Annotated in this window: 49 protein-coding genes (1 of these 49 cut by a window edge); 15 read left to right on the top strand and 34 right to left on the bottom strand. The window is 64.5% G+C overall.

All coding sequences use genetic code 11. The annotated features are described in order from the left end of the window. Positions 1-133 precede the first annotated feature (133 nt). Positions 134-469, top strand: coding sequence for a hypothetical protein (locus AC1Q5P_RS11680; RefSeq protein ID WP_492519015.1), 336 nt, complete (start codon positions 134-136; stop codon positions 467-469). 98 nt (positions 470-567) lie between these two features. Here the strand turns inward: AC1Q5P_RS11680 and AC1Q5P_RS11675 are convergent, their stop codons facing one another. The 3 genes from AC1Q5P_RS11675 to hemC are packed head-to-tail and all read right to left on the bottom strand — an operon-like array spanning position 568 to position 3166. Beyond that, positions 568-1503: a hypothetical protein gene (locus AC1Q5P_RS11675; RefSeq protein ID WP_492519014.1), complete on the bottom strand. Its 936-nt coding sequence runs from the start codon at positions 1501-1503 to the stop codon at positions 568-570. A 29-nt stretch (positions 1504-1532) separates the two neighbouring features. After that, entirely contained in the window at positions 1533-2222 is a 690-nt protein-coding gene (locus tag AC1Q5P_RS11670; protein WP_193827614.1) for a uroporphyrinogen-III synthase, read from the bottom strand. Further along, positions 2219-3166 carry a hydroxymethylbilane synthase gene (hemC, locus tag AC1Q5P_RS11665; RefSeq protein WP_492519013.1) on the bottom strand — a complete coding sequence of 316 codons (948 nt, stop codon included), beginning with the start codon at positions 3164-3166 and terminating at the stop codon, positions 2219-2221. The genes AC1Q5P_RS11670 and hemC overlap by 4 nt, the downstream gene beginning before the upstream one ends. A gap of 45 nt (positions 3167-3211) precedes the next feature. Between hemC and tsaD the strand changes: the two genes are divergently transcribed. The 4 genes from tsaD to AC1Q5P_RS11645 are packed head-to-tail and all read left to right on the top strand — an operon-like array spanning position 3212 to position 7316. Further along, the gene (gene tsaD, locus AC1Q5P_RS11660) at positions 3212-4264 is read left to right on the top strand and encodes a tRNA (adenosine(37)-N6)-threonylcarbamoyltransferase complex transferase subunit TsaD (RefSeq protein ID WP_492519012.1); all 1053 of its coding nucleotides are present in this window, start codon (positions 3212-3214) and stop codon (positions 4262-4264) included. After that, a complete protein-coding gene (locus AC1Q5P_RS11655; RefSeq protein ID WP_062344828.1) occupies positions 4261-5256 on the top strand; it encodes an NAD(P)H-dependent glycerol-3-phosphate dehydrogenase in 996 nt (331 codons plus the stop codon). The genes tsaD and AC1Q5P_RS11655 overlap by 4 nt, the downstream gene beginning before the upstream one ends. Continuing rightward, on the top strand, positions 5249-6727 hold the full coding sequence (locus AC1Q5P_RS11650; protein WP_492519011.1) for a lipopolysaccharide biosynthesis protein: 1479 nt from the start codon (positions 5249-5251) through the stop codon (positions 6725-6727). Before AC1Q5P_RS11655 ends, AC1Q5P_RS11650 begins: the two co-directional genes overlap by 8 nt. A gap of 37 nt (positions 6728-6764) precedes the next feature. Next, positions 6765-7316 carry a helix-hairpin-helix domain-containing protein gene (locus tag AC1Q5P_RS11645; protein ID WP_492519017.1) on the top strand — a complete coding sequence of 184 codons (552 nt, stop codon included), beginning with the start codon at positions 6765-6767 and terminating at the stop codon, positions 7314-7316. A 1-nt stretch (position 7317) separates the two neighbouring features. Here the strand turns inward: AC1Q5P_RS11645 and AC1Q5P_RS11640 are convergent, their stop codons facing one another. From AC1Q5P_RS11640 to uvrB, 5 genes are read right to left on the bottom strand one after another with little or no spacing between them, the layout of a single operon-like run. Then, positions 7318-7884, bottom strand: coding sequence for a hypothetical protein (locus AC1Q5P_RS11640; RefSeq protein ID WP_492519010.1), 567 nt, complete (start codon positions 7882-7884; stop codon positions 7318-7320). A gap of 7 nt (positions 7885-7891) precedes the next feature. After that, on the bottom strand, positions 7892-8176 hold the full coding sequence (locus tag AC1Q5P_RS11635; protein ID WP_039336258.1) for an addiction module antidote protein: 285 nt from the start codon (positions 8174-8176) through the stop codon (positions 7892-7894). Further along, a complete protein-coding gene (locus AC1Q5P_RS11630) occupies positions 8157-8519 on the bottom strand; it encodes a type II toxin-antitoxin system RelE/ParE family toxin (RefSeq protein WP_492519009.1) in 363 nt (120 codons plus the stop codon). Before AC1Q5P_RS11630 ends, AC1Q5P_RS11635 begins: the two co-directional genes overlap by 20 nt. 40 nt (positions 8520-8559) lie before the next feature. Further along, positions 8560-8994, bottom strand: a complete 435-nt coding sequence (locus AC1Q5P_RS11625; protein WP_492519008.1) for a hypothetical protein — start codon at positions 8992-8994, stop codon at positions 8560-8562. 52 nt (positions 8995-9046) lie between these two features. Beyond that, positions 9047-11236: an excinuclease ABC subunit UvrB gene (gene uvrB / locus AC1Q5P_RS11620; RefSeq protein WP_492519007.1), complete on the bottom strand. Its 2190-nt coding sequence runs from the start codon at positions 11234-11236 to the stop codon at positions 9047-9049. Positions 11237-11369: 133 nt separating this feature from the next. On the opposite strand from uvrB, the gene AC1Q5P_RS11615 reads away from it, so the two are divergent. Next, entirely contained in the window at positions 11370-11918 is a 549-nt protein-coding gene (locus AC1Q5P_RS11615) for a DUF3617 domain-containing protein (RefSeq protein ID WP_492519006.1), read from the top strand. Positions 11919-11932: 14 nt separating this feature from the next. On the opposite strand, the gene AC1Q5P_RS11610 is transcribed toward AC1Q5P_RS11615, so the two are convergent. Continuing rightward, complete coding sequence (locus AC1Q5P_RS11610; RefSeq protein WP_082013427.1) at positions 11933-12109, bottom strand: DUF1674 domain-containing protein; 177 nt, start codon at positions 12107-12109, stop codon at positions 11933-11935. A gap of 74 nt (positions 12110-12183) precedes the next feature. Between AC1Q5P_RS11610 and AC1Q5P_RS11605 the strand changes: the two genes are divergently transcribed. Together AC1Q5P_RS11605 and AC1Q5P_RS11600 are read left to right on the top strand one after the other, a co-directional pair. Then, complete coding sequence (locus AC1Q5P_RS11605; protein WP_492519005.1) at positions 12184-13443, top strand: RsmB/NOP family class I SAM-dependent RNA methyltransferase; 1260 nt, start codon at positions 12184-12186, stop codon at positions 13441-13443. Positions 13444-13571: 128 nt separating this feature from the next. After that, the gene (locus AC1Q5P_RS11600) at positions 13572-14498 is read left to right on the top strand and encodes a hypothetical protein (RefSeq protein ID WP_492519004.1); all 927 of its coding nucleotides are present in this window, start codon (positions 13572-13574) and stop codon (positions 14496-14498) included. On the opposite strand, the gene AC1Q5P_RS11595 is transcribed toward AC1Q5P_RS11600, so the two are convergent. After that, on the bottom strand, positions 14495-15139 hold the full coding sequence (locus AC1Q5P_RS11595) for a hypothetical protein (RefSeq protein ID WP_492519003.1): 645 nt from the start codon (positions 15137-15139) through the stop codon (positions 14495-14497). The two genes, AC1Q5P_RS11600 and AC1Q5P_RS11595, sit on opposite strands and share 4 nt — an antisense overlap. Positions 15140-15174: 35 nt before the next feature. Continuing rightward, positions 15175-16182 carry a sterol desaturase family protein gene (locus tag AC1Q5P_RS11590; protein WP_492519016.1) on the bottom strand — a complete coding sequence of 336 codons (1008 nt, stop codon included), beginning with the start codon at positions 16180-16182 and terminating at the stop codon, positions 15175-15177. A 273-nt stretch (positions 16183-16455) separates the two neighbouring features. Here AC1Q5P_RS11590 and AC1Q5P_RS11585 point away from each other — a divergent pair, with 273 nt between their 5' ends. Beyond that, positions 16456-16986, top strand: coding sequence for a biliverdin-producing heme oxygenase (locus AC1Q5P_RS11585; RefSeq protein ID WP_492519002.1), 531 nt, complete (start codon positions 16456-16458; stop codon positions 16984-16986). Then, positions 16983-19553, top strand: coding sequence for an HWE histidine kinase domain-containing protein (locus AC1Q5P_RS11580; protein ID WP_492519001.1), 2571 nt, complete (start codon positions 16983-16985; stop codon positions 19551-19553). Before AC1Q5P_RS11585 ends, AC1Q5P_RS11580 begins: the two co-directional genes overlap by 4 nt. 178 nt (positions 19554-19731) lie before the next feature. On the opposite strand, the gene AC1Q5P_RS11575 is transcribed toward AC1Q5P_RS11580, so the two are convergent. From AC1Q5P_RS11575 to glnE, 4 genes are all read right to left on the bottom strand, one after another. Continuing rightward, positions 19732-20445 (bottom strand): M23 family metallopeptidase, encoded by a 714-nt coding sequence (locus tag AC1Q5P_RS11575; protein ID WP_039336239.1) that lies wholly within the window; start codon positions 20443-20445, stop codon positions 19732-19734. 185 nt (positions 20446-20630) lie between these two features. After that, positions 20631-21428 (bottom strand): ferritin-like domain-containing protein, encoded by a 798-nt coding sequence (locus tag AC1Q5P_RS11570; RefSeq protein WP_193827628.1) that lies wholly within the window; start codon positions 21426-21428, stop codon positions 20631-20633. Between the two features lie 15 nt (positions 21429-21443). After that, entirely contained in the window at positions 21444-21917 is a 474-nt protein-coding gene (locus tag AC1Q5P_RS11565; RefSeq protein ID WP_062345892.1) for a peroxiredoxin, read from the bottom strand. After that, positions 21917-24589 carry a bifunctional [glutamate--ammonia ligase]-adenylyl-L-tyrosine phosphorylase/[glutamate--ammonia-ligase] adenylyltransferase gene (gene glnE, locus AC1Q5P_RS11560; protein WP_492519000.1) on the bottom strand — a complete coding sequence of 891 codons (2673 nt, stop codon included), beginning with the start codon at positions 24587-24589 and terminating at the stop codon, positions 21917-21919. Before glnE ends, AC1Q5P_RS11565 begins: the two co-directional genes overlap by 1 nt. Before the next feature lie 109 nt (positions 24590-24698). On the opposite strand from glnE, the gene AC1Q5P_RS11555 reads away from it, so the two are divergent. Beyond that, entirely contained in the window at positions 24699-25697 is a 999-nt protein-coding gene (locus AC1Q5P_RS11555; RefSeq protein WP_492518999.1) for an agmatine deiminase family protein, read from the top strand. A gap of 129 nt (positions 25698-25826) precedes the next feature. On the opposite strand, the gene wecC is transcribed toward AC1Q5P_RS11555, so the two are convergent. Continuing rightward, positions 25827-27131 (bottom strand): UDP-N-acetyl-D-mannosamine dehydrogenase, encoded by a 1305-nt coding sequence (wecC, locus tag AC1Q5P_RS11550; protein WP_193827630.1) that lies wholly within the window; start codon positions 27129-27131, stop codon positions 25827-25829. Further along, positions 27121-28260: a non-hydrolyzing UDP-N-acetylglucosamine 2-epimerase gene (gene wecB / locus AC1Q5P_RS11545; RefSeq protein WP_492518998.1), complete on the bottom strand. Its 1140-nt coding sequence runs from the start codon at positions 28258-28260 to the stop codon at positions 27121-27123. The genes wecC and wecB overlap by 11 nt, the downstream gene beginning before the upstream one ends. 106 nt (positions 28261-28366) lie before the next feature. Here wecB and AC1Q5P_RS11540 point away from each other — a divergent pair, with 106 nt between their 5' ends. Together AC1Q5P_RS11540 and AC1Q5P_RS11535 are read left to right on the top strand one after the other, a co-directional pair. Next, on the top strand, positions 28367-29704 hold the full coding sequence (locus AC1Q5P_RS11540; protein ID WP_492477367.1) for a nucleotide sugar dehydrogenase: 1338 nt from the start codon (positions 28367-28369) through the stop codon (positions 29702-29704). 127 nt (positions 29705-29831) lie between these two features. Then, positions 29832-30830 carry a GDP-mannose 4,6-dehydratase gene (locus AC1Q5P_RS11535; RefSeq protein WP_492518997.1) on the top strand — a complete coding sequence of 333 codons (999 nt, stop codon included), beginning with the start codon at positions 29832-29834 and terminating at the stop codon, positions 30828-30830. 98 nt (positions 30831-30928) lie between these two features. Here AC1Q5P_RS11535 and AC1Q5P_RS11530 read toward each other — a convergent pair whose 3' ends face one another. Continuing rightward, positions 30929-31600 (bottom strand): glutathione S-transferase family protein, encoded by a 672-nt coding sequence (locus AC1Q5P_RS11530; RefSeq protein ID WP_039336219.1) that lies wholly within the window; start codon positions 31598-31600, stop codon positions 30929-30931. 131 nt (positions 31601-31731) lie between these two features. On the opposite strand from AC1Q5P_RS11530, the gene AC1Q5P_RS11525 reads away from it, so the two are divergent. Further along, positions 31732-33660, top strand: a complete 1929-nt coding sequence (locus tag AC1Q5P_RS11525) for a beta-L-arabinofuranosidase domain-containing protein (protein ID WP_492518996.1) — start codon at positions 31732-31734, stop codon at positions 33658-33660. Here the strand turns inward: AC1Q5P_RS11525 and AC1Q5P_RS11520 are convergent. The 10 genes from AC1Q5P_RS11520 to AC1Q5P_RS11475 all read right to left on the bottom strand — a co-directional run bounded on the left by AC1Q5P_RS11520 (position 33657) and on the right by AC1Q5P_RS11475 (position 42349). Continuing rightward, complete coding sequence (locus AC1Q5P_RS11520; protein WP_492518995.1) at positions 33657-34067, bottom strand: DUF1801 domain-containing protein; 411 nt, start codon at positions 34065-34067, stop codon at positions 33657-33659. The two genes, AC1Q5P_RS11525 and AC1Q5P_RS11520, sit on opposite strands and share 4 nt — an antisense overlap. 43 nt (positions 34068-34110) lie before the next feature. Next, on the bottom strand, positions 34111-36210 hold the full coding sequence (locus AC1Q5P_RS11515) for a TonB-dependent receptor plug domain-containing protein (RefSeq protein WP_492477371.1): 2100 nt from the start codon (positions 36208-36210) through the stop codon (positions 34111-34113). A gap of 90 nt (positions 36211-36300) precedes the next feature. After that, a complete protein-coding gene (locus AC1Q5P_RS11510) occupies positions 36301-36552 on the bottom strand; it encodes a hypothetical protein (protein WP_039336211.1) in 252 nt (83 codons plus the stop codon). A gap of 21 nt (positions 36553-36573) precedes the next feature. Next, positions 36574-37017 carry a chemotaxis protein CheW gene (locus AC1Q5P_RS11505; protein WP_039336209.1) on the bottom strand — a complete coding sequence of 148 codons (444 nt, stop codon included), beginning with the start codon at positions 37015-37017 and terminating at the stop codon, positions 36574-36576. 22 nt (positions 37018-37039) lie between these two features. Then, on the bottom strand, positions 37040-37411 hold the full coding sequence (locus AC1Q5P_RS11500) for a response regulator (RefSeq protein WP_082013426.1): 372 nt from the start codon (positions 37409-37411) through the stop codon (positions 37040-37042). A 23-nt stretch (positions 37412-37434) separates the two neighbouring features. After that, complete coding sequence (locus AC1Q5P_RS11495; protein WP_052242571.1) at positions 37435-37992, bottom strand: chemotaxis protein CheD; 558 nt, start codon at positions 37990-37992, stop codon at positions 37435-37437. 1 nt (position 37993) lies between these two features. Next, entirely contained in the window at positions 37994-39013 is a 1020-nt protein-coding gene (locus tag AC1Q5P_RS11490) for a protein-glutamate methylesterase/protein-glutamine glutaminase (protein WP_039336208.1), read from the bottom strand. After that, positions 39010-39879: a CheR family methyltransferase gene (locus tag AC1Q5P_RS11485; protein ID WP_039336206.1), complete on the bottom strand. Its 870-nt coding sequence runs from the start codon at positions 39877-39879 to the stop codon at positions 39010-39012. Before AC1Q5P_RS11485 ends, AC1Q5P_RS11490 begins: the two co-directional genes overlap by 4 nt. Next, the gene (locus AC1Q5P_RS11480) at positions 39876-42092 is read right to left on the bottom strand and encodes a chemotaxis protein CheA (protein WP_492518994.1); all 2217 of its coding nucleotides are present in this window, start codon (positions 42090-42092) and stop codon (positions 39876-39878) included. The genes AC1Q5P_RS11485 and AC1Q5P_RS11480 overlap by 4 nt, the downstream gene beginning before the upstream one ends. After that, positions 42089-42349 carry an STAS domain-containing protein gene (locus AC1Q5P_RS11475; RefSeq protein WP_052242570.1) on the bottom strand — a complete coding sequence of 87 codons (261 nt, stop codon included), beginning with the start codon at positions 42347-42349 and terminating at the stop codon, positions 42089-42091. The genes AC1Q5P_RS11480 and AC1Q5P_RS11475 overlap by 4 nt, the downstream gene beginning before the upstream one ends. A gap of 201 nt (positions 42350-42550) precedes the next feature. Here AC1Q5P_RS11475 and AC1Q5P_RS11470 point away from each other — a divergent pair, with 201 nt between their 5' ends. Further along, entirely contained in the window at positions 42551-43579 is a 1029-nt protein-coding gene (locus AC1Q5P_RS11470) for a chemotaxis protein CheB (protein ID WP_492477373.1), read from the top strand. 113 nt (positions 43580-43692) lie between these two features. Here the strand turns inward: AC1Q5P_RS11470 and AC1Q5P_RS11465 are convergent, their stop codons facing one another. The 6 genes in view from AC1Q5P_RS11465 to fliP are tightly spaced (at most 9 nt apart) and all read right to left on the bottom strand, a layout consistent with a single transcriptional unit that may run on beyond the window. After that, a complete protein-coding gene (locus AC1Q5P_RS11465) occupies positions 43693-44076 on the bottom strand; it encodes a flagellar export chaperone FliS (protein ID WP_039336200.1) in 384 nt (127 codons plus the stop codon). A 1-nt stretch (position 44077) separates the two neighbouring features. Beyond that, positions 44078-45520 carry a flagellar filament capping protein FliD gene (fliD, locus tag AC1Q5P_RS11460; RefSeq protein ID WP_492518993.1) on the bottom strand — a complete coding sequence of 481 codons (1443 nt, stop codon included), beginning with the start codon at positions 45518-45520 and terminating at the stop codon, positions 44078-44080. Positions 45521-45525: 5 nt separating this feature from the next. After that, positions 45526-46689, bottom strand: a complete 1164-nt coding sequence (locus AC1Q5P_RS11455) for an EscU/YscU/HrcU family type III secretion system export apparatus switch protein (RefSeq protein ID WP_492518992.1) — start codon at positions 46687-46689, stop codon at positions 45526-45528. A 9-nt stretch (positions 46690-46698) separates the two neighbouring features. Next, a complete protein-coding gene (gene fliR / locus AC1Q5P_RS11450) occupies positions 46699-47481 on the bottom strand; it encodes a flagellar biosynthetic protein FliR (protein ID WP_492518991.1) in 783 nt (260 codons plus the stop codon). A gap of 4 nt (positions 47482-47485) precedes the next feature. Further along, positions 47486-47761: a flagellar biosynthetic protein FliQ gene (locus tag AC1Q5P_RS11445; RefSeq protein ID WP_039336195.1), complete on the bottom strand. Its 276-nt coding sequence runs from the start codon at positions 47759-47761 to the stop codon at positions 47486-47488. Positions 47762-47766: 5 nt separating this feature from the next. Then, positions 47767-48408, bottom strand: the 3' portion of a protein-coding gene (gene fliP / locus AC1Q5P_RS11440; protein WP_052242576.1) for a flagellar type III secretion system pore protein FliP. It continues 87 nt past the right edge of the window; only the last 642 of its 729 coding nucleotides appear in the window; the start codon falls outside the window, past its right edge; it ends in the stop codon at positions 47767-47769.

The raw sequence follows: 48408 nt of genomic DNA, 5'->3' as shown, positions 1-48408 counted from the left end.
TCATAGCTTCAATCCGAATGCTCACGCGCCGAACCGCAAGATATTGCTGGAATTGAGAAACTTCTGAATCAGGCACTGAGGCCTGAATGGCTGGAATGGGGCGGAATATGGACGTCCTGGCTAAAGTGGCAACATGACATCGAGAAGTTTCGACCCGCAACTTGAAGAACTCGACCAAAGTGCAACCTCGCGTTTGCTAACGGCTGAATCCTTCGACTTGAGTGCATTCACCAAACTATGGGAATATCTCGCGCAGAAATCTGAGTTGATTAAAGAGGATTATGTGATTTCAAAGCAGGTGCTGGGAAGCTTGCGAAATGCAGCAAACGCCATTCGGACTCAAGCGCCGTATGTGCCCCTTGCGCGAGAGAACATGGCGCTAGCTGACAAGTTCGAGATGCTCTTGGACTTAATGATCATTGGAGAGAGCCCGTCTGATCGAGTCCCAGGAAGTCCTAGGATCATCTGACGCCAGACGTCGGCAACGGCGTCGTCTCCTGAACGGCAGCTCTTGGTTTAAAAAAACGGAAAAGCGGCCTGAGCTACCACCCCTAACTCAAACCCACCTCAAACCTCCGGCGTAGACCCCGCCGGTGGCAGCGGCGGCACGGCAGGCGATGCGCTCGCCGTCGACTCCGGCGCAACCGTCTGCGCTGGCGCAGCAACCGGTTGCGCGCCCATCAGCGCGGCAGCCTCAAGCTGATCCAGCGCGCGTTGCGTCGCCATGTAATCACGGGCACGCACCAGCCAGTCTTGCGCGGCGTCGTGGCCGGGCATCTTTTCGACTTCGGCGGCAGCGGCTTCGATCTTGCCGCCGGCGAGGAAGGCGCGGGTGCGTTGCAGGCGGCTTTCCGGCGCGGGCGAGGGGGAATCGTCGTGGCGGATCACGAACAGGTCCGAAAGCTGGCGGCCAAGCCAGTCGAGCGTGCCTTCATCCGCCTTGCCGCCGACCAGTTCGGGCGCGAGGAGTTCGAACTGTTCGCCAAGCTGGGCGAGCGTCACTGGCGCGGCGCCTGCGGCAATCACGCGGTCCACCGCCGCGCCCTGCGTCGTGCCGAAGCGGGCGCGCAACTGCGCCTCGATCCAGCCCAAGGGCTGCCCGCGCTCCAGTGCACGACGCGCAGCGAAAGCCAGCAACAGCGATTCCGCGTGGGTGGCATTGCCCGAGGCGGCGATCGCCTGCTGGTTAAGCTCCGCCAGCCGCTGTTCGAGCATGGCGATCCTGGCGGCGGTACTGTCAATTTGCGCGCCGATCTGGGCCTGTGCTGCTGCAGTCTGGGCGGCGGACGGGCCGGGGGCAGGCTCGGTGGCAGGCGAAGTAAGCAGCTGCGGGATTCCGGAGCTGTCCATCCGCACATCGATCAGGCCATTGCGCCAGCCGAGCCAGGCGGCACCCGCAGCGCCTGCCAGCAGGCACCCAGCGACCAGCGCGGCGATGCCACGGCCGCCTATGCCGCTCCTTCGCGGGCTTTGCTCCCGCGTGCTGTAAACCAGATCCTCCATGCGTTTTCGCTTGTCCTGTCGCCCCGATGTCACACTGTCTGGCACATCCGCGCGCCGAGTTCCAGAACCTCCTTGTCGGTCCTGCCGGCAGCCACTGCGACTGTGCCCCAGCCATTGCCAGCGAGTTCCGCTATGCGTGGGGCCAAGCTGGCAAGATGGAGACTTTTCTTGGAGATTCCAAGTCTTTCGCATTCCTGCGCGAAATGGCGGGCCGCTTCGCCGGAGTGCAGAAGCACCACCGCACCGCGATTCAGGGCGGTTTGGAGCGCTGCCGGAACTGCCCTTTTCCGGGACGCGTAAGTTACAACCGTGACGATTCGCACGTCCTCGGGCGGGGACAGCTTCACCCGATCTTCACCGGCGATTCGGATGTAATTCCCCGGCGGCAGTGTCATCACCACTGGCTGCAATCCGCCTTCGCCAACGCGGGAGACCACGAACCCGGCAGAACGTGCCGCCGCTGCCGTCGTCTCGCCTACCGCAATCACCGGCACATCGGAGAAGTGCGCCAGACCCGCCCCGCCATGCCGGAACACATTGGCGCTGCCGGCAAGGATCGCATCGAAATGCTCGTCGGGCGCGTCCCAGTCGACTGCCTCGATCTCGAACAGGGGGGCGCTGACAGGTTCCAACCCCATCTCGCGCGCTGCCGCGCAAGTTGCCGAATTCCCCGGCTCGGGTCGGATCACCACCAGCGGCAGCGGTTCAGCGCTGCTCATTCGCCGGAAAAGTGTACCGTTACCGACTCCGGCGCTTGCGATAGCAGACGATGCGCGAGACGGCGTGGGCCTTCGCTGTCAGCAGGCGCGAAGGTCTCGCTGGCTTCGATCCGCTCGGCACCATCGGGGCTGTAGATCGCTGCGCGCACTGTCAGCGAGCTCTCATGATGGGTGGTCAGCACCGCTATCGGGCTGTGGCAATTGCCGCCCAGTGCCGCCAGCAAGGCGCGTTCGGCCAGCACCGCCTCGTGCGTCGGTCGGTCGTCGATAGCAGAAAGCCAGCCGCGCACGTCATCGCTCGCCACCAGGCATTCGATGCCGATCGCACCCTGCGCCGGGGCCGGGAGCCATTCGAATTCCGACAGCGGCGTGCCGACGCCCGTCTCGCCCAGGCGCTGCAGGCCCGCGGCGGCAAGCAATGTCACGTCCGCTTCGTCAGCCTGCAGCTTGGCGAGGCGCGTGGCGACATTGCCGCGAAAGCCGACGATCTTGAGGTCCGGCCGGGCATGGAGCATCTGCGCGGCCCTGCGCGGTGCGCTGGTGCCGACGCGCGCTCCGGGCGGAATGGCATGGATGGAGGCCGCACCAACCAGCACGTCGCGCACGTCGGCACGGGGAAGAACGGCGGCGATGCAGAAATGTTCAGGCCGGGTCGTCTCGACGTCCTTCATCGAGTGAACGGCAAAGTCGATCTCGCCTTCGAACAGCCAGGCGTCGAGCTCCTTGGTCCACAGCGCCTTGCCGCCGATCTCGGCGAGCGGGCGGTCAAGGATCTTGTCGCCACTGGCGGTGACGGGGACGATCTCCACCATGCTTTCGTCCCATCCGTGGGCGGCGCAAAGCCTGTCGCGGGTCTCTTCGGCCTGCGCCATGGCAAGCGGGGAGCGGCGGGTTCCGAGCCTCAGCGGGCGTTCAGGTGCCAAGGGCGTAGATGATGTGTTCATGCACTGCTTGCCGTAACGGGGATTATCATTAGAGGAAAGCGCCAGATGGCCCTGATCCTTGGCATAGAATCCAGTTGCGATGAAACCGCCGCCGCGGTGATCGACGGCAATGGCACGACGCTGGCCGCGCGCATCGTCGCGCAACGCATTGCTTCGCAAGACGAAGCGCACCGCCCTTACGGCGGCGTCGTCCCCGAAATCGCGGCGCGCGCTCATGTCGAAGTGCTGGGGCCGATGGTCGAGGCAGTGCTCGCCGATGCGGGCATGACGCTGAACGATGTCGATGCGATCGCGGCAACCGCAGGCCCCGGCCTGATCGGCGGCGTCATGGTTGGGCTGGTCACCGCAAAGGCACTGGCCATGGCGGCCGACAAGCCGCTGGTGACAGTGAATCACCTTGAAGGCCACGCGCTGTCGCCGCGCCTTGCCGATCCCGCTCTGCAATACCCTTATCTGCTGCTGCTGGTTTCGGGCGGTCACTGCCAGATCCTCGAAGTGGCAGGCGTTGGCCAGTATCGCCGCCTTGCCACCACCATCGACGATGCACTGGGCGAAGCTTTCGACAAGACCGCCAAGATCCTCGGGTTAGGCTATCCCGGTGGCCCTGCGGTCGAGCGGCTGGCGCGCGAGGGCAACCCCAAGGCCGTGCCCCTGCCGCGCCCCCTTGTCGGCAGCGGTGAGCCGCACTTCTCGTTCGCCGGGCTCAAGAGCGCAGTGATGCGGGCCAAGGATGCCGGCATCCACGCCGATGCCGACATCGCCGCCTCGTTCCAGCAGGCCGCGCTCGATTGCGTGGAGGACCGGACGCGGATCGCTCTTGGCACTGCCTCGTCGGGGATGACCGCGCTGGTCGTGGCAGGTGGAGTCGCCGCCAATGCCGCCCTGCGCGCCGCGCTCGAAGCGCTTGCCGCCGAACACGGCCTCCCGCTGGTCGCCCCGCCACCGAAACTGTGTACAGACAATGCCGCCATGATCGGCTGGGCTGGCGTTGAGCGCTTCGCTCTGGGATATACCGACCCGCTCGACGTGGCCGCGCGCCCGCGCTGGCCGCTCGACGACAATGCCGCCCCGGTGCGCGGCGCAGGGGTGAAGGCATGACCGCTGGTATAGGTGTCGTAGGCGCAGGCGCATGGGGCACCGCGCTCGCCCAGATGCTGGCAAGCGATGGCCGCGAAGTCCTGCTTTGGGCGCGCGAGGCGGAACTGGTCGATGAGATCAATGCAAAGCGCACGAACAGCCTGTTCCTGCCCTCGGCGCAGCTCGCGCCTGCGATCCGCGCGACGAGCGACCTTGGCGAGATGGCAGCACTGCCGGTTTTGCTGATGGTTACGCCAGCGCAGTTCTTGGCCGGTGTGCTCGGTGCGATGGGCAGAAAGGACGGCGACGTCGTGCTCTGCTCGAAGGGCATCGAAGCGGGCACCGGCCGCCTCATGGCCGAGGTTGCCCGTGATGCGGCATCGGGTGCCGAGATTGCTGTCCTGTCAGGCCCGACCTTTGCGCACGAGGTGGCAGCAGGACTGCCCACTGCCGTCACGCTCGCCTGTGAGGGCGGCGAAACGCAATGGCAGCGGCTTTCGCCGGTGATCGCCCGCCCGACCTTCCGGCCCTATTATTCCGACGACGTGGCAGGCGCCGAAATCGGCGGCGCGGTGAAGAACGTCCTCGCCATTGCCTGCGGCGTGGTCGATGGCCTCGGCCTCGGTCAGAACGCCCGTGCGGCGCTGATCAGCCGCGGCTTTGCCGAGATGCAGCGCTTTGGCCTCGCCTTGGGTGCGCGGGCGGAAACCCTTTCGGGTCTTTCCGGTCTGGGAGACCTCGTTCTGACCTGCTCGTCCACTTCCAGCCGCAACTTTTCGCTGGGCAAGGCGCTGGGCGAGGGAGCCAGCGCAACCGATGTGCTCGGCGCAAGGAACTCGGTGGCCGAGGGTGCCTTTACCGCGCCGGTCCTCGCCGATATCGCCCGCAGCCGCGGCATTTCCATGCCCATCGTCGAGGCGGTGGTGACGCTCCTCGAGGGTGCAGCCCCGGCGCGGGACGTGGTCGCAGGATTGCTGTCGCGCCCGCTCAAGGCGGAAACAGTCCTTGTCTGAAGCCAGGGCCCCGCAACAGGATATCGCCGCGCTGGCCAAGGGCGGGCGGACGAATTTCCTTGGCTTCCTGCTGCGTCTGCTCGCGCGCATCCCGTTCCTCTTCATTGCGAGCCGCCTTTACGGGGCGCCCGCCATGGGGCGTTTCGCCTCGGCCCTGGTGATGGTCGAATTCGCCGGGATGCTGGCGACATTGGGCCAGAAGCGCGGCCTCGCCCAGCGCCTTGCCGAGAACGACGAGCACCCCGCCAACGTGGTGGGCGATGCGGTCCTGCTGGCAATGTCGCTGGCGCTCGGCATGGGAGCGCTTATCTACCTGTTCCCGCAATCGATGTACCCCAGCGGCAACTTCACGTTGGCCGACCGTCTGCTGGTACTCTCGATTCCCGGCCTCGCGCTTGGCGATCTTGCGCTTGCGGCGCTGGCCTACCGCTTTGACGTGGCAACCACGGTTCGCGCCCGTTCCGTGGTCGAGCCGTGGACGATCTCCATCGCGGCAGGTGCGTTCTACTTCATCTGGCCGAGTTCCGGCCTCAGCCTTGCCTATCTCGCCTCGGTCTGGGCAGCGACCGGCGTTGCCGTCTTCGTCCTGCTGCGCACTTACGGCTTGCCGCGCGCGTGGAAGCCGCGTCCCGGCCCGCTGTGGCAGATCGCTCGCCGCAACATCCCGCTTGCCGGGGCGGACGCCGTGGAATGGGGCACGCGCAAGCTCGACGTATTCATCCTGCGCTTTTTCGTGGGCGAGGCGCCGGTCGGCATCTACTACTTCGCACAGCAGATCGCCTCGCTGCCGCAAAAGCTCAAGACCAGCTTCGAACCGGTGCTCGGCCCGGTCATCACGCGCAGTGTCAAGGACAAGGACTACGCGGCAATTGCCAAGCAGGTCTGCCAGGTCGGCTTCTGGATCGGCGCGGCGCAGATCGGCATCGCACTGGCATTGGGCATTCCGGGCGAGGGGCTGATGGGGCTGGGCGGTCCGGCCTTCGTTTCTGGCACGGCGGCGCTGGTGTTCCTGCTGGTAGCAGAAGTGGTCGCGTCCAAGGCCGTGGTGAGCGAAGCGGCGCTGGTCTACCTCGCGCGCATGCGCAACCTGTGGATCAGCTTGGCCACGATTGCGCTGCAAGCGGTGCTGACCATCGTCTTGATTCTCGTCGCCGAGCAGGTGACGCCGGGGCCGATGTACGTCGCCGCTGCCGCTTCGCTGGCTCTGGCGATCTCGCTTGGCCTCTCTTCGGCGGTCAAGTCGCGGGTGCTGACCCGTATTCTCGGCCATTCGATCAGCAACTGGCGCTGGGGCCTCGCCTGGGCGATCGTTCCGGCCAATGCGGTCGGTGTGGCAATGACCTGGGCACCCGAATGGGCTGAACTGGCCGTTGGAATTCCGGCAATTCTCGGTATTTACTGCTACATGTTGTGGGTCCGCGCGTTCGGGCCCGAGGACCGCGTGCTGTTCCGCAAGCAGCAACCGGCCTGAGATCGTCGCTGAGATTTTCGCGTAAGGGGTCATGCAGATGCTGCAATCGCTCGAAGCCAACCAGATCCTGCTGGCGGGCATCGTTCTTGTCGTCGCGTTCGTGGTGTGGTGGGTGTGGGGGCGCACCAGGCCAGCCCCGAAGCGGCGCGAATACACTGACGTCCTTTCGGACGGCGCGGAAAAGGCCGCCCGCAACATGGCCCTGATCGATGCGCCAAGCGCTGCTGCCCTCGTGACGCCGCCTCCGGGCGTTGGCACCATGGCCGGGATCGGCGAAGTCGTCGCCGCTGCTGCTGCCGAGGAAGTGGTCGAGGCGGCGCCTGTTTCTGCTCCTGCCCCTACGCCGCAGGGCGGCGATGACCTCGGCCGCATCAAGGGCGTTGGCCCCAAGCTCAAGGCCCTCCTCGCCTCGCTTGGCGTCACCAGCTATGCCCAGATCGCAGCGTGGACAGATGAGGACATCGCGAAGATCGACGCCCAGCTCGGCACGTTCGCTGGCCGCGCCACGCGCGATAACTGGGTTGAGCAGGCCAAGCTTCTCGCCAGCGGCGATACCGCCGCCTACGAAGCCAGGTTCGGCAAGGTCTAACCTATTCGGCGATTTGCGCCGGGGCGACAGGCTCCGGCGCGGCAACCGGCGCAGAGCGGCGGCACTTCATGACAAGATCACGCACCGGCGCTCCGGCCGCAACCTTGATCATCCCCGCCCCCGGCAGCGTGCCGTTGTAGGACCCGCCAAGCACCTTGGTCCGGCTGTCATCGGCCGAGATCGTCCCTTGCCAGATATAGCCGCGCTGCCCCGGCACCGATGTCGCATCCACCGGCAGCCGCATGATCCCATCGCTCCCGACCAGCGCGAACAGCGCCTGCGCACCCACCGGCGCGGCAGCATGCCGCGTCACGGTCAGCACGCCTTCGCGGCAGGAAATTGACAGCAGCGGCGTCTCCCCGGGATGCCCATATCGCACCGAAAGCCCGTCCGAACCCGCAGCCCACGAAGCCTCAGATTCCCCATCGCGCACCCCCGGCAAGGCCTCGCCTTCAGGCATGGCCATCCGCACCGCCCCATCCGGCGCCCCCTCACGCGCGGGCATCGCGGGCGATTTCGAGCAAGCGGCAAGGGTGAGGGCGGCAATGGCTACGATTAGATTTTTCACGACAGTATCAGGCGGCCCGTTTCTGGACGGTCAATTCAAGCCCAAGCACCGACAGGACCGCCACAAGGGTTTCCAACGTGGGGTTACCGTCTTCCGAAAGAGATTTGTAGAGGGCTTGACGTCCAAGGCCGGTCTTGCGCGCAATCTCGCTCATGCCCTTGGATCGGGCAATGTTGCCCAACGCCGCGGCGATATGCTTGGGGTCATTCCCTTCCATCGCGGCCTCAAGGTAGAAAAGGATGTCCTCCTCTGTCTCAAGGTAGTTGGCGGGATCAAATGGGCGAAGCTCCATTGGTGCGCTCGATCTCTTCCTTCAGCCGCCTTGCATGGGCAATGTCGGCATCCTGCGTGCGCTTGTCGCCTCCGCAAAGCAGAATGACAAGCTCTTTGCCCCGCTGGAAGAAATACACCCGGTAGCCCGGCCCATAATCGACGCGAAGTTCGTGAACGCCGCCCTTCAAGGACTTGCTGTCACCAAAGTTCCCGTCTGCCAAGCGTTCGAGACGAACCACGATCCTCGCCCGCGCCCGCCGGTCCCGCAAGGAGCCGAGCCAATCCGCGAAGTCGGGCGTCTCCGACAGCTGAAAGGCCTGTCCTTTATAGGGGACATTGTCACTTGTTTCAATATCTTCCATTTCATAGCTCTTATAGAATAATTAGTGCATCTGATAAATTTTAGAGTGTTTTCAGCGCGTCCATGCGCTGCCAATCATCATCTTGAGGCCTCCTTACAAACCAAAATCTCCATCCATTTACGTTAGTCTGAGAGATGGCGCTAGCTGCGTCCGAAGGGCTAGTCCGAACTAGGCCAAATTCATCAATCCATTGCGCGTTGATGATCTTTGCGCGGTAAGTCTTACCCTTGTATGTCGCCCGGAATTGGGTTCCATCCGGAAAAAAGACGTTGGAAAACCATGCTCCAACCGTCTGCCCACCTAAGCCTTGCTGAATGGCAGGAATGCCGGGAAGATCGATCTCGCCGAACCTTGGTGCAAGGCTCGTGCTAGGGAGGCTTAGGAGTCGCCTGATGACTTCATTGTAGCTATCGGCCTCGCTCGTAAGCTGTGCCGTTAACGCTTTGAAGACCTCGAAGTCGATCTCAATTTGCATATTGCCTCCTATAGGAGGTCTATTAGTGAAATTAGTTCAAATAGTCAAGCTCTCACCTCCCCCACTTCGTCTTCTGGCTCTTCCCGTACCGCGTCTTGCGCGTCCCCGGCTTGCCCTCGTTGCTCCGCCCGACAATCGGTGCCTTGCGCTCGCCCTCCGGCAGGCCAAGCTCTGACGCCTCCAACTGCCTGATCTCATCGCGCAACCGGCCAGCCAGTTCGAACTCCAGATCCGCCGCCGCGGCCCGCATCTTCTTCTCCAGCTCCTCGATGTAGCCGCGCAGGTTGTGGCCGACGAGGTTGTTGGCGCCGTCGGCGTCAATGTCGACCAGCACGCCATCGCGGCTTGCCGTGTCGGCAACGATATCGTGGATATTGCGCTTGATCGTCTGCGGGGTGATGCCGTGTTCTTCGTTATAGGCCTGCTGCTTGGCGCGGCGGCGGTCGGTTTCGGCGATCGCGCGCTCCATGCTGCCGGTCATGCGGTCGGCATACAGGATCACCCGGCCATCCACGTTGCGCGCGGCGCGGCCGATGGTCTGGATCAGCGAGGTTTCGCTGCGCAGGAAGCCTTCCTTGTCGGCATCGAGAATGCAGACGAGGCCGCATTCGGGAATATCCAGGCCCTCGCGCAGCAGGTTGATGCCCACGAGCACGTCATAGACGCCCAGCCGCAAGTCGCGGATCAGCTCGATGCGCTCCAGCGTCTCCACGTCGGAGTGCATGTAGCGGACTTTCAGCCCTGCCTCGTGCATGAACTCGGTCAGGTCCTCGGCCATGCGCTTGGTCAGGGTGGTGACGAGCGTGCGATAGCCTTGCTGGGCGGTCAGCTTGCACTCGTTGATGCAGTCCTGCACCTGGTCCTCGACCGGGCGGATCAGCACTGGCGGGTCGATCAGGCCAGTGGGGCGGATGACCTGCTCGGCAAACACGCCGCCCGCCTGCTCCATTTCCCATTGCGCTGGCGTGGCCGAAACCGCGATCGTCTGCGGGCGCATCGCGTCCCACTCGTTGAAGCGCAAGGGCCGGTTGTCGATGCAACTGGGCAGGCGGAAACCATACTCAGCCAGCGTCAGCTTGCGACGGTGGTCCCCGCGCGCCATCGCGCCGATCTGCGGCACGGTCTGGTGGCTTTCATCGAGGAACAGCAGGCAGTTGTCGGGCAGGTATTCGAACAGCGTCGGCGGAGGCTCGCCTGGCAGGCGGCCGGTCAGAAAGCGGCTGTAGTTCTCGATCCCTGCACACGAACCGGTGGCAGCGATCATCTCCAGATCCAAGTTGGTCCGCTGTTCCAGCCGCTGCGCTTCAAGCAGCTTGCCTTCCTCGACCAGCTCCTTGAGTCTCTCGGTCAGTTCGAAGCGGATAGCCTGCGCCGCCTGCTGCATCGTCGGTCCGGGCGTCACGTAGTGCGAATTGGCATAGACGCGCACGTTGTTCAGCTTCGCGCCGCTCTTCCCGGTCAGCGGATCAAACTCGACGATCTCCTCCACCTCGTCGCCGAAGAAGCTGATCCGCCACGCGGTATCGTCATAGTGCGAGGGAAAGATCTCGAGATTGTCGCCGCGCACGCGGAAGTTGCCGCGCGCAAAGCCGGCATCGTTACGCTTGTACTGCAGCGCCACCAGCTTGCGGATGATCTCGCCGCTGTCGACCGTCTGCCCGACCTTCAGGTCGAAGATCATCGCCGAGTACGTCTCGACCGAGCCGATGCCGTAGATGCACGAAACTGAAGCCACGATGATCACGTCATCGCGTTCGAGCAAGGACCGCGTGGCCGAATGGCGCATCCGGTCAATCGCCTCGTTGGTCGAGCTTTCCTTCTCGATATAGGTGTCCGACCGGGGCACGTAGGCCTCGGGCTGGTAATAGTCGTAGTACGAGACGAAGTACTCGACCGCGTTTTCCGGGAAGAAGCTCTTCATCTCGCCATAGAGCTGCGCGGCGAGGATCTTGTTGGGCGCCAGGATCAGGGCGGGGCGCTGCAGTTCCTCGATGACCTTGGCCATGGTGAAGGTCTTGCCCGAACCGGTGACGCCAAGCAGCACCTGCGTCTGGTCGCCATCGCGCGCGGCAGCGACAAGGTCTGCAATCGCGGTGGGCTGGTCGCCGGCAGGTTGGTAGTCGGACACTACCTTGAATCGCTTGCCGCCTTCCACCTTGTCGGGGCGCTGCGGCTTGTGCGGCACAAAAGTGCCCGAGGTGTCGGGCTCTTCGAGTCCCCTGCGAATAACGAGTTCGGCCATCGCCCGAATATGGGGAACAAACCGCGCCCATACAACCGTGCCCGGAAGAGTCTCTGGCAGGGTGACGCGGCGCACTGGCGCTTTTCCGGCAGGGCGTTAGCCTGCGTGCCGGAACGAGAGAGGACGAGACCCGATGCGTGCTGCAATTGCCCTGATCCCGCTTGCCCTGCTTGCCGCCTGCAACGATGCCGGCACCGTCGACAAGAAGAACGCTAGCACTGCCGAGGTGGCCAAGTCCGTGGCCGATGCGGGCATGAAGCTCAATCCCGGACGCTGGGAATTGACCATGCAGTTCAAGAAGTTCGAGGTGGAAGACATGCCGCCCGAGGCCAAGGCCATGATGCAGAAGATGCTCGGCGAGACCAAGACCTTCGCCTCCTGCCTGACCAAGGAAGAGGCCGAAAAGCCCGACGGCAAGTTCTTCGGCCAGCAGGGCGAGGACTGCAAGTACGACACGTTCACCATGGGAAACGGCAAGATCGACGCCACCATGACCTGCAAGGGCACGGGCGAGGATGCCGGCAACATGGCAAAGATGACCCTCGCCGGAACCTACAGCCCCGACACTTACGACATGACCATGGACATGAACGGCACTGCCCCCAACGGCAAGGCCATGGTCATGCAGATGGCCCTCACCTCAAAGCACAAGGGCGAATGCAAGGGTGACGAGCAGGGGTAAACACGCCTGCAATTTCAGAAATCAATCGCGATCCCGTTCTTTTCCCAGTCGCCGAAGCGTGTGGGATCAAGGCCATCGGGATCATCACCGCGCTCCATTGCCTTGGGCGCGGGGGCGGGGTCGTTGGTCCAGTGCGCTGGCGGAGTGAAGTCCGCGGGGCGCTTCGTCGCACGGGGAGTGGGCTTTTCCATGCCCCTGCAGATGGCGCGTCTCATGCCGAACTGCAATTGCATATTGGGGCACAAGCGCCGATAGGCTCCCCCTTATGTCCCGCTCCACTCCTGCCGATGAAGTCCCCGGCGTTCCCGCCCGCCGCGCCGCGCTGCGCATGCTTGATGCCGTGCTGCACCGGGGCGATCCGCTCGATCAGGCAGCGCCGCCGATCCTGCGCGCGATTGAACGCGCTGATGACCGCGCGCTTGCCCTTGCCATTGCGCAGGAATCTTTGCGCTGGATGGCCGATCTCGATGCGCTGATCGATGGCGCGACAAAGCAGGCCTTGCCCGAAGATGCGAAGGCCCGCTCGGTCCTGCGCCTGATGCTCGCGCAGGCGCTGCGCCTGAACCTGCCCGGCCACGCCATCGTCGCCACCGGGTTGCCGCTGCTCATGGGCGGCCCGCGACGACTGGCGCACGGCGTGTTCTCCGCCGTCACCAAGAGCGGCGCCAAGCTGCCAGAAGCACCCACGCTTCCCCCCGCTGTCGCCGTTCGCTGGCAGCTTACATGGCCCGAACGCATTGGCGCGATCGCCCAAGGCCTCGCCGAACCGCCGCCGCTCGACCTCACCTTGCGCGATCCGGCGCAGACCGCGCACTGGGCCGAACGCCTTGGCGGCCAGTCGCTCGCCCCCGGTCACATCCGCCTCGCCCGCGCCGGTGCCATAGAAGCGCTCGACGGCTTCAGCGAAGGCGCGTGGTGGGTGCAGGACCTCGCCGCCAGCGTGCCCGCGCGCCTGCTGGGCGAAGGGAAGGGCCGTCGCGCCCTCGATCTCTGCGCCGCGCCGGGCGGCAAGACCCTGCAACTCGCCGCCGCCGGGTGGCAGGTCACCGCGCTCGACAAGTCCGCACGCCGCACCGAACGCCTCGCCGAAAACCTCAAGCGCAGCGGCCTCACGGCGCAAGTCGTCGTTGCCGATGCCCTGAACTGGCAGCCCGAACACCCGTTCGACGCCATCCTGCTCGACGCCCCCTGCAGCGCCACCGGCACCTGCCGCCGCCACCCCGACGTCCTCCACCGCCACGCCAACCTCGCCGAACTCACCGCCCTGCAATCCGCCATGCTCGACCGCGCCGCCACCTGGCTCGCCCCCGGCGGCACGCTGGTCTACGCGGTCTGCTCGCTGGAACGCGAGGAAGGCGAGTTGCAGGCGCTGGCCTTCGACAAGCTGACCCCCGCGCCTGTCACCGAGGCCGGACTGCCTGATGGCCTCACCCCCGCCAACGGCCACTTCCGCTCCGACCCTGGCATGTTGGCAGAACAAGGCGGCATCGATGGCTTTTTCGCTGCGAGGTGGATGAGGAGTTAGGCGCGCGAGGCTGAGTCAGGGGAGCGAACAGAGGAGAGGGTTCAGCTATTCACAAGCTTCGCCTGGAAAGCCATCGTTCCGGATAGGATGCGCTAGCGATCGTGCGCTCCCGGTGGCAATGTCATTCTATGGCCCAGCGGAATACGCTTCTCACAATCGCTTTTGGTTTGAGCATCGTGCTCGCAACATCCGACTCTGCGTTCGCCTCATCGCGACCGTGTCCGGCGGATGCCAAGCTCGCGACCTTGCTTGCAGCCTCCGATACTGTGCTCATTGGCAAGATGGACGTGCCTGAGAAACGGCTTAGAGAGGAAGCACTCACACCTTTGCCTGAGTATCTGGATATCCCAATAGATGTCGAAAGCATCGTAAAGGGAGCAAGCCCGACCAGTGAACCTGTTCGTTTCTATCCGAAAGATGCCCCCTATCAGCCATCAAACAGCACTATGCTTGACTTCGCGGGTAAACCAGCAATCCTGTTTCTGACCCGGGCAAATAGTGATCCGGTCCGGTTTTACTTCGCAGGCTACACGCCCGACGCATTGAAGCTGGCTGATGACAGGACTGTAAGCGCCATACACGCCGAAGTTGCGCGACAGGAGAAGATTCTTGCATCGTGGCGGACCAATGACAAGCTACCACATTTTGCGGAAGTGGGCGCACTTATTGCCCGTCTCGGGCAAGTAAGTGATGATCGGCAACAGCGCGTGTTCGATCAGCTGGAAGCGCTCGGAGAAACAGCCGTGCCTGCCATCATCGCTCAGATGGATGACCGGCGCCCTCTACGCACGCAGGCAATCTCCCTCAAGAATCACGCCTTAGACGCGTTTGAAGGAAAGCGACACTACGGCCCTAACCAGGTCGTGGATGGACTCGCCGCAGTGCTCAATCAGATCACCGGCTTGAGCTTCGGATCGATCGCCAACGGTGGTACAAAGGATCAACGCGACGCCGCAATCCGTGGCTGGCGCGTCTTCGCTGCCGATCTCGATTGCAAGAAGAGGTTTAGTATTGCGCCCACGGGCAGCAGCCGTTTATCGCTGCTCGGCTCCTAACTCTCCCCCGCCAGCCTCCGCCTAAACATCCGCCGCACCAACCAAGGCTCCAGAAACCGCCCGACCAGATAGAGAAACGCGAAGATCCCCGAGAACACATAGGCCGCCGTTGCCGAAGGCTTGCGCTTGCGGCTGCCGCCTTCGCCGTCCTTGGGCTTTTCCGGAGCGGGTGCGCCGAGGAACTTGTCGATCGGGTGCAGGGTCAGGACCGGCTCGTCCTTCTTCTTCTCGTCCTTCTTCGCCCCATCGGCCTTCTCCTTCGCCTCGGCCTGCGCCTTCTGGTAGGCGCCCACGGCGAGCGTCAGCTGGCCAAAGCCGATGAACACGAACGGCAGCAGGAAGCAGAACAGCATGAAGCGGCTGGTCAGGCGATAGCGCAGCACGCGCCCCGTCGCCGTTTCCTCCACCCGCAGCGCACCCTTTTCGAACGTGGCCAGCGTGTCCTGCGCGGCGGGGGAGGGGTTGGCATAGGCAAGGCCTTCGCCCGTCGGCTGAACGCTGTAGCCATCGCTTTCGAACGCCGGCGAAACCCGCGCCAGTGCCTCGTCCGCGCCAATGCCCTCGGGCACAGGCACTGCATCCCGCACCGTCCAGATCCAGTCGATCAAGCGCTTGGCCGAGCGCGGCTTTTCAGGCGTCATCGGTTGCGTCCAGGGCGATGTCGCAGCCAGACCGCTCATTCCGCCGGAACCGCCGTATGCGCGCCACCCATGTGATTGCCGAATTTGGCACCAAACTTCGCCCGCAGCGTCTTCCACGCCTCGCTGAACGGATAGTGCATCACCTCGCGGATATGCATGCGGCGGCCGCCTTCCATGCCCAGCACTTCGGCCTCGCCGTCGACGCAGGTGCCGAACATCCGGTCGATGATGATCCACGTGCCCGAATAGTTGCTGCGCGTGGCTTCATAATCGAGCGAGTGGTGCACGCTGTGATGCTCGGTCGTGTTGAACAGGAAGCGCCACCAGCGCGGCGTGTTGAAGCGCACGTTGATGTGCTGATAGGTGCTCACCGCCAGGCCGAACGTGCCCGCGATCAGGAAGGCGCGCGGCAGGAAGTCGAAGAAGCCGCCGATGCCGAGGCCGATCAGGAACAGCTCCACCGGATTGCCCACCGCGCCCTTGTTGATGTTGAGCTGGGTGATGAAGTGGTGCGGCGCATGGGTCAGCCACAGCGGATACCAGTTGTGCATGCCGCGATGCATCCAGTACTGGCCGAAGTCGAACACGAACGAGATCAGGAACGCCTGCAGCAGCAGCGGCAGCCCGGTGAACCACGCCACCTTGCCGAAATCGAAATTGCTCTGCAACATGCCGATTACCGCGTCCGAACCGATGAACTGGTCAACGATGCGCAACACTGTGTAGCCAAGGCCGACATAGAACAGGTCGGTCACCAGCTCTTTCCACGTCAGCTGCCATGAACGGAAGCGCGGGTTCACCCACTCCAGGGCGAGCAGCAGCACCTTGAAGCCGATGCCGATGGCAATGCCGGTCGATGCCACGGCCCATTCGTTCGGCGCATAGTACCAGAAGAGCAGGAAGCCGAAGAAGGTGACCGGCTGGAACCAGGTGAAGAATGCCCGCTTGAAGGGACCTCCTTCCACCTTCGGCACGTTTTCCCAACCGACTGTCACTGGCGCGTCTGCGCCGATGATCCGATTGCCAACCTGAACACCTGCCATCTGCCGACCCTCGATCTGCATGCCATGCGGCGGGAAAAAGGCCCCGCTTCGGATCGCACTATGGAGACTCCGCCGTGTAGGTATACGCGTCGAATGACGTATGCCCTTTGTGGAGGGGCTTGCTCACGGCTCAGCCCGGGAATCAGGCGATCTGCACAGGATTTGAAGTCGGCGCAGGAAACTTTTGCCACGCGGTGCGTTCATTGTCGTTAACGTTAGTCTTGTGGTCGGTGGCCGTTGTCGATTCCTGAATTCTCCGGCCAGTCGGCCCGCATGCTCCTTCGCGAAAGCACCCGCCCGGATCACGATCGCGTCGACGCCGCCTTTGCCCGGTTCGACCTTGGCGATCCTGTCGATTACCGCGCGTTCCTTCTCGCCCAGGCGTCGGCCTTGCTCCCGATCGAGGCCGCGCTGACCGCTGCGGGCGTGCAGGAGGTCGTCTGCGACTGGCCGCAACGGCGACGGGCAAGCCGCGTCCTCGCCGACCTCGCGGACCTCGGCCTCGCCACTCCCAAGGCACTGGAGGCGCCGCAGCTTGGCTCAACGGCGCAGATGCTGGGGGCTCTCTATGTCGTCGAAGGCTCGCGCCTCGGCGGAGCGATGCTCGCTCGACGCGTGCCCGCGCATCTTCCCTGCCGCTTCCTGTCGGACGCGGACTCCTCGCGCTGGCGCTCGCTGGTCGCGCTGATCGATCACGAACTCGTCTCTCCCGCAAGCCAGGCGGCAGCCCTTGCCTCTGCCCGCGCGGCGTTCGCCCTTTTCGAAGCCGCCGCTCATGCGCAAGCCGGAGTTCGCGTCCCTTGAGCACTGACCCATTGGGCGCTGGCAGCGCGGTCGACCTGACCAACTGCGATCGCGAACCGATCCACATCATCGGCTCCATTCAGCCCAGCGGCTTCCTCATCGCGTTGACCGCCGACTGGTTGATCGCCCGCGCCTCGGCAAACCTTCCGGAATTCATCGGCTGGGAGCTTGCCGATACCTATGGGCGCTCGCTTGACGAGGTTTTCCTGCCGCAGGCCGTGCATGACCTGCGCAACCGCACCACGATGCTCCGCAACGAAGACGCGGTCGAACGCATGTTCGATGTCCCCCTCGTCGCGGGCAAGGGCAACTTCGACGTCGCCGTCCACTACAGCGGCGGCCAGATCGTCATCGAGGCCGAACCTTCGCGCGGCAGCCTCGGCGACGTCACCGGCATGGTCCGCTCTATGTTTGCGCGGCTCGATCAGTGCAAGAACATGACCGCGTTCTACCGCGAAGGTGCCCGCCAGATCCGCGCGCTGATCCAGTTCGACCGAGTCATGGTCTATCGCTTCGCTCCCGACGGATCGGGCGAAGTCGTGGCCGAAGCCTGCCGCCCCGGCATCGGCCAGTTCCTCGGCCTGCATTACCCGGCCAGCGATATTCCGGCCCAGGCGCGCCAGCTCTACTTGCGCAACGTCCTGCGCGTGATCGGCGACGTCCACGCCACGCCCGTGCCTGTGCTTCCCGCGCTGGACGAGACCGGCGCCCCGCTCGACATGTCGCTCTCGCTGTTGCGCTCGGTTTCGCCGATCCACATCGAGTATCTCAAGAACATGGGCGTCGATGCCTCGATGTCGATCTCCATCATCGTCGATGGCAAGTTGTGGGGCCTTTTCGCCTGCCATCATTATTCGGCCAACAACCCCAACTTCGAACGCCGCGCGGTGGCAGAGCTGTTCGCCCAGATGTTCTGCATGCGCCTCGAAAGCCGCGAGCGGCAGGATACGATGGAGTTCGAACGCCGCGCCCGCGATATCTCCGACCAGCTGCTCGGGGCTGTCGCCTCTGATGAAACGCTTCTGCGCGATCCCGACTGGCTGGCCGACATCCTCACGCACGCCATTGCGGCGGACGGCGTGGGCGTCTGGCTCTCGGGCGGTTATGCCTTCTCCGGCCAGTGCCCGCCCACGGAGGACTTCCGCCGCATCATCCGCGCGCTGAACACCACTGCCGCCGGCAAGGTCTACGCGACCGACCATATCGGCTCGCTGATTCCGGATACCTATCGTTTTTCCGACAAGGTCGCGGGCCTGCTCGCCATCCCCATCTCCCGCTCTCCGCGCGATTACGTCGTGCTGTTCCGGTCAGAGATGGTGCGCTCGGTCCGCTGGGCAGGAGATCCGCACAAGCCCGTCGAGTACGGCCCCAACGGCCCGCGACTGTCCCCGCGCGAGAGCTTTGCCGAATGGAAGGAACTGGTCCGGGGCAAGTCCAGACCATTCACCTCCTCGGAACTGCGCGTAGCCGAAACCCTGCGCGCCACTCTGATCGAGGTCGTTTTGCGCCTGTCGGACGAGGCCACCGCCGAACGCCAGCAGGCAAGCGACCGGCAGGAACTGCTGATTGCCGAGCTAAACCACCGCGTCCGCAACATCCTCGGCCTGATCCGTGGCCTCATCCGCCAGTCGCAGGCGAGCGATCCGGCGCTGGCGGGCTTCGTCAAGCTGATCGACGGCCGCATCCATGCGCTCGCCAGGGCGCACAACCAGATCACCGAGGACCACTGGGGCCCGGCGCCACTGCAATCCCTCATCGACGCCGAGGCGGCGACGTTCATGGTGGACAGCAGGCGCATCCGCAGTTCGGGCGAGCAGGTCATGCTCAATCCGCTCGCCTATTCGACGATGGCCTTGGTCCTTCACGAACTCGTCACCAATTCCAGCAAGTACGGCAGCCTCTCGGTCCCCGATGGTCATGTCACGATCGCCTGGAATTTCTCAGCCAAGGGTGACCTTCTGGTCGCATGGCGCGAGGTTGGCGGTCCGCCCGTGCGCGAACCGCAGCGGCAGGGCTTCGGCACCACGATCATCCAGCGCTCGGTGCCCTACGATCTCGGCGGCGAGGCTGCGGTGCGCTTTCAGGAAAACGGGTTCGAGGCCGACTTCTGCATTCCCAAGCGCCACGTTGCCGAGGCCTCGGGTGCAGCGCGCGTGATCCATTTTCCCAAGTCAGGCCCCGGCCACGTCGAGGAACCTCCGCAGAACCTGCTCACCGGTCAGCGTGTCCTGCTGGTCGAGGACAGCCTGATCATCGCGCTCGATGCCGAGGATATCCTCTCCCGTCTTGGCGCCGAATCTGTCGTGACCGCAGGCTCTGTCGACGCCGCCCTCGATCTGATCGACGCAGCCCGGCCGACCATCGCCTTGCTCGACATCAATCTCGGCATCGGCACCAGCTTCCCGATTGCCGATGTCCTGCATGAACGCGAAGTGCCTTTCATGTTCGCAACCGGATATGGCGAACAGGCAAAGTTTCCAGACGTCCACCGCGCCCGCCCGGTGGTGCAGAAGCCCTATACCATCGGCAACATCGCAAGAGCTTTGGCGACGCTGCTGCCGGACTGAAGAGGTGCTTGAACTCCCCCTCCCGCAGGCGGGAGGGGCTGGGGGTGGGCATTCGCCGTCAGGCGAAGTTTGCGCAAAGCCTGAGGCACAAACAGAAAAGGGCGCCGTCACCGGCGCCCTTTTCCGCATCCTCTCCAAGATGCTCCGTGATGAAACGGGTCTTTGGCGACCCTGTTCCTTATTCTTCCGGACCGCCGCGGCCTTCGGCCTTGTCGTTCGAGGCATAAAGCGCGTCGCCCTTGCCCTGCATGTAGGGCAGCGGGTTCACAGCTTCGCCCGAAACGCGGACTTCATAATGGAGGTGAGGGCCGGTCGAACGGCCGGTCGAACCGACGTAGCCGATGATGTCGCCCTTGCGGACCTGCTGCCCTTCGGCAACCGCCACGCGCGACATGTGGCCATAACGGGTTTCCATGCCACCGCCGTGATCGAGACCGACGAACAGGCCGTAGCCGCCGAACCATTCAGCCTTTTCCACGACGCCATCGGCGCTGGCGCGGATCGGGGTGCCGGTCGGTGCGGAAAGATCGATGCCCTTGTGGGCGCGGCGGCCGCCGAGCACAGGATGTTCGCGCATGCCATAGCCGCTCGAAAGGCGGGTCATCGCCACAGGCGCCAGCGACGGGATCGAAACCGATGCCTTGCGGATGGTGGTCGGCTTCGAGGAAGGCAGGATGCCGTTGTCGAGCTGCTGCCAGCTGGCGAAGAGGCGGCGGAATTCTTCGTCACCGCGATCGGCCGAGACGCCTGCCTTGGCGGCTTCGGCAGCGCGAAGCGGGGCGGCGATGTCTGCGGAAGCGGCGCTGTTTGCGAATGCCGGCGCGGAAGAGAATGCAACAACTGCCGTAAGGGCGCTGAATACAGTCTTGAAGGTGTTTGTGTTGAACAACATTACGACCCGTACGACCTTTTTCTCGGCTCTCCGCTTCCGGCGTTAGGCCGTGAAGCAGCAAGCCCTGAAACCCCCAGAGCGAACCCGATTTGCGGCAACAGACAGACGTGCGGCCTGTCGCCCGGGATTTTTCAGAGTTGGTCGGAACCCCCCGCCATCTCGTGAATTGGGGTATGCGGGGCAGGTTACTGGCAGGCAACCCCTGCCATCATTTCGCGCGACAAACCGGCTGATCGACGCGCCGAGTCGTTGAACGGTGGCTTAACGGCACCGCGAAAGTGCTGCTGGAGCAAGGTTTTCCAAAGGTCCGCGGGGGATTCGCCCCTCGTCTGGCAGACTGCGGTGAAATGTGTTGTGCCGAACCGCACATGGCGAATTTCATCGTCAACGATTCTTTGCAGGATGCGGGCAGAGCGATCGTCACCGCCTGCCAGAAACCGCTCGACGGTAGCGGGCGTCACATCCAGTGCACGTGCTTCCAGCACCATCGGCACCACGGCCAGCCGAGCCGCCACATCGTGCGCGGTCTCGCGCGCCGCATCCCACAATCCGTCATGCGCCGGCATCGCTCCATAGAAGCTGCCCAGCGTGCGCAAGCGGCGGGAAATCAGCGCGAAATGCATCGCTTCGTCCGCTGCGACCGACAGCCAGTCGTCGACGAACTGCCGCCCCATCTCCGCACCGAATCGTCCCGCCGCATCCAGCGCCAGGTCGATCGCCACGAATTCGATGTGCGCCAGCGCATGAAGCAGGGCGAGCCTTCCGTGCGCCGATCCGCGCCCGCGCTTGGGCATGGCACTGGGCGGCAGCAGCTCCGGCTTGTCTGGCCGGGCCGGATAGTCAGGCATCGCCACGTCGAACACCATCGCCAGCTCACCGCCACGCCAGCGGCGCACCACGTCGCGCGCTGCCATGACCTTGTCCTGCGGCTCAGGCGTCAGCATCACCGCGCGGATGGCGCGGGCGAGGGTAGGTGCGTTCATTGCTCGTGTTGCCGGTCAGAGCGCCTTGGCTGCAGCCAGCACTTCCTCGGCGTGGCCCTTGACCTTCACCTTGTTCCACACCTGCGCAATCTTGCCATCCGTGCCGACAAGATAGGTCGTGCGCTCCATGCCCATGTAGGTGCGTCCGTACATCGACTTCTCGGTCCAGATCCCCAGCGCGTCAGAAACCCCGCCTTCCTCGGCATCGCTGGCGAGCGGCGCGACAAGCGCGTGCTTTTCGGCAAACTTGGCATGCTTCTGCGGCGGGTCCTTGCTGACGCCGAGGACGGCAACGCCCGCGGCCTCGAACTCGCCATGAAGCGCCGAAAAGTCCTTGTTCTCGGTGGTGCAGCCCGGTGTGTCGTCCTTGGGGTAGAAGAACACGACCAGCTTGCGCCCTGCGAAATCCGAAGCCTTCACGCTGCCGCCATCGGGCTTGGTCATCGCGATGTCGGGGAATGCCTCGCCCGTTCCGATCCGCTCGCTCATCATGCAATCTCCAGTTGAATATCGAACACCTGCGCCCAGCCACGGCCCACGCAATGCCGTGCTGCCAGCACCGCATCCAGCAGCGCGTCCCAGCTTTCCAGGCCGCAGGACCGCGCGACGATGCCCCGGCTCGCTTCTGGCGGGAACATGCCATCAGGGGCAACCAGCCGCACCACCACCAGCAATCGCGCCAGCAGGTCATGCGCCTGCCGCATGCCGGCGGGCAGCAGCCCAAGGTCTTCGAGCGCCTGCACCGCCGCGCCAAGATCCGGCGTCTGCGCCAGATGGTCGCGCAATTGCAGGAAATGGACCATGAATTCGATGTCCACCAGCCCGCCCCGCGCCAGCTTCACGTCGAGAGGGCCCTTGGCCGGCTTGTGCTCAGCCATGGTCCTGCGCATTTCCAGCACATCGGCGCGCAGCTTTTCCGGGTTACGCGGGCGCTCCAGCACCCGCGCGATGATCGCCGAAAGCGCCGCCCGGTCCGCGTCGGTCCCGAACATCGCCCGCGCCCGGCACAGTGCCATGTGCTCCCACGTCCAGGCATCCTCGCACTGATACTTCTCGAAGCTGTCGAGGCTTACGGAGATTGGCCCTTGCGCCCCCGAAGGCCGCAGCCGCGTGTCCACCTCGTAAAGCGCGCCCGCCGCCGTCGGCACCGAAAGCGCGGCGATCACCCGCTGCGCCAGCCGGTTGTAGTACAGCGTCGCCCCCAACGGCCTGCGCCCGTCGGATTCGCTCGCATGATCGCCGCTGAACAGGAACACCAGATCAAGGTCCGATGCGTGCGTCAGCGCCGCACCGCCCAGCCGCCCGAGGCCGAGGATCGCCAGATCGCTCTCCGGCACCACACCGTGATTGACACGAAACTCCTCGATCGCCGCACGGCCCAGCACCTCGATCGAAGCCTCGGCCACCCGGCTCAGCGCCGCTGCCACCTCAAGCGGATCGCGCTGCCCTTCAACCAGCTGCACCCCCAGCGCAAAGCGCATCTCGCCCACGCGCAGGCGCACTGCATCGAGCAGCCGCTGGTAATCGTCCCCTGCTTCCCCGCGCGAAAGCTCGGCCGCAATCTCGGCAACGCTGCCCGGCAGGTCGAACGCCGACCGGTCGATCAGGATGTCGAGCAGGTCCGACCGTCGCGCCAGCTCGTCCGCCAGGGTCGGTGCGTGGGCCAGCACTCGCATGACGACGACCAGCAATCCCGGCCGCGCCTCCAGCAGGCGGAACACGTTGATCGCACTCGGCAATCCCTCCAGCAGGTGTTCCCACCGCAGCAGTGCCCGCTCCGGGTCCGGCGCCCCGCACAGCGCACGCAGCAGCTGCGGCCGGATCCGCGCAAACGCCTCGCGCGCCTCGGCGGAGCGCAGGCAACGGTACTGCCCGCCCTCCCAGGCCTGCACCCGCTCGGCAAAGCGATCGACTACCGGGTCGGACTGATCCGGCACCTCCACTTGCACCGCGCCCGTCGGCGCATACGTCTCGATCAGCGCATCGAACCGCCGCCCGACCGTGTCCGAAATCGCCGTCAGTTCCGCCACCAGCGCCGCGCCATCTGCCAGCCCGTCCAGCCGCGCCACGCCATCGAGCGCGGCCGCATCTCCCGGCAGCGAATGCGTCTGCTGGTCCGCCACCATCTGCAAGCGGTGCTCCAGCGTCCGCAGCCGGTCATAGCTCTCGCCCATCACGGCGGCATCCTCGGCCCCGATGATCCCGGCTTCGGCGAGCGCATCAAGGCTCGCCCGCGTACCCCGGAGCCGCAGCGCGGGATTGCGCCCGCCATGGATCAGCTGGTGCGTCTGCGCGAAGAACTCGACCTCGCGAATCCCGCCGCGCCCGCGCTTCAGGTCATAGCCCGGCCCGATCGCCTGCCCCGCCGAATAGTGATCGCGGATCCGCGTGGTCAGCCGCCCGATCTCGGCAATCGCCCCGAAATCGAGGCTGCGCCGCCACACGAAGGGCCGGATCGTATCGAGGAAGGCCTGTCCCCGCGCCACATCTCCCGAAGCCGCCCGCGCCCGGATATAGGCCGCCCGTTCCCACGCCAGCGCGCTCGATTCGTAATGCGTGATAGCCGCTTCGAACGGCAGGGCGAGGGGGCTGACCTCCGAGGCGGGCCGCAATCGCAAGTCCACCCGGAAGACATAGCCATCGCCCGTCACCGCAGACATGATCTCCATCAGCGACCGCGCCACGCGCTGCGCCGCATCGGCTGGATCGTCGCGCTCGCGCCGTGGAAGGACATCGGGATCGTAAAGCAGGATCGGATCGATGTCCGATGAATAGTTCAGCTCCTGCGCCCCGTGCTTGCCCAGCGCTATGGCGGTAAATCCGGTGCTGTCCGCATCCGGCACGCGCCGCCGGATCGCCGCCGCAATTGCCGCGTCGAGCGACCGGTCGGCAAAGTCCGATAGCTCCGCCACCACGCGCCCCAGCGGAAACGCCCCCGCCAGATCGCCGATTGCCACCACCAGCGCCAGCGCCATCCGCTCCCGCCGCAGCGCCACGGCGGCATCCTCGATGCCAGAGCCGGCAGCCTTGGCCCGGGCCAGCGCCCCTTCGATATCCCCTGCCGCCAGCAAGGACTCGACCTCAGGCAAGCGGCCAAGCGCCATCGACAGAAACGGGGAGTGCGCACGCGCGCGGGCAAGGGCGCTTGGGAAATCGGTCATCGTCCGTCCCGAATGCCCCGCTTGCCGCGCGTGATCAAGCGCCATGGAAAACGCCCGCCTTCTGCTCTAAGGCGCGGGGCCAATTCCTCGGATTCCGGACCAGACAGCCATGACCGCCCACTTCACCATGCCCCCCGAATGGCACCCTCAGGACTGGCTGTGGATCGGCTTCCCGCACCTCGCCGAGGAATGGTCGGGGGTGATCGACAAGGCGCAGGAGCAGATTGCTGCCTTCGCCAGCGCCGTCGCCGACAGCGGCCAGGAAGTGCGCCTTGTCGTGCGCGATGCCGCCAACGAAATGCGCGCAAAGTCGCTGGTCTCTGCGGCGGTAAAGCTTGAACGCCGCACCTATGGTGATGTCTGGCTGCGCGATACCGGCCCGCTCGTCGTGCTCGATGAAGCGGCCAATCGCAGCGCCCGCCTGTTCGGCTTCAACGGCTGGGGCGAGAAGTATCTGATGCCGGGCGATCAGGAAATCGGTGCGGATCTCGCCGTTTCGGCCGACCTCGAATCCTCGAAGGCTGACTGGATTCTCGAAGGCGGTGCGCTGGATGGCGATGGCACAGGCCTCGTCGCCACGACCGAACAGTGCCTCCTCAACCCCAATCGCAACCCGCACCTGACCCGCGCGGACCTCGAGATGCGCCTCAACCGCGATCTCGGCTACACCCGCGTCCTCTGGCTGGGCGACGGGTTGATCAACGACCACACCGATGGCCACGTCGACAATCTCGCCCGCTTCGTCGGCCCGAACCGCCTCGCGCTCCCCCGCGCTACCGGCCCGAACGACCCAAACGCGGCGATCTATGCCGACGCCAAGGCCCGCGCCCAGGCCGCGAGCGTGGACGTGGTCGAAGTTCCGTCGCCGGGCCGCATCGAGTGGGGCGACATGATCCAGCCTGCCAGCTACATGAACTTCGTCATCACCACGAACCTCGTGGTTGTGCCGATCTTCGGCTCGCCCCACGATGAAGATGGCGTCGCCGCTATCGCCGAACTCTTCCCCGACCGCGCCACCATCGGCCTGATGGGCGATGCCGTCCTCGCAGGCGGCGGCGGCTTCCACTGCGCCAGCCAGCAGATGCCGAACGCGGTCTCCAGGCAATAACCGAGCGTCACCGTCACCCCGGGCTTGACCCGGGGTCCCGCTGCCTTCTTGGCCGAGCTGAAACTGAAAAAAGCGGGACCCCGGATCAGGTCTGGGGTGACGAGTTTCTTTACTGATTAGCGGACGGCCTCAACTCGCCAGCCGCAACCCCGCACCAGCCACATCAACCCCCGGCTGATCCGGCCAGATCCCGCGCGTATCGTAGACGGCCTTGCCCGAACGCTCGGCCAGCGGCACCACCTTGAACACATCGTGGTCCACCAGCACGATCAGCACGCCGCACTCCTCCAGCGCGGTATCGAGGTCGATCTGCACCGCACCCGTTCCCTCGAACTCGCGCGGCAACTGGCCCGCATAGGGCTCCACCACGTTGATCCGGCTGCCGAACTTGCGTGCCAGGCTCGCCGCCACATAGCGCGCCGGGCTCTCGCGGAAATCGTCGATGTTGGCCTTGAACGCCAGCCCCAGGCAGGCAACCATCACGCCCGGATGGGCCTCGACCAGCGCCGAGGCCTTGGCGACGACATGGTGCATCTTGCCATCGTTCACGTTGCGCGCGGTGCGGATCAATGGGGTTTCATCAGGAGCGCCCGCCACGATGAACCACGGGTCCACCGCAATGCAGTGCCCGCCTACGCCAGGGCCGGGCTGCAGGATGTTCACGCGCGGATGGCGGTTGGCCAGCCGGATCACTTCCCACACGTCCAGCCCCATCCGGTCCGCCACCATCGAAAGCTCGTTGGCAAAGGCGATGTTCACGTCGCGATAGGCGTTCTCGACCAGCTTGGTCATCTCGGCCGAGCGCGCATCGGTCGTCACGCAGGTCCCGCGCACGAAGCGCTTGTAGAACGCCAGCGCCTTGCGCGCGCAACGCGGGGTGATGCCGCCGATCGAACGGTCGTTGTTGGTCAGTTCCTCGAGAATGCGTCCCGGCAGCACGCGCTCCGGGCAATAGGCGATGGAAACGTCGGGCGTCTCCTTCGTCTTTCCGGGGAACTTGAGGTCGGGCCGCAGCCCCGCCATCAGATCCCGCATCTGCTCAGTCGTGCCGACAGGCGAGGTCGATTCGAGAATCACCGTGTCGCCTGCCTTGAGCACCGCCGCAACTTGCGTCGCTGCCGCAAGCACATAGGAAATGTCCGGCGTGTGATGTCCGTCCTTCTCGAACGGTGTCGGCACCGCGATCACGAAAACGTCGGACGGCGCGATCTGCGTCGATGCGCGCAGCAGCCCGCGCTGCACCACGCCATGGACGAGGCCATCAAGGTCGACTTCCTCGATATGGATCTCGCCCCGGTTGATCGTGTCGACCACGTGCTCCGACACGTCGAGGCCGAGCACCTTGCACCCTGCGCGGGCTATGATGGCAGCGGTTGGAAGTCCGATATAGCCGAGCCCGACAACACAGACGTCCGGCTTCACATCACCCATCATTCGCCAGCAACTCCACGATACGGCGCGCCGATTGCCCATCCCCGAACGGGTTGTGCGCACGCGCCATGGCCGAATAGGCAGCCTTATCGTCGAGCAGGGTGAAGATTTCGGTAACGATGGTGTCCACGTCGGTGCCGACCAGCTTCGCGGTCCCGGCAGTCACGCCTTCGGGCCGCTCGGTCGTCTCGCGCATGACCAGCACCGGCTTGCCCAGCGCAGGGGCCTCTTCCTGCACGCCGCCCGAATCGGTCAGCATGATCTCGGCCACGGACAGAAGGCGGGCGAAGTGCGGGTAATCCAGCGGCTCGATCATTGCCACGTTGGGCAGACCGTTGAGCGCCGCGTCCATCACCTTGCGCACATTGGGATTGGGGTGGACCGGAAACACCACTGCCACGTCCTCGCGCGCAGCAATCTGCCGCACGGCCTCGGCAATGTTCTCCAGCCCCCCGCCAAAGTTCTCGCGGCGATGGCTGGTCACCCCGATCACGCGCTTCCCCGCAAACCGCGCCTCGATTTCGGCAAGCCCGGAAGCAAGCGCCGGTTCGGCCTCGATCTTTGCCGAAACCCATTGGAGCGCATCGATCACCGTGTTGCCGGTCACGTGTACGCCCTTGGCATCGACATTCTCCGCCAGCAGCGCCGCTGCCGAAACATCGGTCGGCGCAAAGTGCAGCCTGGCAATCGTGCCGATGATCTTGCGGTTCACCTCCTCGGGCCAGGGGTGATAGATGTTGTGGCTGCGCAGCCCCGCCTCGACATGGGCCACCGGCAGCTTGCGATAATAGGCGGCCAAGGCGCCGGCCATCGCGGTCGCGGTGTCGCCCTGAACCACCACCCAGTCGGGGTTCACCTGATCCATCACCTTGCCCAGTTCCGTCAGCAGCGCAGCCGTCAGCCCGTCGAGCGTCTGGTCCGGCTTCATCAGATCGAGGTCGTATTCCGGCACGATCCCGGCAATCTCCAGCACCTGATCCAGCATTCCGCGATGCTGCGCCGATACGCAGGTCACAACGCGCGTGCGCGGATCGGCCGCAAGCGCGTGGACCACGGGAAACATCTTGATCGCTTCGGGGCGGGTGCCAAACACCACGAGGATCGTCTTTGGGAGGATGGCCTTTTCCGTCATGGCGCTTCCAATATCGGCTGAGTGTTAACCGTGAAATAAGAGCCTCGATTTAAGCAAGGCGGCGATCCGGCGCTTCAAGCGTCAACCATGAAAGGCCGCCTGTCCCGTGACAGTCCAGTTCCCGACGCTTGCTCCTGCTCCAGTTCCCGGTCACCCTCGGGGCCTCGATCCGCTGGTTTCGGCGACTACCCGCGTCACCGTGCTCGGCCTTGGTTACGTCGGCCTGCCGCTGGCTGTCGCGCTCGCCAAGAAGTTCTTCGTCACCGGCTTCGACATCGACGTCCAGCGCATTTCGGAATTGTCCGAAGGGCATGACCGCACACGCGAGATCGAGCCGGCGCTGCTTTCGATGTCGAGCCTTGGCCTCACTTGCGATGCCGGGGTCTGCCCGCCGAGCGACTTCTACATCGTCACCGTGCCAACGCCCATCGACAACCAGAATCGACCCGACCTGCGCCTTGTCGAATCCGCCTCGCGGACGGTCGGCAAGATGCTGCCCGCTGCCGTCAAGGAAGGGCGCGCGCCTGTCGTCGTGTTCGAAAGCACCGTCTATCCGGGTGTAACCGAAGACATCTGCGGTCCGATTCTCGAGGAAGTTTCCGGCCTCAAGTGCGGTCAGGACTTCTTCCTCGGCTACAGCCCGGAACGCATCAACCCCGGTGATCGCGAACATACCATCGAGCGCATCACCAAGGTCGTCTCCGGCCAGACGCCCGAAGTGCTCGATCGCGTGGCCGATCTCTATGGCGCGATCACGTCTGGCGGCGTGTTCCGCGCCGCTTCGATCAAGGCTGCCGAAGCCGCCAAGGTGATCGAGAATGCCCAGCGCGATATCAACATCGCCTTCATGAACGAGATCACCCAGATCTTCTCGAAGATGGACCTCTCGGTCTGGGACGTGCTCGCCGCCGCCGGCACCAAGTGGAACTTCCTGCCCTTCACCCCCGGCCTGGTCGGCGGGCACTGCATTGGCGTCGATCCCTATTACCTCTCGGCCCGCGCCGAAGCCCTCGGCCACGATCCCCAGGTGATTCTCGCCGGGCGCGGGGTGAACGATGGCATGGCGCAATGGGTCGCGCAGCAACTCCATGCCCAGCGCGGCGGCAAGCCGGGCACGGTCCTCGTCCTTGGCCTGACGTTCAAGGAAAACGTGCCGGACCTGCGAAATTCCAAGGTCGCCGATGTCGTCGCCGAACTCCAAGCGCTCGGCCACAAGGTCGCCGTCCATGATCCCCATGCCGACAACGCCGAGGCCATGCTCGAATACGGCATAGAGCTGGCGGGCGACGCCTTCGATCAGACCTTCGACCTCGTCTTCCTCGCCGTGCCGCACAAGTACTACCTTGCCGCAGGAGCAGACCGCATCGCGTCACTGGTGGCGCCGGGCGGCACATTGGCGGACCTCAAGGGCGTGCTGGGTGACCGCGCCGACTGGAAACTCTAATTTATCCCTTTACCCTGCGTCCCCGCGAAGGCGGGGACCTCGGTGTTCTGACGGAACGCCAGCATAAACCGACTGAGGCCCCCGCCTGCGCGGGGGATCAACTGCTTGATTCGAAAGTGAAGCCAACGTGAAAGTCCTCGTTACCGGAGCCGCCGGCTTCATCGGCTATTCGCTCATCACCCGCCTGCTCGCGCGGGGAGACGAGGTCGTCGGCGTCGACATCGTCAACGATTATTACGACGTCAGCCTCAAGGAAGCGCGCCTCGCCCGGCTGGTGGAGCAGGGCGGTTCGCGTTTCTCGTTCTGTCGCAATGACTTCAGCGATCACGCAGGCCTTGTCGCCGCGCTGGAAGGCAAGCAGTTCGAACGCATCGTCCACCTCGGCGCGCAGGCCGGGGTGCGCTATTCGATCGAGAATCCGCACGCCTATGTGCAGTCCAACCTCGTCGGCCACCTCAACCTTCTCGAAGTCGCCCGCCATCGCGGCGCGGAGCACATGGTCTATGCCAGTTCCTCCTCGGTTTATGGTGGAAATACAAAGCTTCCCTTCTCGGTGGACGACCGCGTTGATCACCCGCTCTCGCTCTACGCCGCCACCAAGAAGGCGGACGAACTGATGAGCGAGACCTACGCCCACCTCTACCGCCTGCCGCTGACAGGCCTGCGCTTCTTCACCGTCTATGGCCCATGGGGCCGCCCCGACATGATGATATGGCTGTTTACAAAGGCAATTCTGGCGGGCGAGCCGATCAACGTCTTCAACCACGGCGACATGTACCGCGATTTCACTTATGTTGACGACATCGTCAGCGGCGTCATCGCCTGCCTCGACAACCCGCCGCCGGACGACGGTTCGGTCAAGGCCGGGGGCAGCGAGAAACCGCACCGCCTCTACAACATCGGCAACCACAAGTCCGAGCACCTGATGAAGGTCATCGCGATTCTGGAGGAGCAGCTGGGGCGCAAGGCCGAGATGAATCTGATGCCGATGCAGCCCGGCGACGTCCGCCAGTCCTTCGCCGACATCGATGCGATTTCAGGCGACCTTGGCTATCGTCCGACGACGAGCATCGAGGTCGGGGTGCCCAACTTCGTGAAGTGGTACAAGGACTACCACGGGTTGTGACCTTGCGCCCCGGAGTTGCGGGGGAGTTCGCGAGAGTTGCCGCTTTGCCCCCGGGAGTTGGGGGTGAGTCAGGGGTGAGTTGGAAAACCCCGGTTTCGTCACGCGTTCACGTCGGCATAGTGGCTCGGCGGCTGGATCACGTCCATGCGCTCGGCCAGGAGCGGGCGGAAGCTGGGGCGGCTCTTGAACACCGAATACCACCCGCGCGCCTGCTCGTGCCCCGACCAGTCGATCCCGCCGAGATAGTCGGCCACCGAGATCTGCGCGGCGGCGGCAAGATCGGCAAGGCTCATCGTCGAGCCTGCCAGCCAGGGCCGGTTGTCGATCAGATAATCGATATAATACAAGTGCTCATCGGCCAGCCGCATTGAATCGCGCAACCGCTTGCTGTCTGGCGGGCTGCGATAGACCAGCCGCTTCTTCATCCGCTCTTCCAGCAGGGGCAACGTGACGTCGGCATAGAAATTCTCGTCGAACAGGGCCACCAGACGGCGGATCTCCGCGCGGTTCACCGCCGTGCCGTTGATCATCGGCGTCTTGTCGACGGTCTCTTCGAAATACTCGCAGATCGCGCGGCTGTCGGCCAGAACCACGCCGCGTTCAGGGTTCTGGATTGCCGGAGTGCGATAGGCGGGGCTCAGCTTCCCGAACGCCTCGGTCCGCTCCCACGGGTTCTCCCGCACGAGATCATAGGCCACGCCCTTCTCGCTGAGGAGAAGGCGCACCTTGCGGCTGAACGGACATAGGGGAAATTGATGTAGCTGCCACATGCGTGGAAGCTTTGCGCGGGGAGCGACGCAGGGTCAAGGACATGCGGCATTCTGCGCGCTTGACCACAGTAGTGACAAGTCCGCTCTTGGAAGTTAGTCTGACTAATTCCGAACTCTTGCAAGTGGCAGGCATGACTGTAATCCCCCTCGGCCTTGGTGCGACCCGGCGCTCGTTTCTTCAGGGAGCAAGCGTGCTTGGCCTGTTCTCGCATAATGTCAGCGCGTTCGCGGCAGCTGCAAAACCGGGGCGGGCACAGGCCATGAACCGGGTCCAGCCTTTCGACATGTCTGACATAACGCTGGCCGAGAGTCCGTTTCTCCATGCCCAGCGCATGACCGAGGCCTACCTCCTGCGGCTGTCGCCTGACCGGATGCTGCACAATTTCCGCAGGAATGCGGGGCTCGAGCCGCGCGCGCCGGTCTATGGCGGATGGGAGTCCGAGAAGACCTGGGAGGACATCAATTGCCACGGTCACACCCTCGGCCATTACCTTTCCGCCTGCGCACTTGCCTGGCGCGCCACTGGCAAAGCCGAATATCGCAACCGCATCGAATACATCGCCAGCGAGCTTGCGGCGTGCCAGAAGGCTTCGGGTTCAGGCCTCGTCTGCGCCTTTCCCAAAGGTGCGGCGCTGGTGGTCGCGCATCTGCGCGGAGAGAAGATCACCGGGGTTCCGTGGTACACGCTGCACAAGGTCTACGCCGGCCTGCGCGACGCCGCGCAACTGGCGGACAGCGACAGGGCGAGGGACGTGCTGATGCGGCTCGCGGACTGGGGCGTCATCGCGACGCGGGACCTTTCCGACGAAGCGTTCGAAGCGATGCTGGATACCGAGCATGGCGGCATGAACGAGATCTATGCCGATCTCTTCGCGATGACCGGCAAGGCGGAGTATCGGACGCTTGCCCTGCGCTTCTCTCACAAGACCATCCTGCGTCCGCTGGCAGAACGCCGCGATCATCTCGACGGGCTGCATGCCAATACGCAAGTGCCCAAGATCGTGGGATTCCAGAGGGTTCATGAAGTGACGGGCGCGCCGGAGTATCACCGCGCCGCACAGTTTTTCTGGCAGACCGTCACCGGCCCGCGGGCCTTCGCCACCGGGGGGCATGGCGACAACGAACATTTCTTTCCCATCGCAGATGGCGCGGCACACGTCTTTTCCGCCAAGGGTTCGGAGACCTGCTGCCAGCACAACATGCTCAAGCTCACGCGCGCCCTGTTCATGGCTGAACCCAAGGCGGAGTACGCCGACTATTACGAAGGGACGCTGTACAACGGCATCCTCGCCTCGCAGGACCCTGACAGCGGCATGGCGACGTACTTCCAGGGCGCAAGGCCGGGCTACATGAAGTTGTACCACACGCCCGAGGATTCGTTCTGGTGCTGCACCGGAACAGGCATGGAGAACCACGTAAAGTATCGGGATTCCATCTATTTCCACGACGCGGCCGCGCTCTGGGTCAATCTGTTCATCCCTTCCGCTGTGCGCTGGCGCGGCATGGGTGCGGAACTCGCGCAGGAGACCGCTTTCCCGGAAAGGGCAGAGACCTTGCTGCGGTGGAAGTGCGCCCGGCCGTTCGAGGCGACGCTGAACCTGCGTCACCCCAGCTGGAGCCGGACGGCCCGCGTTCTGGTCAACGGGGCAGAAGTCGAGACGTCAAACGAACCCGGGCGTTTTCTCGCGGTGCGCAGGACATGGCGCAACGGTGACACGGTTGCTTTGCAACTGAAGATGGAAACGACCGCCCAGGCCCTGCCGGCAGTGGACGACATCGTGGCGTTCAAGCATGGGCCGCTAGTGCTTGCCGGAGCGCTGGACCCGGTTCCGCAGGGTAGCGACATCGTGGTCAACGAGCGGCTCTATGGTGCCTACAACGATGCACCGGTGAAGGTCCCGCACCTGGCTGGCGAGGCTCAAGATCTGGCGAAAGCGATCCGCAGCAGGGCCAAACCGCTGGAGTTCGAACTGCCGGCGGCGGATGGCTCGGCTATCCGGCTGTTGCCGTACTTCAGGATCGCCCACCAGCGCTACGCGACCTATTGGAAACTCGCCTAGCGCTTGCGCGCCGGCTCCTTTGCCAGATTGAACGCCACCGCCGCACGAATCAGTGCGACGAAGGCCTCGCCATCAAGCGCATCGCCCTCCCGCAGATCGATGGCACGGCGCGTGCCGCCAGTCAGGCTGGCATTGAACAGGCGATCAGGATCGGGCAGCGCGGCGCCGTGGGCGAAAGTCAGCTTCACGTCGGCCTTGTAGACCTCGCCGGTGCAGATCACGCCGCCATGCTCCCAAGTCGGCACGCCTGCGGGATTCGTGGGTTTTGCCCACTTCACGCTTTCGATCACGTCCGGGTCGGCGCGATGGATAAGCTCCCGCACTCGAGCGAGCATCTCGCCGCGCCAGTCGGCAAGCTCGGCGATGCGGGCTTCTATTCGGCTGGCGGGAGAGGCTTGCTCGGTCATCGTCTGAGGTTGGCAGTCAATGCCTTATAGATAAACAGGAATCTCAGATGCTCCCCTTCACCGTCAGGGTGAAGATCGGGCCGATCAGGCGATCGCGGGTCTCGACGAAGGCAATGGGCGAGTTGGGGCGGGGGCCGGCGAAGACCTCGCGGTCCCAGCGCTGGCGGCCATTGAGCAGGTTGTTGGCGCTCGCTTTCACCGTCAGGCCCATGACGTTCTTGTGCTCGATGTAGACTCCGGCAAACACCGGTCCTTCATAGGCGCGACCACGCTCGAAGCGGCGATGGTAGAGCGACTGGTGGTTGTATTCGTAGGATGCGCCTGCCGCCCAGTCCGTACCTTGGAAGTCCTGGCGGAAGTTCAGCTCCCAGTAGCGGTCGGTGATGCCGCCATAGGGGATGTGGTTGGCGGGATCGAACGGATCGCGCAGCTTGGTGAAGGTCAGCTCGACGTTGAAATCGAGCCGCGCGCCTTTCCAGCCAAGCGGATCGAACTGCAGCGTGGTGTTGCTTACGATCTGCCGTTCCTGCGCCGATCCGACGTTGCCGATGGATTCGCCGTTCGTGCCGATCGGGATCACGGTCACGTAATCCTGCACATTGCGGCCGACGAGGCGCAGCTTGGTCGAGCCCAGCTTGCCGAAGGTGCGATTGAGTTCGAGTTCGGCCGACCAGTCCTGCTGCGGCACGAGATCGGCGTTGCCGCTGTTGGCATTGCCATCATCGAGGAAGCGGCGGGCAAGGAAGTCGTAGAACGAAAGCTGGCCGACCGAGCGCTTGATCTTGAACGAGACATCGAGGCTTTTTGCGGCCTTCCAGCCCAGCGAGAGCGAGCCCTTGGGCCGGAAGAACGAGCGGCTGAGGTTGCCGTTGGGGCCTGTCGCGCCAGTCTGCATCAGCGTCGATTTCTCGGCGCCGGCGATCAGCTGCAAGGTCAGGGTGCTGGAAAGCGGGCGGCTGAATGAGAGGCTGGCATCATAGCGGTCTTCTTTCACGCCGCCGGTGCCTTCGGGGAAGGGGATCTCCACGAACTGGCCGGTGTCATCGAGTTCGGCAAGGCTGGCGACGTTGCGCAGCGAATTGAACGCGCCTTCTCCCGCGAGTTGCCAGTCTCCGCCCAGCATCTTCCAGGAATATTCGCTGCGAACGATGCGCTCGCTGCTGTCGCCGGTCTGGGCGAACCGGTCACCCACAGCGGGCGAGCCGTCACCAAACGTGGTCACGACCTGCTGGCTGTAGGGCTCGTGCTCCTCGCGGTTGAGGCCGATCAGCTTGAGGCGGCCGGGCCCAAGCGCGAACTCGTAATCGCCGCCGATTTCCCAATTGCGGGCGGAGGATTTGTCAATCAGGTCGCGCACCACGGTCGAGCCATCGACATTGGTACGTACCGAGTGTTCGGTGAACCGGCGGGGCACGCGCTGGAACGAGCCGTTGAGGTTGGCGATGGACGAGCCGGGGCCGTCGATGGTCAGGCGCACAGCGAGCTTGGGATCATCGCGGTTGGCCTTGACGACGTCCTCGCGGGTCTGGATCACCGCGCCGTTGCGGTCGGTGATGATCGTCGGCCCACCGGCTGCGCCGCGATTGGCGTTGTTGGTGAGGCTGATTGTGTATTCGACCGGCCCCTGGCGGCCCGATACCGACACTTCGCCGTTGGTGTAGCGCGGGTCTGCATAGTGTGCGCGGTATTCCGGGCTGTAGCGGAACTGGCCGGAAAAGCTGGAGGAGCGGGCAACGACATTGGCGACCTGTCCCGTGAGGCCGGGGATGTCGAGCTTGGCGCCATCGACCAGTTCGATACGCTCGACGGTGGAGGCCGGGATGCGCGAAAGCTGGGTCCAGATATCGTCCGACTTGGATGACAGGCGCTTGGAGTTGACCAGCACGTTGCCGCTGGCCTGGCCGAGGCCTCGCGCTTCCTCGCCTTCGCGGATGGTGAAGCCCGGAACCTGGCGCAGCATGTCCAGGGCATTGCGCGGGGCGAAGCGTTCGAAGTCCTTGGGCGTGAACGTGCTGCGGCTGCCGGTCGTCTGGGCGGCGGGAGGGGCAGTTTCGGGGGCTTCCTCTGCGGCGCGCACCGGCATGGCAAGGGCAAGCATGGCGCAACCGCACAGCAGCGGGATTTGTTTCGATAGAAACTTCATGCCCCGCCGATGGCGCAACTCTGCAGGGCTGACGCGACAGGCTCGACCAACGACATGCGCGGGCCGACCAAAGCCATGTGTCGGTTGGAATCAGCCCGAAAGGCGCATCCGGTCACGCAGGACGTCGATCGCGATGCGTTCTATCGCGTCAGCAGGGCGATCAGCCAGCAGGAGACGAGCGAGCGTGCGCTGCTTCTGCGCGATAAGGTCGATCGCCTGGAGCTTGTCCATGTGGTTGATGGCCACGCTCATGTCGTCGCACAGGGCGGAGCCAAGTGCTTCGACTTCTTCGGCCAGCTCATCAAGGACGACCGCAATCTGGCGATGGGTGGCTTGTGCCATGGGCCTTTGCCCTCCCTTGGGTCAGGCTGCTTCGGCGATCTGGGCGCCATCGGAAAGGGCGGCGAGGTTCAGGACCATGACCATGCGGTCCTCGATCGCGGCGAGGCCTTCAAGGAAGGGCACCACCGTATCGCCTGCCGTGGTCGGCGGCGGCGGCTGGAGCGCTTCGCTGTCGATGGTCACGATGTCGCTGACCGAATCGACGATCCAGCCTGAGATCTGTGCGCCCTGCTGGGTAACGATGATCGCGTGACGGGGCGTTGCTTCGGTGGCGCGCCAGCCGAGTCGGGCGGCGAGGTCCACAACCGGAAGGACCGTGCCGCGCAGGTTCACGACGCCTGCGACATAGTGCGGCACGCGCGGCAGGCGCGTGGTGGGCGACCAGGCGCGGATTTCGCGGATGGCCATGATGTCGAGGCCGAAGACCTGGCCTTCAACCTCGAAGGTGATCAGTTCACGCAACATGTCTGGTTCCTTCCAGCAGGGTTCAGTGGGAGACGCGGCGGACGGCGGCGACGAGCTTTTCCGGGTCGAACGGCTTGACGATCCAGCCAGTCGCACCGGCCGCGCGGGCGCGAGCCTTCTTCTCGTCCGAGCTTTCGGTCGTCAGCACGAGGATCGGGCGATCGCGGTGGCGGCTGCCCTCGCGCAGGCGCTCGATGAGGCCGAAGCCGTCAAGCCGCGGCATGTTGATGTCGGTAATGACCACATCGACCTCGTTCATGGCCAGCCAGTCGAGCGCGGCCATGCCGTCCTCGGCCTGCGATACGTCGAAACCGTGCCCCGACAGGGCATGGTTGAGGAGCGCCCGCATGGAGGGGCTGTCGTCTACGGTAAGGATCCGGGTAGTGTTGCTCATGGATGGGACTCGCTTCTCGAAGATCAGAACAGTTCGACATCGCCACGAGCAAGTGCCGGGCGCGGGGTGGGCTGGACGGGTGGCGCGAACCGGTCTTCCACAGTGCGGTGGCGGACCTGGCCCGATGCCGGGCGGAAATCGACGCGGCGCGCCTGGGTGCCGCCCAGGTCCTCACGCAGGAGCGCAATGCCTTCACGACGGAGGAATTCGCGCGCGAAATCGGCGTTCATCGAGCCGATGCGCATCATGTTGCGATTGACGTTCGCGCCGCCATAGAGGTGCGCCTTGAGGTTGCCCTTGCGGGCGCCTCGGGCGAGCATCTCGTTGACCAGCAGCTCCATGAGGTAGACGCCGTAGTGCTCGTCGACCTTGGTGCCTGTAGCGTTGGCGGGCGGCTCGGACAGCAGGAAGTGGTTCATGCCGCCGATCCGCGCCTCCGGATCATAGAGGCAGGTGGCCACGCAAGAGCCCAGCACGGTCGAGTACTCGATAGAGGGGCTGCCGCTTGCCAGCGCCTGGCCCTGCATGACCGTTACCCGTTCGAGCGGCGGCGCGCCGGGAATGGGGGTTTCGAAGCTCATTTCAGGCGGCCTTGCTGAAAGCGTGGCGCGCGATTGCACCGAGGGGGGCGACAATCCGGGCAGCGCCGAGATGGATGGCAGCGCGGGGCATGCCGAACACGGTGCAGGTTGCCTCGTCCTGGGCAATGGTGCGCGCGCCGCTCTGCGCCATGGCGAGAAGGCCCTGCGCTCCGTCGGCACCCATGCCGGTCAACAGAATGCCCACTGCCCGAGGGCCGACAGTCTTGGCCACGGATTCGAACAATACGTCGACGCTCGGCAGGTGGCCCGAAACCGGGGCGCCGGAACGCAGCTTGCAGTGCAAGGTGGAAGATCCGCCCACCGAGAGGTGGCGATCGTCGCCGGGGGCGAGATAGACGTGGCCATCCTTGAGCGGCATGTCGGGTTCGGCGACGACGATGCGCGGCGGGCAGGACTGGTCGAGCGTGCGCGCGACGGCGGGGGCAAAGCGCGCGTTGATGTGCTGGACGATCAGCGTGGGCGGGCAGTCGGCCGGGAAACCCGAAAGCACGGTCTGCAGCGCTTCGACGCCGCCGGTCGAAGAACCGATGGCGATCAGGGCAGGGCGATCCGCCAGCAATCCGCGCGCTTCGCTGGCGACGCGGCGCGTTTGTGGGGCGCGCGCGGTGAATTGCACTTTCGCGGCTTCACGGATCATGCCGGCAAGCCGGCCTGCGTCGTCCAGCCCGTGCCCGCCACCCGACTTGGCATAGCAATCGACGGCGCCGAGCGCGAGCGCGCGGGCGGTCATCTCGTTGCCTTCCTGCGTCGAGCCGGACACGATGATCACCGGGGTCGGGCGCAGTTCCATGATCTTGGCGAGGAAATCGAGGCCGTTCATGCCGGGCATCTCGATGTCGAGCGTGACCACGTCCGGGTCCAGTTCACGGATCATCTGCCGGCCTTCGGCGGCATTCGCAGCGGCGGCGACGACTTCGATATCGGGCTCCTTGCCGAGCCGGTTCATCAGGATCGCGCGCATGGTGGGCGAATCCTCGACGATGACGACGCGAATTGTCATGCAGCCCTCTTGCGGTAGATGGTTGGTCCCATGGTGGAGAGTTGGTCGAGAGCCGGGCCGGTAACCCGCTCGGAATGACCGATGTACAGCCAGCCGCCGGGCGCGAGCTTTTCGGCGAAACGGGCGACCAGACGTTCCTTGGTCGGGCCGTCGAAATAGATCATCACGTTGCGGCAGAAGATGGTGTCGAACTGCCCCTGCATCGGCCAGTCACCAAGCAGGTTCAGTGACCGGAAGCGCGCGATCTGCTGCACCGCCGGATCGATGGTGCATTCATCGCCCGCTGTGCGCGTCCAGGCACGGCGGAGGGCTTCGGGAACAGGCTTGAGATCTTCGGCGCGGTATGTCGCGGCACGGGCCTTGGCGAGCGCGTGACTTGCGATGTCGCTGGCGAGCAGCCGCAGATCTCGTCGGGCAATGGCGTGGCCAGCCCCGGAGTCTTCGCCCAGCAGCGTCATCAGCAACGACCAGGTCTCCTCACCGCTCGAACAGCCTGCTGACCACAGGCGGACCTTGCCGCCGCGCTGGAGCCTATCGACGTATTCGGGTCGGACATCGCTGGCGAAATGCTCGAAGTGATGTGCCTCGCGATAGAAGAAGGTGTGGTTCGTGGTCAGCGCGCAGATGGCCTTCTGCCGTTCGGCAAGGTTTTCGCGGATGCGCAGGACATAGGCCCCGAATGTGACGCATCCGGAATCGCGCACCAGCGGCGCAAGGCGGGAATAGACCAGCATGGCCTTGCCCGGCGGCAGCACGATGCCGGCTTCCGCATGGGCGATCTCCGAGATCGCGCGGAAATCGGCCTCGTCGAACACTCCGGGGCTGACCCCCGGCATGCTCGCGTCAAGAACATCCATCAGGCTCATGCGGCTTCGGCCATGGCAGCGGATGAGGCCGATGAAAGGCTGCGCGAGACCAGCCCGTCCACGTCAATGATAAGGGCAACCCGGCCATCACCCAGGATGGTAGCCCCGGCGACGCCTTCGACAGACCGGTAATGGGTGTCTAGGCTCTTGATCACGACCTGGCGCTGGTCACAGATGGCATCGACCATCAGCGCGGCTCGGCCTGCGCCCTCGGTTTCGACCACGATGAGCACGGCCTCGCGCGGGTCGCTGACGGCTTGCGCCGCGCCGACCGAATGGGCCAGCGAGATGACGGGAATGAACCTGCCGCGCACGTTGATCATGCTGCGGCTGGCGCCAAGGCCCTGCACTTCATGCGGTTCCGGGCGCAGGCTTTCGACAACGTTCGCGAGCGGCACGACCAGCGTCTGGTCGCCGACGTTGACGACCATGCCGTCCGAGATGGCCAGGGTGAGCGGCAGGGTCAGGGTAAATGTCGTGCCCTTGCCCGGTTCGGAATCAATCGTGATGCGCCCGCCAAGGTCCTTCACGTTCTGGCGGACCACGTCCATTCCGACCCCGCGACCTGAAATGTTCGAGACCTGTTGCGCGGTGGAGAAACCAGGGGCGAAGATCAGCAGATCGATCTCTTCCTTGGACAGGATGGCATCGGGTGCGATCAGGCCCTTTTCGACGGCCTTGGCAAAGACGCGCTCGCGATCGATGCCCTTGCCGTCGTCGCCAATGCGGATGAGAATCCGGCCGGAACGATGCTCGGCCGAAAGGGTCAGCGTGCCCTCGGCGGCCTTCCCCGCAGCGATACGCTCGTCGGCCGGTTCGATGCCATGGTCCACGGCGTTGCGGATGAGGTGGGTCAAAGGTTCGCCCAGACGCTCGATCACGGTCTTGTCGAGTTCGGTGCTTTCGCCCGATACTTCCAGGCGGACATGCTTGCCCGTGGTGGACGACAGTTCACGCAGGATGCGCGGCACGCGGCTGAAGACCGAGCCGATCGGCTGCGCACGGATCGACATGGCCGATTCCTGGATGTCGCGGGTCAGGCCCTCGATCATCGCCATCTCCTCGGCAACGGCGAGGCCTTGTCCGGCAAGGCGCTGCGCCATCATGGCTTGCGCGATCACGAGCTCGCCGACAGCATCGATAAGCTTGTCGAGCTTGCCAAGTTCGATGCGGATGGACTGACCCGGAGCGGGGGGCGCGGGCGGTGCCGAACTGGTCGAGGCGGCGGCGCGCGATGGCGTAGCATCCTCGGCAGCGGCGGGAGCGCTTGAAACGGGGGCAGGCGCCGGTGCCTCGACGGCGACGGGAGCCGGGGTCTGCGGTGCCGCAGGTGACGGCGGCGCAGACTCGGCTATCTGCACCGGCGGCATCTCCGCGTCGGCTCCGAACGCCAGCGAGCAATCATCGCCGACGAAGTCGAAGATGTCGCGGATGCTGGCTTCGGCAACGTTTGAGGGAAAGCTGAACGCCCAGCCGAGGTAGCCGCGGCTGGGATCGAAGGAATCGAGTGGTGGGACCGAGGAAACGTCGCAGACTTCGCACCGGCCGCCCAGAGCCGCCATTTCGCGCAGCATCAGCAGAGGCTCGCTGCCATTGCGCATCGCGCCGCTGTGGGGGCGAAGGCGCATGTGCCACCGTTCCTGCGTCGTTTCGACATCAGGGGCAGGCCCGGCTTCTGGCGTGATTTCGCCTGAAATGTCGTCAAGCAGGGCATCGAGATCGAAGTCGAAATCGTCGCCGTCGTCGCTTGATGCTTCGACGGCAATCGGCTCGACGGCGACTGCCGGCTCGGGCTGCGGGGCTGGCGCCGGAGCTGCGGCAGGGGCGACACCGGCATTGGCAGCCATTGCTGCGGTAAGTTCAGCCTGGAGCGCGCCGTCCTCGGGGGGCTCGGTACCATCGCGCGCGGCAGTCACATGATCGCTCAGCGTATCGAGCGCACGCAGGAGAAGGTCGGTAAGCGGGCCGGTAATCGGCACGGTGCCGTCGCGCACATCGGACAGCAGCGTTTCGAAGGTATGGGTGAAGCCCTGCAGCGCGACGTAGCCGAACGCCCCCGCGCCGCCCTTGATCGAATGGACTCCGCGGAACACGGCGTTGACGGTATCGCTGTCCTGGGTGCCTTCGCGGCAAGCGGCGAGACCCTGTTCGGCTGCGGCCAGCGATTCTTCGCATTCGGCAAAGAAGATCGCCTGGATTTCGTCGGCGGTCATGCCAGCACTCCCGAGAAGAGTTCGTCAGCGAGCCCGGTCAGCGCGGCGGCTTCGCTCAGGGCATCGGAAGGGAGAATCACCGCGCCGTCACCCGTCTGGCGGGCGCTCACCAGCAGTTGCAGCATGGCCTGTCCGATCTGCCGGCACTCGCGCGCATCGATCTCGAGCGGGCCGGATCCCAGCGCTGCCAGCATTTCGGGCAACAAGGCTTCGGCAGCGGCGCGGTCGCAGCGCTCTGGCAGGGTGATCGATGTCATGGAGATGCTCTTCCTCCGGCTCGGTTGGGCCGACCGGGGAGACCCGACGCGGCAACTGGTCTTCCGGAATAGAGCACGAGGGAAAAGGCGGGCTTTCGCCGGGCCTACGGTGAGATACGTAAGGGCCGGAACATGAATTGATGGTGCTTCGCGCGTAGAACGAACCGAGGCGAAACAGCGCCTTGGAAGGTTTCTCTTGAAATGCACGAAGCCCGTGTTCTTGTAGTCGATGATTCCGCAGCAATGCGGGCTCTGTTTTCCGACATCCTCGATCAGTCCAAGAACGTGACCGTGATCGGCGCGGCGGCAAATGCGGCCGAAGCGCGTGAACAGATCAAGGAACTGCGACCCAACGTGGTGACGCTCGACGTCGAGATGCCCGGCATGAGCGGCATCGAGTTCCTGGAAGAGATCATGGGCTCCAACCCCTTGCCGGTGGTCATGCTTTCCAGCTTGACCCAAGCCGGAACCGAGACGTCGCTGAAGGCATATGAACTGGGTGCGGTCGAGTGCTTTCCCAAGCCGCTCAAGGCAACGCCCGAACAGTTCAGCAAGACCGTGGGCAAGCTCGGCAAGATCGTGCTGGCGGCGGCAAACAGCAACGTGAAGGACCGCAAGGCGCCACGCGAACACAAGCAGGCTGAAGCGCACTTCGAATGGAACGGACACCTTCTTGCGCTTTCCGCTTCGATGGGCGGCATCGACGCCCTGACCCAGCTGCTTTCCTATTTTCCCGAAAAGTGCCCTCCCACGGTGATTGCCCTCAACGCCGAGCCAGGCATTGTCGAGACGTTCATCAAGCGCATGGACGGCGAGCTGAAGTGCAGCGTCAAGGCGGCCAAGGACGCCACGCCCCTGACGCAGGGCACCATCCACATTGCATATGACCCCGAACGTCACGTGGTGATAGAGCCGGGCACTCCGGCGAAGTTGCGCCTGATCGATCGTGATCCGGTGGATGGCATGCGGCCTTCGGCCAATCTGCTTTACGGTTCGATCGCGCGCGGTTCAGTGCCGGCGGCAGGCGCGATCCTGACCGGCATGGGCGCCGACGGCGCCAAGGGCCTGAAGCTGATGCGCGATAACGGGTGCAAGACTTTTGCCCAGGCGCGTCAGTCGGCGCTGGTCGCCGAAGCGCCGGCTGCCGCCATCGATGCCGGCGCGGCCGAGAGCGAGCTTGACCTCGATGGTCTGGGCGAGGCGCTGATCGCAGCCTGCAACATCGGGTAGGAACCATGTCCTGGAGATCCTGCGCGGTCCGTCCCCGTCCGCGCAGGTGAGGAAGGCCCGGAACCGACAAGGTTCCGGGCCTTTTCTTGACGGCTAGCGGCCGAGAACCGGTATCAGGCCGGGATGCTGCGCAGCATGGCCTCGCGGATTTCGGTGAAATCCTGTCGGATGGCCTGTAGCGTGCGCGCATCGAAACGCGTCACGCAATCGAGGATCGCATTGCGGGCCGATTGATACAGCTGGATCAGCGCGCCGGCGGTTGGATTGGCCAGGTCCACGCCCATCTGCAGCGCGGTAAGAGCGGAGATTGCACGTGTGAGCGCTGCACTCTTGGCGGCGTTGTCGCCACGCTCCTGCGCATGGACGGCGCGGCCGACCGAGCCGATGACCTGTTCGAGGCACAAGTCCACCAGCTGGCGTGAATCGGCACCGCGAACACGGGCGTCGAAATCAACGCGGCGATAGGCTTCGGTCGGGTCTTTTCGATGGTGCAGCATATCAGTTGTTGCTCGATGCGTTCCAGGCTTCGATCTGGGCCTTCAGGAAGGACAGGGTGGATTGCGAACCGCTGACGCGCGTGTCCATGGCGGCAAAGCGGGTGACGAGCTGCTGGCGCAACGTCTCCTGCTTTTCGGCAAGGGTGGCGGAACGGTCGGCCAGCGTCTTCTGCAGGGCTGTGTTGCGCGTGACGGAACTGCCCAGCGAGATTCCGGTCGTTGAATTGGCATTGCGCGCGATCTTGTCGATCGCTGCAAAAACGCCGAAAATGCCGGTCGTCCACATCGCTCCGGCTTCCTGGGGCGAGTTCTTGAGCGTCTGGTTCAGGCGATCCGCATCAAGGCTGAAAGTGCCGTCCCGCTCGGTCTTGAGACCCAGGTCCGCCAGGGTTGACGGAGCGCCGGGTGCGGCATTGACCATGATCTTCTGACCGGCGAGCGACATCAGCGCGTTGCGCAGTGCGCGGGCGCCGGGGTCGTTGTTTAGCTCGCCCGTGTCCTTGTTCATGGCCTGGTTGAGCTGCGAGGCAACTTCATTGAGCGCATCTTTGAGGTCGCTCATCGCCGTGGCAATGCCCGACGATGGATCGCTGAAGCTGATCGTTGCCGGATTGCCGACGTTCGTTGCCGTCAGCTTGAGGTTGAGGCCGGGGAGCGCGTCATTGATCGTGTTGCTCGTACCCGTATAGGCCACACCGTCGAGCAAATAGGCAGCATCGGTTGCGGTCGACTTGAGCTGGGTGGTGTTCGTCGCAGGTGTCCACGCAAGGTCCGAAAGCGCTTCGCCGCCGACCGCCGGGCTTGCCTCGATGATAAAGCCGCTGTTCGCGCCTTCCTTGCCCTTGATCACGAGTTGCGCGCCGGCAGAACCGTTGGCGACATAGGCCGATACGCCAGCGCGCGAAGCGTTGATGGCAGTGGCTACATCGGCAAGCGTCGCTCCGGCCGGGACGTTGATGTCAACGGCGTCCTGCGCGCCATCCGCAGTAAATGCACCGCCCGAAACGGTGCCGAAGCGTAGTGTCAACGTGCCTTCGCCCACCGTCGAGGTCGACGAGGCGTAGGCCGGCATCACCAGCTTTTGCGCATTGGCAAGCGAAGTCACTTCCAGGCTGTAGGTGCCGCTGCCGCTCAACGTGCCCTTGCTCACGGTCGCCACGCTGCTGTTCGAGATCGAGGGCTTCACCGCCAGATCGCCGGTTCGGATCAGCGTGCCGATCGATGACGATAGCGTGCTGATAAGGGACTTGAGGTTCGACGCGCTGGAGATCTGGGCTTCGAGCTTCTCGGTCTTTGCCGAGAGCTGATCGATCCGTGTTGCGAACTGCGCAGCCGCCAGCTGTTCGGCAAGCTGTGCGGTGTTGATGCCACTACCCGCGCCCAGCGCCGAGACGATCTGCGCCGTGGCGGACGTGGATGCCGTGGAGGATGTGGTCGTTGCCATGGTTGTTAGGACGGCTGCCTTGATGCGGTCTTAAGGTCGATCACCGCTTCGGGGCGGCCATCTGCGTCGAACCGCATGTGGACCGGCAAGTCGATGGCGGGCAGTTGCACCTGATCGCCCCGCTTGAGCGAGAGCACGAAGGCCAGGACCGACGCGACGGCGGCATAAAGATCCTCGCGGATCATCTGGTTTTCGCGCGTGGTGAAGTACACGGAACGGGCAAGCGGCGGCAGTTCGAGCGTAGGAACGCCGAGTTCGGCTGCCAGTTCGCGCATGGCCAGCGCCTTTTCGCCGCGTCCCTTGGCCAGCACGACTGGCGCGGGGGCAAGGTCGGGGTCGTAGACCATGGCGACCGAGAAGTGCGTCGGGTTGGTGATGACGAACTGCGCCTTCTGCATCGCCTGCTGCATCGCCCCCATCGCCAGCTGACGCTGCTTGTTGCGGATGGCGGCCTTCTTCTCGGGCGAGCCTTCGGCTTCCTTGTGCTCGTCCTTCACTTCCTGCAGTGTCATGCGAAGACGCAGGAAGCGGCGGACCCATTGGATCGGGAAGTCGATCAGGGCGATCACGATCAGCCCGGACGCAAGCGCGAAGGCAAGCGAGGTGATCGTATCCCACGCGGTGACAAGCTGGCCGTGGATGCTGCCTTGGCCGAGGCCGACGATCGCCGCGATGCGCCCTGACGCCCAGAAGTATGCAATCGAGCCAAGCAGTACGAGCTTGGCGAGGCCCTTGGCCAGTTCGATCCAGCCTTGCGGGCCGAACATGCGCTTCAGGCCCGACAGCGGATTGATGCGCGAAGCCTTGGGCGCGAGATTGGCAGGGATCCAGCGCCCGTCGGACAGGCCGATCTGTGAAAAGACCGAAGCGGCCAGCACCATCAGGCCGAGCAGGAAAACCGGCGGCAGGACGGCAACCATTGCGCCCGTCAGCAGCTTTGCCGGGGCGAAGTCCTCGATAGCCGCGCGATCGAGCGTAAACGAGGCGCGCAGCGTGTCCTGCAGGGCGTCCATCATCCACGGCCCCGCGAACTTCAACCAAACCGCGCCTACCAGCACGCCGACGGCGGTTGCCAGGTCCTTCGAACGCAAGACATCGCCATTCCTGGCGGCGTCCTTCTTGCGCTTCTCTGTCGGGGCAAAGGTCTTTTCGCCTTCCTGCTCGGCCATCCCCGCCTCCTACTTCAGGACCAGCGCGCCGGCATTGGTGACGGCGGTGGCGGAGATCTCGACCATCACGTCGGTCAGCATCGGGGCGGCGGCGATCATGGCGGCAAGGCCGGCAAGCACGCCTGCGGGCAGGCCGAGCGAGAACAGGTTCAGGCTAGGGGCCGAGCGGCTGATGATGCCGGTGGTCACCTGAACCAGCAGCAGGATCAACGTGACGGGCAAGGCGATGAGGATCGCGGTTACGAACATCTGCGTGGCGAACTGGCCGATCAGGTCGATGCGGTTGGCCGCCAGCCACGACGTGCCGGGCGGGAAGGTGCGGTAGCTGTCGACCAGCAGAGCGATCCAGTTGAGGTGCGCGCCGGTGCCGAGGAAGATCACGGTGAGAACGACGGCGAAGTACTGGCCCATCGCCGGGGAGTGCGCGCCGCTGACCGGGTCGGCCGTGGTGGCAATGGACATGCCCATGCCGCCGCCGATCACTTCGGCGGCAAGCGTAGGCGCGGCAAAGGAAAGCTGCAGGGCAAAACCCATGGCAAGGCCGATCAGGACTTCGTTGGCCGCGCTGAGCAGGCCATTGATCGAAAGCAGCGCGGTCGGCGCTTCAACCGGGGTCCAGCCGCACACCAGCATCGCGATCGCGCCCGAGGCGACGATGCGGATCTGGTAAGGCACGGTGCCGGTGCCGAACAGCGGCGCTGCAAACATGGCGGCGGCAATGCGTGTCATCACGAACAGCCAGCGCCAGAAGTCCGCCTCCAGCGCGCCAAAGCCGAAGTTCAGCTGCAGCACAGGATCAGCCTTTTCCGGTCATGGCGATCTGGTCAAAGATTTCCTTGGTGAAATCCCCGACGAGGCCGAGCATGGCCGAACCGAACAGCACAAGCACGAGTGCGGTGACGGCAAGCTTGGGTACAAAGGTCAGCGTCTGTTCGTTGACCGAAGTTGCCGCCTGAATCACGCCGACGACGAGGCCGACGGCGAGCGAAGCAATGAGGATCGGCGCGGCCACCAGTGCGGTGATCCACAGCATCCGGTCGGCCAGCGCGAGGAGGGAGGCAGTGTCTTCCATCGCCCTTACCCGAAGCTGGCCGCAAGGCTGCCCATCAGCAGCGCCCAGCCATCGACGAGGACGAACAGCAGCAGCTTGAACGGGAGCGAGACGATCGTCGGGCTCATCATCATCATGCCCAGGCTCATCAGCACCGAGGAGACGACGAGGTCGATCACAAGGAAGGGCAGGAACAGCATGAACCCGATCTGGAAGGCTGTCTTGAGTTCGCTCGTCACGTAGGCCGGGAGCAGGATCGAATAGGGCACGTCGGCCGGAGTCGCGAACTTGGGCGCCCGTGCCATTTCCGAGAACATGCGCAGGTCGGTTTCGCGGGTCTGGCGGATCATGAAGGCGTGAAATTCGCGCCCGCCGGCAACGAAGGCCTGCTCGGCACCGATTTGCCCGGCGGAATAGGGCTGGATGGCGTTGGCGTTCACCTTGTCGAGCGTCGGGCCCATGATGAACAGCGAGAGGAACAGCGACAGGCCGATCAGCACCTGATTGGGCGGCGATTGCTGCAGGCCCATGGCCTGGCGCAGGATCGACAGGACAACCAGCACGCGGGTGAAGCTGGTCATCATCAGGATCAGCGACGGCAGGATCGTCAGCAGGCCCATGATGAGCAGCAGCTGCAACGACAGCGACAGCGAGCCGCCGCTCTGTGC

Source organism: Novosphingobium sp. GW835-FHT14H07 (genome assembly GCF_058793515.1).
The sequence above is the reverse complement of the archived record's forward strand: the minus strand, read 5'-3'. Positions and strand labels throughout refer to the sequence as shown.

Bases quoted from the DNA above. Each gene is read 5' to 3' on its own strand.
- AC1Q5P_RS11680 (WP_492519015.1), top strand. From the start codon at position 134: ATGACATCGAGAAGTTTCGACCCGCAACTTGAAGAACTCGACCAAAGT.
- AC1Q5P_RS11675 (WP_492519014.1), bottom strand. From the start codon at position 1,503: ATGGAGGATCTGGTTTACAGCACGCGGGAGCAAAGCCCGCGAAGGAGC.
- AC1Q5P_RS11670 (WP_193827614.1), bottom strand. From the start codon at position 2,222: ATGAGCAGCGCTGAACCGCTGCCGCTGGTGGTGATCCGACCCGAGCCG.
- hemC (WP_492519013.1), bottom strand. From the start codon at position 3,166: ATGAACACATCATCTACGCCCTTGGCACCTGAACGCCCGCTGAGGCTC.
- tsaD (WP_492519012.1), top strand. From the start codon at position 3,212: ATGGCCCTGATCCTTGGCATAGAATCCAGTTGCGATGAAACCGCCGCC.
- AC1Q5P_RS11655 (WP_062344828.1), top strand. From the start codon at position 4,261: ATGACCGCTGGTATAGGTGTCGTAGGCGCAGGCGCATGGGGCACCGCG.
- AC1Q5P_RS11645 (WP_492519017.1), top strand. From the start codon at position 6,765: ATGCTGCAATCGCTCGAAGCCAACCAGATCCTGCTGGCGGGCATCGTT.
- AC1Q5P_RS11635 (WP_039336258.1), bottom strand. From the start codon at position 8,176: ATGGAGCTTCGCCCATTTGATCCCGCCAACTACCTTGAGACAGAGGAG.
- AC1Q5P_RS11630 (WP_492519009.1), bottom strand. From the start codon at position 8,519: ATGGAAGATATTGAAACAAGTGACAATGTCCCCTATAAAGGACAGGCC.
- AC1Q5P_RS11625 (WP_492519008.1), bottom strand. From the start codon at position 8,994: ATGCAAATTGAGATCGACTTCGAGGTCTTCAAAGCGTTAACGGCACAG.
- uvrB (WP_492519007.1), bottom strand. From the start codon at position 11,236: ATGGCCGAACTCGTTATTCGCAGGGGACTCGAAGAGCCCGACACCTCG.
- AC1Q5P_RS11615 (WP_492519006.1), top strand. From the start codon at position 11,370: ATGCGTGCTGCAATTGCCCTGATCCCGCTTGCCCTGCTTGCCGCCTGC.
- AC1Q5P_RS11610 (WP_082013427.1), bottom strand. From the start codon at position 12,109: ATGGAAAAGCCCACTCCCCGTGCGACGAAGCGCCCCGCGGACTTCACT.
- AC1Q5P_RS11605 (WP_492519005.1), top strand. From the start codon at position 12,184: ATGTCCCGCTCCACTCCTGCCGATGAAGTCCCCGGCGTTCCCGCCCGC.
- AC1Q5P_RS11600 (WP_492519004.1), top strand. From the start codon at position 13,572: ATGGCCCAGCGGAATACGCTTCTCACAATCGCTTTTGGTTTGAGCATC.
- AC1Q5P_RS11595 (WP_492519003.1), bottom strand. From the start codon at position 15,139: ATGACGCCTGAAAAGCCGCGCTCGGCCAAGCGCTTGATCGACTGGATC.
- AC1Q5P_RS11590 (WP_492519016.1), bottom strand. From the start codon at position 16,182: ATGGCAGGTGTTCAGGTTGGCAATCGGATCATCGGCGCAGACGCGCCA.
- AC1Q5P_RS11585 (WP_492519002.1), top strand. From the start codon at position 16,456: ATGCTCCTTCGCGAAAGCACCCGCCCGGATCACGATCGCGTCGACGCC.
- AC1Q5P_RS11575 (WP_039336239.1), bottom strand. From the start codon at position 20,445: ATGTTGTTCAACACAAACACCTTCAAGACTGTATTCAGCGCCCTTACG.
- AC1Q5P_RS11570 (WP_193827628.1), bottom strand. From the start codon at position 21,428: ATGAACGCACCTACCCTCGCCCGCGCCATCCGCGCGGTGATGCTGACG.
- AC1Q5P_RS11565 (WP_062345892.1), bottom strand. From the start codon at position 21,917: ATGAGCGAGCGGATCGGAACGGGCGAGGCATTCCCCGACATCGCGATG.
- glnE (WP_492519000.1), bottom strand. From the start codon at position 24,589: ATGACCGATTTCCCAAGCGCCCTTGCCCGCGCGCGTGCGCACTCCCCG.
- AC1Q5P_RS11555 (WP_492518999.1), top strand. From the start codon at position 24,699: ATGACCGCCCACTTCACCATGCCCCCCGAATGGCACCCTCAGGACTGG.
- wecC (WP_193827630.1), bottom strand. From the start codon at position 27,131: ATGATGGGTGATGTGAAGCCGGACGTCTGTGTTGTCGGGCTCGGCTAT.
- wecB (WP_492518998.1), bottom strand. From the start codon at position 28,260: ATGACGGAAAAGGCCATCCTCCCAAAGACGATCCTCGTGGTGTTTGGC.
- AC1Q5P_RS11530 (WP_039336219.1), bottom strand. From the start codon at position 31,600: ATGTGGCAGCTACATCAATTTCCCCTATGTCCGTTCAGCCGCAAGGTG.
- AC1Q5P_RS11525 (WP_492518996.1), top strand. From the start codon at position 31,732: ATGACTGTAATCCCCCTCGGCCTTGGTGCGACCCGGCGCTCGTTTCTT.
- AC1Q5P_RS11520 (WP_492518995.1), bottom strand. From the start codon at position 34,067: ATGACCGAGCAAGCCTCTCCCGCCAGCCGAATAGAAGCCCGCATCGCC.
- AC1Q5P_RS11515 (WP_492477371.1), bottom strand. From the start codon at position 36,210: ATGAAGTTTCTATCGAAACAAATCCCGCTGCTGTGCGGTTGCGCCATG.
- AC1Q5P_RS11510 (WP_039336211.1), bottom strand. From the start codon at position 36,552: ATGGCACAAGCCACCCATCGCCAGATTGCGGTCGTCCTTGATGAGCTG.
- AC1Q5P_RS11505 (WP_039336209.1), bottom strand. From the start codon at position 37,017: ATGTTGCGTGAACTGATCACCTTCGAGGTTGAAGGCCAGGTCTTCGGC.
- AC1Q5P_RS11500 (WP_082013426.1), bottom strand. From the start codon at position 37,411: ATGAGCAACACTACCCGGATCCTTACCGTAGACGACAGCCCCTCCATG.
- AC1Q5P_RS11495 (WP_052242571.1), bottom strand. From the start codon at position 37,992: ATGAGCTTCGAAACCCCCATTCCCGGCGCGCCGCCGCTCGAACGGGTA.
- AC1Q5P_RS11490 (WP_039336208.1), bottom strand. From the start codon at position 39,013: ATGACAATTCGCGTCGTCATCGTCGAGGATTCGCCCACCATGCGCGCG.
- AC1Q5P_RS11485 (WP_039336206.1), bottom strand. From the start codon at position 39,879: ATGAGCCTGATGGATGTTCTTGACGCGAGCATGCCGGGGGTCAGCCCC.
- AC1Q5P_RS11480 (WP_492518994.1), bottom strand. From the start codon at position 42,092: ATGACCGCCGACGAAATCCAGGCGATCTTCTTTGCCGAATGCGAAGAA.
- AC1Q5P_RS11475 (WP_052242570.1), bottom strand. From the start codon at position 42,349: ATGACATCGATCACCCTGCCAGAGCGCTGCGACCGCGCCGCTGCCGAA.
- AC1Q5P_RS11470 (WP_492477373.1), top strand. From the start codon at position 42,551: ATGCACGAAGCCCGTGTTCTTGTAGTCGATGATTCCGCAGCAATGCGG.
- AC1Q5P_RS11465 (WP_039336200.1), bottom strand. From the start codon at position 44,076: ATGCTGCACCATCGAAAAGACCCGACCGAAGCCTATCGCCGCGTTGAT.
- fliD (WP_492518993.1), bottom strand. From the start codon at position 45,520: ATGGCAACGACCACATCCTCCACGGCATCCACGTCCGCCACGGCGCAG.
- AC1Q5P_RS11455 (WP_492518992.1), bottom strand. From the start codon at position 46,689: ATGGCCGAGCAGGAAGGCGAAAAGACCTTTGCCCCGACAGAGAAGCGC.
- AC1Q5P_RS11445 (WP_039336195.1), bottom strand. From the start codon at position 47,761: ATGGAAGACACTGCCTCCCTCCTCGCGCTGGCCGACCGGATGCTGTGG.